We start from the raw sequence: 54,215 nt of genomic DNA on the forward strand, positions 1-54,215 counted from the left end.
TCGCGGGAGCGGGCGGATCAGGCCCGCGCGGAGACCGCGAGCGCCACGGGTTGCGGTGCCGGGCGGCGGCCGCCGTCGAGGCCGTAGCCGGGTGCCGCGGCCTGCGGCAGGGCGACGCCGGCGATGGTCTCGATCACCCGGGCCTGGAGGCCGATCGCGCGCTCCAGCAGGCGCCGGTTCTCGCTGCCGAGCTGCCGCAGGCGCTGCGCGAGCTGCGAGACGGCCACATGGTCCTCTCCCTCGGGGCGCTGGCCGAGCTTCTGCGCGGTGGTGCAGGCGGCGGCGAAGGCGTCGCTCGCCTGGATCTTGGCGGTGGCGAGCGCCGCGGCGCGGGTCAGGTCGAGGGAGGCGAGCGCGGCGTTCTCGGCATCCAGCGCCTCGGCCAGTCGCTGGGCGGCGGCGGTCAGGGCAGGCAGCATGGCGCGATCACTCCTCGGATGAGCCGTTGGGGGATGAGCTGTTGGGCGATGAGCCGTGGGGGGATGGGCCGTCGGGGGATGGGGCGTTGGGGGATGGGACATCGGTGGGCGGATCGGCGGGTGGCGAGGCGGGCAGGGCGCGCAGATCGGTGACGGTCCAGCCGCCTTCGACGGTGTGGCCGATCGCCGCGACCGGCGTGGCCCGCGCGGCGAGGCCGAGGCTGGCATGGCCCCGGTTAACGGCGGCTTGCGCACCGCCCGCGCGGCCGGCGGCGGCCGTGCCGGCCGCAGCCGCCGCGGCGCCGCCCGCTCCCGCGTTGTCCGTGCCCGCACCGCCCGAGCCCGCATCGCCCGCGCCCGCGCCCGCGCCCGCGCCCGCGTCACCGGCGCCGACCTGGGCACGCAGCAGCGCCTGGAACACCGCTTCGCCGATGCCGAGGCCGCCGGCGCGCGCGGCGGCGTTGGCGTAGGCGTCCACCAGCATGGGCTGCCACTGCGTCTCCGCGAAGCCGCCGCCGAGCGGCGAGCGGGAGAGGTCCACGGTCGAGAACATCGGCTTGAGCAGCGCGGCCACGGCATGCGCCTCGAAGGTGCGCGCCGCCTGGCGCAGCCGCGCCACCGTCTCGGGTGGCAGCGAGGCGGCATCGGGGGAAAGGCGCATCAGCGCACCTCCAGCTCGGCCTGCAGGGCGCCGGCCGCCTTGATGGATTGCAGGATCGGGATCATGTCGCGCGGCCCGACGCCGAGCGAGTTCAGCCCGCGCACCAGGTCGGCCAGCGTCACCGCGCCGCGCAGCATGCCCATGCGCCGGTCCTGCTGCGTGTCCACCTCGATGTTGGTGCGCGGCACCACGGCGGTCTGGCCGTTCGAGAGGGCCTCGGGCTGCGAGACCTGCGGCGTCTCGGTGACGCGGATGGTCAGGTTGCCCTGCGCGATGGCGACGGTGCTGATGCGCACGTTGGCGCCCATCACGATGGTGCCCGAGGCCTCCTCGATCACCACGCGCGCGACCATGTCGGGCTCGACGCGGATCTGCTCGATGTCGGTCAGGAACTCGGCCGGGTCGCGGCCGGCGAGCTGGATCGCCACGGTGCGCGGGTCCGTCGCCTGCGCCAGCGGCGCGCCGGCGGCGCGGTTGATCGCGGCGGCGATGCGGCGCGCCGTGGTGAAGTCCGGGTTGCGCAGCGCGAGGCGGATGCGGTCGCGCCCGGCCAGCTCGAAGGGGATCTCGCGCTCCACGATGGCGCCGCTGCTGATCCGCGCCGCGGTCGGCACGCCGCGCTGCACGCTGCCCGCCTGCCCGCGCGCGGCGACCGCGCCGGTCGCCACGGCGCCCTGGGCGACGGCGTAGACCTCGCCGTCGGCGCCGAGCAGCGGCGTGACCAGCAGCGTGCCGCCGGTGAGGTTGGTGGCGTCGCCCAGCGCCGAGACGGCGATGTCGATGCGGCTGCCGGGGCGCGCGAAGGAGGGGAGGTTGGCCGTCACCATCACGGCGGCGACGTTCTTGGTCTCCAGCCGCGTCTCCTGGTCGCGCGTGTTGACGCCCAGGCGTTCGAGCATGCCGATCAGCGTCTGGCGGGTGAAGATCGCGGTGCGCAGCTTGTCGCCGGTGCCGGGCAGGCCGACCACGAGGCCGTAGCCGACGAGCTGGTTCTCGCGCACGCCCTCGAAGTCGGCGATGTCCTTGATGCGCACCGGCGCGGCGGCGGCGCCCGGCGTGCCGAGCGGTGCCGGCACGGGCAGCAGGGCGAGCAGCGCGAGCAGGGTGCCGAGCAGCCGCGGCATCCGCGCGGAGGCGCGGCGGCGGACCGGCACGTCGTTCGCCGCCGCGAAAGGTTTCCAGCGCATCGTGTCCTCCGTCGCGGCCGTCCTGGCGCGGGCCTCCGGCGCAAGCCGCATGCCAGCGGATGTCGACGCGGTTGCCGATGCCGCCCGGCAGGACTTGCCGGCAGGGGCGGCGAAAGCTGCCGGGAGCCGGCAGGACGCGTCATCCGGTCGCCGCGCCGCGGCGCGACGGCCGGATGACGCGCGGAGGCCTGCCGCACGGATGCGCGCAATGGATGCGTGCACGGGGCCGGCATCCCGGCGCGGCGCTGCTGCCGGCCGCGAAGCCGGAAGGCATGGAGAAGGAGTCGAGGGATGCTGCCGATACGCCCGCTTCCGTCCGTCACCGGCCCGGCGGCCGCCAACCCGCCAGCCGGGCGCGGCGGCTTTCGCGTCGGCGACGCGCCGGCCCGGCCGGAGGAAGCGGCGCCGGTCACGGCGCCGGCGCTGCCCGTGGGACTGCTCGGCCTGCAGGAGGAGGATGGCGCGCGCGAGCGCGACCGGCGTGCCTGGCGCCGTGGCCAGGCGTTGCTGCGCGAGTTGCAGGCCATGCAGCGCGAACTGCTCGGCGGCCTCGCCGATCCCGCGCGGCCGGCGCGCCTCGCGGCGCTGGCCGAGGGCGAGGCGGCGGCGGACCCGGCGCTGCGCGAGACGCTCGACGCGCTGGTGCTGCGGGCGCGGCTGGAGATCGCGCGGCGCGGCGCGGCCGTCCTCGGCGGGGCACCGTCATCGAAGTGAAAAGCCGGCCAAATCAGCCGCTTGCCGCTTCGCTTCCCTCTTGGCGTTTCTGAACCGTTTTCTGTATGGTCCGCCCGCCTCGCCGACCGCCGGCGCCGTCGCCGGCGGGCGCGGAGGCGTGGGACCCGGAATCGATGCTCATCACGCTGCCGCCGGACTACCGTCCCTCGGACACCGAGGAATTCATGAATCCCCTGCAACAGGAGTACTTCCGCCAGAAGCTGCTGCGCTGGCGGCAGGACCTGCTGCGCGAGGCGGGGGATACGCTGGCCAGCCTGTCCGAGGGTGGGATCACCGAGGCGGACTTGGCCGACCGCGCCACCGTGGAGACCGACCGCGCCCTGGAGCTGCGCACCCGCGACCGGGCGCGCAAGCTGATCGGCAAGATCGACCAGGCGCTCGACCGGATCGACAACGGCACCTACGGCTACTGCGAGGAGACCGGCGAGCCGATCGGCCTGCGCCGGCTGGAGGCGCGCCCGATCGCCACCATGTCGATCGAGGCGCAGGAGCGGCACGAGCGCATGGAGCGCGTGCACCGCGACGACTGATCGGCGCCCGTCCCGTCCCGATCGGTCCGGCCCCCGCTCCAGGCGGTCCGGGCGCGGCCAGCCGCGTCTCGGAGCCTGTCCGAGCGTTCGGCCGCCCTTTATTATTTCCCGGCACGGAAACCCCTCGCCATCCCCGCGCCGCGGGCCGTCCGAACAGGCACTCAGCCGGGAGGAGGGGGCGGCGTGTCGTCGAGACCCGGCAGCGGCACCGCCAGCGGGTCCCGCTCCAGCAGGCCGGCATCGTCCTCGGCGACGCGGTTGACCCGCGTGCCGACCGGCCAGGCCAGCACCGCCGCATCCGGCAGCGGCCGCAGCAGGTCGAGCAGCGCCGCCTCCTCGGCCGGTTCCTCGCCGAGCCAGAGCGGCCAGGCGGCGCGCGGCAGGATCACCGGCATGCGCTCGTGCACCGGCGCGAGCTTGGCGTTGGCTTCCGTGGTGAGGATGGTGAAGCTGCGCAGGATCGTCCCGTCCGGCGCCCGCCAGCCCTCCCACAGCCCGGCCAGCGTCATCGGCTCGCCGCTCGCGAGCGCCACGGCGTAGGGCTGCTTCGCCTTCGGCCCCGCGACGTGCCACTCGTAGAAGCCATCCGCCGTGACGAGGCAGCGGCGGCGCCGGAAGGCGTCGCGGAAGGCGGGCTTCTCGGCCACGGATTCGCTGCGCGCGTTGATCATGCGGGCACCGACCTTCGGGTCCTCGGCCCAGCGCGGCACCAGTCCCCAGCGCAGCAGGTCCAGGTGGCGGGCGCCGGTATCCGGGTGTCGGCGCACCACCGGCGCGTCCTGGGTGGGCGCGCGGTTCCACGAGGGGGCGAAATTCGGCAGCGGGTTCACCGTCTCGTAGTACTGCGCCACCGCGCTCGCCGCCCGCTGCTGGAAATACCGTCCGCACATGCGGCGCAGCCTAGAGCGGATCGCCGGCGGGCGGCTACGCCCGGAGGCGTGAATCCGCGCCGAGAACAACGAGCTACAGCGAACCGCAGTCCCAACCGGACTGCGGTTCGCTGTAGAGCATTTTCAAGTCGGGTGTACTCACCCGGCGAATCGGAAAATGCGAACAGCCAAAAGGCTGGAGCCGTTCCGGCCTGATACGGTCAGGCCGGAGCGGCTCCAGGCGGATCGCGCGCGGTCGGAAACATCCGACCGATGGATCCGCCCCGGACGCGGCGTGCCGCAGCGGCGCGCCAGCCTGGCCGCCGCGCCTGGACGGGCGGCCACGCGGCCCGTGTCGCGGGCAGCCGCGCGATGCATGTCGCGGGCAGCCGCGCGACGCATGTCACGGGCAACCGCGCGGTTCATGTCACGGGCAGCCGCGCGTGCCATGCGGCGTAGGAGGAGCGGGCGACGAGGCGCCGGTTCTCGTCCGGGGCGCCGTCGGTCCACCAGGGCGGGCCCCGCTCGCCGAGGGCGCGCTTGGCGGCGTCCACCGCATCCCGCGCCCGCCGTTCCGCCGCCGGATCGGCGGCGCGCAGCGCCTGTCCCACGGCGCGACGGGCCGCCATCAGCGCCGCCACCAGCCGCTCGCGCTCCGCCGCCGGCAGGTCCGGCCGGGCGCGCCGCCAGAGTCGGCCGCGCACCACGAGGTAGCGGCCGTCGGGCGTCACCGGCGGCGCGGCCGGGGCGTCGTCACGCCGCGTCATCGACCGCCGCGCCGAAGCGGAACCGCCCCGCCGGCTCCCAGGGGCCGCCGCGGTAGTGCCAGAGGCAGAGTCCCTCCACCCGCGCCTCCCAGGGCAGGAAGCCGGCGGCCAGCGCCATGTGCAGCGCCCGCGCCGTCTCGGGCGGCACCTTGTTCTGGATGGTGACGTGCGGCCGGAAGCCCTGCCGGTCCTGCGGCGTCAGCCGGTCCGCCCAGGCCGCCGCCAGCCGCCGGCGCAGCGCGGCGAGGGCGGGCGTCTCCAGCGCGAAGGCGACGCCGTGGCCCAGGAAGACCGGGCGCGAGACCGCCAGCGGCATCGGCGCCAGCGCCCGGCAGGCGCGTTCCAGGGTCGCGACGACGGCGGGGCGCTGCCGGCCGGGCAGGTGGTGGAACAGGGTCACATGCGCCGGGACCCGGTTCAGCCGGGTCGGGAAATGGGTCCGGCGCAGCGCGTCGAGCCGCGCGAAGCTCGCCGGGTCGAGGCGGGCGGTCAGGATCAGCGGCGCGTCCCCGTCCGGCGCCGGGTCCGCCGTCCCGTGCCGGGCGCCGGCGGGTGCCGTGCCGCCGCTGCCATCCGTTCCCATGCCGCCTCCGGGTGCCGTCAGCGGCCCCTCGCCGGGGACGCCCGATCGGACAGCGCGGCGCGGGGGGCGCGGTTTCCGGCGGGAGAAGGCGGCCCCGCCGGCCACCGCGCCGCGGCCTTGCGGCGGCGGCCGTGCCGTGACTAGGTGCTGCCTTTCCGACACCCCCGGCCTGCCGCGCGGGGGCCGCCGGCCTGTCCTGACCGGGTCCGCCAACGCCCATGCGCCGCCTGCCGCCGTTCTGCCTCGCCCTGTTCCTGCTGCTGCCGGCCGCGCTCGCGCCGCCCGCTGCCGCGCTGGAGAGCGGGGCGGTGGCGAGCCCGCGCGCCACCGTGACGCTGGTGTCCGACCGCGACAGCCTGGGGCCGGATGGCAGGCTGCGCCTCGCCCTGCGCTTCCGCCTCGCGCCCGGCTGGCACACCTACTGGCGCAACCCGGGCGATGCCGGGACGGCGGCAACGCTGACCTTGACGCTGCCGGCGGGGGCCACGGCCGGGGAGATCGCCTGGCCGGTGCCGCGGCGCCTGCCGGAAGGGCCGCTGATGACCTTCGGCTACACCGACGAGGTGCTGCTGGCCGTGCCGGTCACGGTCGCGGCGCCGGCGGGGGGGCTGCGCGTCGAGGCGGAGGCGTCCTGGCTGGTCTGCGAGCGCGTCTGCGTGCCGGAGGAAGGGCGCTTCGGCCTGGACCTGCCGGCGGGCGACGGCGCGCCCTCGGCCGAGGCATCCCTCTTCGACGCCGCCGAGGCGAGGCTGCCCGTGCCCTCGCCCTTCGCCGCGCAGGTGGCGCCGGACGGCACGCTGGCGGTGACGGGGGAGGGCCTGTCGGCCGCGACGGTGCGCGAGGCCTGGTTCCTGCCGGGCGAGCCCGACGCGCTGCGCAACGCCGCGCCGCAGACGCTGCGCCCGGGCGATGGCGGCCTCGCCCTGGCGCTGCCGACCGGCCCGGCCTTCCGCGCCGATGCGCCGCTGGAAGGCGTGCTGGTGCTGCGCGACGCGGCGGGCGGCGAACGCGCGCTCGCCGTGACGGCGACGCCCGGCGGGGTGCCAAGTGGGGTGCCTGGCGTGGCGTCCGGCACGGAGTCCGCCGGGGCGGCGCGCGGGGCGGGGCCCGAGGGCGCGCCGGGCTACCTGCGCGTGCTGGGCCTCGCCCTGCTCGGCGGGCTGCTGCTGAACCTGATGCCCTGCGTCTTCCCGGTGCTGGCGATGAAGGCGGTGGCGATCGCCCGCCTCTCCGGTGCCGCGCGCGGCGAGGTGCGGGCGCACGCCGCCTCCTACACCGCCGGGGTGCTGCTGGCCTTCGCGGGGCTGGGCGGGCTGCTGCTGGCGCTGCGCGCGGGGGGGGCGGCGGCGGGCTGGGGGTTCCAGTTCCAGTCGCCGCTGTTCGTGGCGGCCATGGCCTGGCTGCTCTTCGCGCTGGGGCTGAACCTCTCGGGCGCGTACGCGATCGGCTGGCGCCTCGCCGGGGCCGGGCAGGGGCTGGCGGGGCGGGGCGGGCATCTCGGCAGCTTCGCCACCGGGCTGCTCGCCGTGCTGGTGGCGACGCCCTGCACCGCGCCCTTCATGGCGACCGCCGTGGCGGCCTCGCTGGCGATGCCGGCGGCGGCGACGCTCGGCGTGTTCCTGGCGCTGGGGCTGGGGCTGGCCGCGCCCTACGCGCTGCTGGCGCTGCTGCCGCGACTGGCCGGGATGCTGCCGCGTCCGGGCCCCTGGATGGAGGTGCTGCGGCAGGGCCTCGCCTTCCCGATGTACGGCGCCGCGATCTGGCTGGTCTGGGTGATCGCGCAGCAGGGCGGGCCGGACGCGGCGCTGGCGGTGCTGTGCGGCATGGCGCTGCTGGGCTTCGCGGCCTGGGTACTGGGCGTGGCGGCGCGCGGTCGCGGCGCGTGGCGGCGCGTGGGGCAGGGGGCGGCGCTGCTGGCCGGGCTCGGGCTGCTCGGGCTGGGCGGGGCGGTGGCGGCGGGCGGCGATGCCGCGCCGGCCGCCAGGGTGGCGGCGGACGAGGCCTCCGAGCCGTTCAGCGCGGCGCGGTTGCGGGCGCTGCGGGCCGAGGGCCGCCCGGTCTTCGTGAACATGACCGCGGCCTGGTGCGTGACCTGCCTCGTCAACGAGCGCATCGCGCTGGCGCCGGCGGCGGTGCGCGCGGCCTTCGCGCGCGGGCACGTGGCCTACCTCAAGGGCGACTGGACCCGGCAGGACCCGGAGATCACCGCCTTCCTGCGCGCGCACGGGCGCGACGGCGTGCCGCTCTACGTGTTCTACCCGCCGGGCGGCGAGCCGGTGGTGCTGCCGCAATTGCTGACCGAGGCGACGGTGCTGGGGCGGCTCGGCCAAAGGGACGAAGCACGGGACGAAGCGCGGGGCGGAGCGCGGGGCGGTTAGGGCAGGGCCCGATCGGGTGGAATCGCCCGAGCGGGTGAGGAGGCCCGGGAAACAGGGAGCCGGAGCGGTTCCGTGAGCCGCGGCGAACGGGATCCGCTCCGGCGGGTCGGCCCGGGGAGCGACGGGCGGCGGGATGCCGCGTTGCCGCCCGCCCGGCACGGCGCGCGGGGCGTTGCGCGGGCCGGGCCCGCCGTGACCGCCGCTGCCCGTTCGCGAAGGGTGGCCGACAGCGCCCCGGGCATGCCTGCCGGCCGCCGCGCCGACAGGCGGCTCGACGCGGGTCGGTCCCCCATCGGGGAGGCCTCTGGTTCATTCGGTTCGCGAACCGTTCCGGCCGGCGTTGCCGCGCGGCGCCGGCAGGGCGCCGTAGCTGGCCCAGGAGCCGGCCACCAGCCAGCCCGCATCCACCGGCAGGTCGATGCCGGTGATCGCCCGCGCCGCGTCGGAGCCGAGGAAGCACACCGCCTCGGCGATCTCCTCCGGCGTCACCATGCGGCCGAGCGCGCTGTTCTCCTCCAGCCGGGACACGTCGCGCTCGCCCTTGTCGATCGCCGCCTGCAGGGCCGGCGTCAGGGTGAAGCCGGGGGAGACGGCGTTGACCCGCACGCCCGAACGGCCCCACTCGGCGGCGAGGCAGCGCGTCATCTCCAGCACCGCCGCCTTGGCCGGCGAGTAGGCGTGCAGCGGCATGGAGCGCATCCCGGCGATCGAGCCGACCGTCACGATCGCGCCGCTTCCGCGCACCGCCATGCGCCGCCCGAAGGCCACGGCGGAATGGTAGGTGCCGAGCTGGTCGATCCGCACCACGCGTTCCACCTCGTCCTCCGGCAGATCCTCGGGGCGCAGCGGCCGTTGCAGCACGCCGGCCGAGGTGACGAGCAGGTCCACCGGCCCGAGCCGCGCCTCGATGGCGGCGGCCGCCGCCTCGTTGCCGGCGGCGGTGGCGACGTCGAGGGCGAACGCCTCGGCAACGATGTCGCGCGCCAGCGTCTCGGCGCGCGGCAGGTCGCGGTCCGCCACGGCGACGCGGGCGCCGCGCGCGGCGAGCAGCCGGCAGCAGGCGGCGCCGATGCCGCTCGCCCCGCCCGTGACGACGGCGACGCGGCCCGCGAAATCCTGGTTGGTCATCGTTCCTCCCCGCTTGCCGCCGTTGCATCGGCGGTGGCCGGGATGATCGGCCGGGCGGGCGGAGACCGCCAGGGGTGACCGGCGGCGGGACGGACGACGGGCGGCGCGGCTGCCCCGCCGGCCATGCCGCGTGCTACATCGGCCCGCGGCAGGCCACGGGCGAGCCGTGCCTCCGGCGCCCAGACGGCACCCGGAAGGCGCTCCGGCCTCGCCGTGAACGGGCCGGGCGACAGGGGACGGGAATGGACGGCTTTCCGACGCTGGCCGGGCAACGGGTGCGGCTGCGGCCGCTGGAGCGCGACGATGCCGCACGCCTGGTCGCGGCGGCAGCCGACGGCGAACTCTGGACGCTCCCCTTCACCGTGGTTCCGTCCGCGGAGACGGTGGCCGGCTACGACGCCCAGGCGCTGGCCGGCCGCGAGGCCGGCACCATGCTGCCCTTCGTGACCGAGGACGCCGCCACCGGCGCCGCCATCGGCTCGACCCGCTTCTGGAAGATCGACCGCGCGAACCGCAAGCTCGAGATCGGCGGCACCTGGCTCTCGGCCTCGCGCCAGCGGACGGGGGCCAACACGGAGGCGAAATTCCTCATGCTGCGCCACGCCTTCGAGACGCTCGGCTGCATCCGGGTGCAGCTCACCACCGACGTGCTCAACGAGCGGTCGCGACGGGCGATCCTGCGCCTGGGCGCCACGCAGGAGGGCGTCCTGCGCAACGAGCGGATCATGCCGGACGGCCGCAGGCGCGATTCCGTCCGCTTCAGCATCATCGACACGGAATGGCCCCGGGTCCGCGCGACCCTGGAAGGATATCTCCGGCGCTGAGGCCCATGCCGGGCGCCGGGTCGCCATCGCGGCCCGCCCGGCTGCCGCGCCCGGACCGGAAGCAGGCGGCGGCGGCCGGTTGCCCGCCGCCGGCATGCCGACCTTCCCGCCCGGTGCCTTCCGGGAGGCCTCCCGCTCAGGTGCCGAGGCTGCTGGTCGCGCTCTCCTGCAGGTCCAGCTCGCGCTCCAGCACGTGCAGCACCTCGTCGTGGATCCGGCCGCCGCGGTGCAGCCGCAGCACCTCGGCGCGCCCGGCGGCGATGGCGGCGAGCACCACGGCGAAGTGCTCGTCCCGGTGCTGGCCGAGCAACTCCGACTCCCGGCTGTACCGGTCGGCGGCGCGGGCGCGGTAGCCGTACTGCTCCAGCAGGCGCGGGTGGCGCAGCGTGCCGTCCGCGTCGTGCGCGCGCGCCTCGACGGCGGCGAGCTGTGCCGCGGCCATGCGCGCCCGCGCCTCGGCCGCCGTCAGGTGGTGCGACGATTCGCTCCCGACGCCGACGCGCAGCAGCCGGATCAGCGGCCCGAGCGTGGTGCCCTGGAGCAGCACCGTGGCCAGGATCAAGGCGAAGGCGGCGGCCAGGATCAGGTCGCGCCCCGGCATCGCCTCGGGCAGCGAGAGGGCGATGGCCAGGGTCACCACGCCGCGCATCCCGGCCCAGCTCAGCACGGTCGAGGCGGCGGGCGAGAAGGGGGCGGGCCGCGTGCCCGGCAGCCGCCCGCCGAGCAGGGCGCATAGCACGTCCACCCCGAACACCCAGAGGAAGCGCGACACCAGCACCGCCGCCACCACCGCCAGCACCGGGCCGGTCAGGCTGTCCAGCGCCGCCCCGAATCCGCCCAGCCGCTCGATCACGCCGCGCAGCGAGAGGCCGATCAGGATGAACACCAGCGCCTCCAGCACGAACACCATCGCCTGCCAGGTGGCGGTGCCGCGCAGCCGCATGTCGGCGGTGAAGATCTCGTGCTGGTACCAGCCGAGCACGAGGCCGGCCGCCACGGTGGCGAGCACGCCGGAGACGTGCAGCGCCTCCCCCGCGATGTAGGCCGCCCAGCAGAGCAGGAAGGCGGCGACGATGGTCAGCGTGGTGTCGTGCCGCAGCCGGCGCAGCAGCCACACCCAGGCGAAGCCGATCGCCCCCCCGACCAGGACGCCGCCGAGGCCCAGCGTGGCGAAGGTGAGCACCGCCTCGCCCAGGCTGAAGGTGCCGGTCATCGCCGCCGCCACGGCGAAGCGGAACAGCACGAGGCCGGTGGCGTCGTTGAGCAGGCTCTCGCCCTCCAGCAGCGCCAGCAGGCGGCGGGGCAGGCGCACATTCGCCAGCACCGCCTTGGCCGAGACCGCGTCCGGCGGCGAGACCACGGCGCCGAGCGCGAAGCAGGCCGCCCAGGGCAGCCCCGGCACCGCCCAGTGCGCCACCAGCCCCACGGCGAGCGTGGTGAAGACCACCGCGCCGATGGCGAGCGACAGGATGCCGCCGAGGTAGCGGCGGAATTCCGCCAGCACGGTGAAGTAGGCCCCGTCCAGCAGCAGCGGCGGCAGGAACAGCACCAGCACCAGCTCCGGGTCCGGCGTGAAGGACGGGATGCCCGGCACGAAGGCCAGCACGATGCCGCCCAGGATCAGCGCCGCCGCCGAGGGCAGGCGCAGCAGGTGGGCCAGCATCTCCAGGCCGAGGATGACGAACAGCAGGAGGAGGACGAATTCGAAGGTGGCGGCGGGGTGCATGCCGGTTCCTTGGCCGTGTCGGTTCGGCACAGTATCGGCCCGGGCGGCGGCCATGGGCCAGACGGCCCGGCCGCAGCGCCGGCGGCCGTGATGTCCCGTTCGCCGCTGCCCTCCGGGGCAACGGCGGCCCGCCGCCATGCCGCCCGGCCACGACGGCCTCGACCGCCGCGATCGGGGCGCCGCCGGCGAAGTGCCCCGGTCGGCGTGTTCCGGTCGGCGTGTTCCGGTCGGCGTGCCCTGGCCGGCTCCCGCCCGGCGATGGCCCCGACCGGCGCCGCCTCGATCAGCGCCTTTCCCGATCAGCGTCCCTCGATCCGCGCCGCCTGGTCGGTGTCCCCGACCAGCGCCCGGTCGTCCTTCAGCCCCACGCCGGTCAGCCCGCGCCGCAGCGCCTCGCGCGCCAGCCAGGCGATCCGCTCCGCCGCCACCGCGTGCGGCAGCCCGCCGCCATCGTGGATGTTGGAGACGCAGTTGCGCTCCGAATCCCGCCGCCCGGCCCGCGGCGCGAAGGTGACGTAGGCGCCCAGGCTCTCGGCCACGCTCAGCCCCGGCCGCTCGCCGATCAGCACCACCACCAGCCGCGCGCCGAGCCGCTCGCCGATCTCGTCGCCCAGCGCCACGCGCCCCTGCGTCGCCAGCACCACCGGCGCCACGCCGATGCCGGGCAGTCGCTCCAGGCAGGCCAGCAGCACCGGCGCGGCGTGGCGCTGCACGGCGGCGGCGGAAAGCCCGTCGGCGATCACGAAGGCGAGTTCCTGCCCCGCCGCCGGCAGCGCGTCACGTTCCCCGGGCGCGAGCCGCCGCCCGAGATCGGGCCGGCGCAGATAGGTGGCGCGGTCGGCGGCGGCGCTGCGCGCCCGCAGCACCGGCAGCCCGGCCGGGGCGAGCGCCGCCGCCAGCGCGTCGAGGTCCAGCGCCGCGTGCACCGCGTCGCGGGCGCGGGCATGGGCGAGCTGGAATTCCAGCACGTGCCGCAACGGCATGGTGTCGCCGCTGCGCCCGAGACCGATCCGGGCGTTGGTGGCGCGGCGCAGGCGGGCCCAAGGATCGGGAGACATGTCGGGAGGCATGTCGGGCGGCGCCCCCGGAGCGGGATCGGCGTCCGCGCCGCGTGTCCGGCCGATGGCCGGGCCGGGCGCCCGGCTTGCCGCCGCGTCCCGATCGGCCGGACCGTCCTCCCTCGCCCGGCCGGCCGCCTCGCCCGTGCCGGGTGGCACGTCGCCCGCCGCCACGCCCGGCTCAGCCGGCATCGGCGGCGTAGGGCAGCAGCCGCGCGAGCTGCGGGCTCTGCGGCGCCAGCTCGCGCAGCCGGCCGCGCGCGTCCAGCATCTCCATCCGCGCCAGCCACGACTCGAATTCCGGCGCCGGCCGCACGCCGAGCGTGGCGCGCAGCGTCAGGATGTCGTGGAAGGAAAGGCTCTGGTAGCCGAGCATCACGTCGTCCGCCCCGGGCACCGCGATCAGGAAATTGCAGCCGGCGACGGTGAGGGCGGTCATCAGCACGTCCATGTCGTCGCCGTCGGCCTCGGCATGGTTGGTGTAGCAGACGTCGCAGCCCATCGGCACGCCGAGCAGCTTGCCGCAGAAATGGTCCTCCAGCCCGGCGCGGATGATCTGCTTGCCGTCGTAGAGGTATTCCGGCCCGATGAAGCCCACCACCGTGTTCACCAGCAGCGGCCGGAAGGCGCGGCACACGGCGTAGGCGCGCGCCTCCACCGTCTGCTGGTCCACGCCGTGATGCGCCTCGGCCGAGAGCGCTGCGCCCTGGCCGGTCTCGAAGTACATCACGTTCCGCCCCGCCGTGCCGCGCCCGAGCGACAGCGCCGCCGCTTCCGCCTCGCGCAGCACGGCGAGCGAGACGCCGAAGCCGGCATTCGCCGCCTCCGTCCCCGCGACGGACTGGAACACGAGATCGACCGGCGCGCCGCGCTCCATCATGGCGAGGCTGTTGGTGACGTGCGTCAGCACGCAGGTCTGGGTCGGGATGTCGTACTGGGCCCGCAGCGCGTCGAGCATCTCCAGCAGCGCGATGCCGTTCGGCACGCTGTCGGTCGCCGGGTTGACGCCGATCACCGCGTCGCCGCTGCCGCAGAGCAGCCCGTCCAGCACCGCCGCCGCGATGCCGCGCGGGTCGTCGCTCGGGTGGTTCGGTTGCAGCCGCGTGGCGAGACGGCCGGGCAGGCCGATGGTGGAGCGGAACGCCGTCACCACCCGGCACTTGCGCGCCACCGCGATCAGGTCCTGGTTGCGCATCAGCTTGGAGACGGCGGCCGCCATCTCCGGCGTCAGCCCGGGGGCCAGCGCCGCCAGCGCCGCCGCGTCGGCGTCGTAGGAGAGCAGCCAGTCGCGGAAGCCGCCCACCGTCAGGTGCGCGACGGGGGCGAAGGCGGCGGCGTCGTGCGTGTCGAGGATCAGCCGCGTCACCTCGTCCGCCTCGTAGGGCACCAGCGCCTCGTCGAGGAAGCGGCGCAGCGGCAGGTCGGCCAGCGCGTAGCGGGCCGCGATGCGCGCGGCCTCGCTCGCGGCGGCGAGGCCGGCCAGCTCGTCGCCCGAGCGGCGCGGCGAGGCGGCGGCGAGCAGTGCCCTGAGGTCGTCGAAGCGATGGCGCTCGCCGCCCAGGGTCCAGGCGTATCCCATGGTCGGGCTCCCGGGCCTGCATGGGTGATTGGCGGTTCCCGTCCCGCGCCCAGCGTCGCCGGGACGGACGCCGGGCGCAAGCTCCCCGAAGCGGGGCGGGACGGAGGTGGCGTGATGCGGGGATCGGCGCCGGCGGGAAACGTCCTGCCGTCGCCGCTCCCGCCGCTACTCGTCCTCCTCCCGCTTCTTCGGTCCCCGGGGCAGCACCCAGACATGGGTCTTGCCGACATGCGACCAGTCGAAGACGAATTTCGCGTCGGCCCGGGTCAGGTGGATGCAGCCGTGCGACCTGGTCTGCGGGTTGCCGACGTGGAACCCCACGGCGGGCGCGAACTGGACGTAGAGCGGCATCGGGGCCGGATTCCCGCTCTTGTCCTTGTAGCTGCTGCTGACGTGGTCGGCGTCCTTGCTGATCACCTTGTGCTTGCCGGTCGGGGTGGGATGCGGCTTGCCGTCCCAGCTCCCGCCGGTCGAGAAGTCGGTGATGGTCCTCACCTTCGTGCCCTCGTGGTAGAGCACGATGACGTGCCGGTCCTCCGAGACGACGATCCAGTCGCCCTCCGCGGGCGGGTTGGCCAGCGGATTCTTGTCGATCCGGTCGGCGGCGTCCTCGATGAAGTCGGCGATGCCGCCAAGGGCGCCGAGGAAGTCCGACAGGGGCGTGCCGAAGGCCATCGTCTCCTCCAATGAACGCGCCGCCGCGGACCGCCCCAGCGTTCCGGTCGCCGCGATGCGAGGCCGCCGATACTGGACCTCTTCACTCGATATCGAAATGAAATTGCGTCGAGCCGGTCGGCGCACGCCGCCGTGGGACGCGCGATGCCGCCCGCCGGTCCCGCCCGGGGCTGACGCCGTGCCCGGTTGCTGTAAGCTGCCGGGGAACGCGATGGCCGGGCGCCGGGCGACGGGAGGGAACGGGAACGATGGCGACAGCCGCCGTGGACAGCTTCGACTACGTGATCGTCGGCGCCGGCGCCGCCGGCTCGGTGCTCGCCAACCGGCTGACGGAGGACGGCACCACCACGGTCTGCGTGCTGGAGGCCGGGCCGCCCGACCGCAACCCCTACATCCACATCCCCGCCGGCTTCATCAAGACCCTGTTCGACCCCGCCTGCACCTGGCAGTTCAAGACCGAGCCCACCGAGCGCACCGGCGGCCGGCCGATCAGCACCACCCAGGGGCGGACGCTGGGCGGCTCCTCCTCGGTGAACGGCATGGTCTACAACCGCGGCCAGCCGGACGACTTCAACAGCTGGGCCCAGCGCGGCAACCGCGGCTGGGGCTATGCCGACGTGCTGCCCTACTTCCGGCGCACCGAGCGGCGCATCGGCGTGGCGGACGATTCCGTGCGCGGCCGCTCGGGCGGCATCCCGGTCACCGACATGGACTGGATCCACCCGGTCTCGGAGGCCTTCATCCAGGGCTGCGTCAACGCCGGCATCCCGCGCAACCCGGACTACAACAGCGGCAGCCAGGCCGGCGTCGGCTACTTCCAGCGCGCCATCCTCAAGGGGCGCCGGGTCAGCGCCGCGCGGGGCTTCCTCAAGCCCGCCATGGCGCGGCGCAACCTGGAGGTGCGCACCAACGCCCGCGCCTGCGGCATTGTGTTCGAGGGGAGGCGCGCCGTCGGCGTGCGCTACCTCGCCTCACGCGGCGGCGCGCCGCGCGAGGTGCGGGCGCGGCGCGAGGTGATCCTCTCCGGCGGCACCGCCAACACGGCGCGGCTGCTGCAGGTCTCGGGCGTCGGCCCGGCGGCGCTGCTCGGCCGGCTCGGCGTGCCGGTGGTGCACGAACTGCCCGGCGTGGGCGAGAATTTCCGCGACCACTACGCGGTGCGGCTGGTGATGCGCGCGAAGCCCGGCGTGACGACGATGAACGAGCTCTCGCGCGGCCCGCGCCTCGGCCTGCAGATCGCGCGCTGGGCCACGGGGCGGCCGAGCATCCTGGCCCTCGCCCCCTCGCAGGTGCACGTCTTCTGGCGCTCCGACGACGCGCCCGGCGCGCCGGACCTGCAATGCGTCTTCACCCCCGGCTCCTACAAGGAAGGCGCGGTGTACGTGCTGGACGAGTATCCGGGCGTCACCGCCGGCGCCTGGCCGCACCGGCCGGAGAGCAAGGGGCATGTCCGCGCCCGCTCCACCGACGTGTTCGAGGACCCGGTGATCCAGCCCAACTACCTGAGCGACCCGATGGACCGGCAGGTGACGCTGGGCGGCATCCGACTCGTCCGCCGCCTGCTCAACACGCCCGAACTCGCCCCCTACCTGGAGCGCGAGACCCTGCCCGGCCCGGACGTGCGGGCCGATGACGAGCTGCTCGACTACGCCTACCGCAACGGCTCCACCTGCTACCACCTGATCGGCACGGCGCGGATGGGCCCGGCGAGCGACCCGACCGCCGTGGTGGACGACCAGCTCCGCGTGCACGGGATGGAGGGGCTGCGCGTCGTGGACGCCTCGGTCATGCCGAGCATGCCATCGGCCAACACCTACGCCACCACGCTGATGATCGCCGAGAAGGCCTCGGACATGATCCGCGGCCGGCCGGCGGAGGAGCCGGCGGTGCTGCGCGCCGACGCGGCCTGAGCGAGGGGTGCCCGCGCCTTTCCATGGCACGGGCCCGGGGCGGGCAAGACGGGTCCGGGTGGACTTCAGGGCGGACCCTGGGGCGGGCCGGCAGGGAACGGCGCGACCGGGGATGCCGTTGTAAGCCTGCGGGTGCATGGGGGCGGAACGGGGGGCGACAAGCCTTCCCCGCATGCCCATCTGCCGATGGGCGTGGCCATTCGCGGCGGCCCGGCCGGGCCCGGCGCGGGTGGGGACTGCTCCGGTGTGGCTGCTCCGTCCCGTCGCCCCTCCCGTCGCCCTGGCGCGGGGCTTGCCGCAACGCCCGGGGATGCGGCTGCAACCGGCCGGCGCATCCCAGGGCGGAGCGGCGGCCCGTCGCGCCGGGACCGGCCGTGGAAAGGTCGGCCGCGAAAGGGTCGGCCGCATCGGGGTTGACGGTCGCGGCCGCTCCGCGAGGTTGGAGACGACGATGCCTTCCTTGTCCCGCCTGCACGGCTTCCTGCTCACCGGCGCGGCAGCGGCGAGCCTCGCCGGCTGCGCGCCCTACAAGACGGGGCAGCCCGTGCCCGCCGGCACGGTCCTCGCGACGCCGGCCTATGGCTACGCGGCGCCCGTCTACCCGGCCTATCCCTATGCCACCTACTACCCGTACGGCTACGCCTACGGCGCCTATGCCAGTCCCTACTACGCGGGCTACGGCAGCAGCTGGTACGGCGGTGGCTGGCCCTACGGCTCGCCCTATTACTGGCCCGGCGTCAGCGTCGGCATCGGCCTCGCCTATACGCCCTGGTACTATGGCGGATGGCGTTACGGCGGCGGCTGGTACGGCTCCCCCGGCTACCGCTGGGGCGGCTACTACGGCGGCCGCTATGCCGGCGGCTGGCGCGCCAGCCCGCCGCCACCGGCCGGCGGGCGCCCGGGCGGGCCGGGCTTCGCGGGGCCGGCGCGCCCGGGTGGTGCCGGGCTGGGCGGCGGCGGGCCGCCGGCGAGCTTCGCCGGCGGGCGGGCGGGGATCTTCCAGGGAGGGCTGGGCCCGGCGGGCACCGGCTCCGGCCTGGGCAGCGCCGGGCTGGGCAATTCGGGCCTCGGCACCCCCGGCCTCGCCGGCCGGCCCGGCGGCCCCACGGGGGTCTTCGGGGGCCGGTTCGGCGGCTACTACGGCGGCGCCTACGGGGGGGCCATGGGCGCGCGCGGCGGCGGTGGCCGGCGGCGCTGAGCAACGGCCCGCGGAAGGAGGCGCCCGTTCAGATCGCCTGCCGCCAGGGCTCCGGGTACAGCCGGTAGCCCCCGCCCTCGCGCGCCAGATGCGCCCAGGCCGGGAAGTGCAGGTGCATGCCGGCGACGAGCAGCCCGTCCGTCGCCACCATGTCGAACACCCGTCGCCGCGTCGCCGCCGCCTGCGCCGGGTCGACGTCGAACTGCATCGTCACCTCGGGGCGCGGCACCTGCACCTCCGGCAGGTGCACGATGTCGCCCCAGATCAGCGCGCTCTCCCCGCCATCCGAGACGCGGTAGCCGGTATGGCCAGGCGTGTGGCCCGGCAGCGGCACGGCCTCCAGGCCGGGGAACACCTCGCCCTCGCGGAACAGGCGCAGCCGGCCGCGATAGGGCGCGATCTGCTCCCGCGCCTTGTCGGCATAGGCGACGCCCTTCGCGGCCGCGTCCTCCCAGTAGGCCAGCTCCGACTCGTGCAGCGCCAGCTCGGCATTGGGGAAGATCGCCCGCCCCTCGGCATCGGCGAGGCCGTTCGAGTGGTCGGGGTGGATGTGGGTCAGCAGCACCAGGTCGATCTCGCCCGGCGCCACGCCGGCCGCCGCCAGGTTCTCCGGCAGCTTCCCCACCGCCGCCTGCATGTCCGGGCCGCAGCCCGTGTCGATCAGCGCGGTGCGGCCGCCGGCGCGGACCAGGAAGGTGTTGATCGCGGTCTGGCGCGGCACCGGCCGGAAGGCGGCGCGCAGCATCGCCGAGGACTCGTCCTGCGTGATGTTCTGCAGCACGGCCATGGAGCCGGTCAGCACGCCGTCGCTGACCACGGTGACGGCGACCTCGCCCACGCGCCGGTGGTGGATCGCCGGCACCTGCCGCTCGGGAATCCCGCTCATCGGAACCCCCCGCTCAGATCGCGGAGGGGTGGCGCGCCAGCGGCGTCACCTCGATGTCCATGTAGGGGAACAGCGGCAGCGAGGAGAGCATCGCGTGCAGCTCGTCCGCGTCCGCCGCCTCGATGATCGAGATGTTGGCGTAGCGCCCGGCGACGCGCCAGATGTGCGGCCACTTGCCCTTGCGCATCAGGTCCTGCGCGTAGGCCTTCTCGCGCGCCTTGATGTCGTCCGCCTCGGCCTTCGGCATGTCGGGCGGCAGGCGCACTTCCATGGCGCAGTGGAACAGCATGGCGTGTCTCCTCGGTGGGGGGCTCAGGCCGGAGACGGTCCCGGCCGCGGCACGCGGCCGCCGGTCCAGCCCTCGCTGAGCGGCGAGAGGTAGTAGAAGGTGATCCGGCGCGAGCGGAAGCGCCAGCCCCCCGCCGTGCGCACCATCACGTCGTCGTAGTGGCCGGCCGAGACGTAGGAGACCCCCTGCGTGACGGAGAGGTACTCCATCGAGATCCGCCCCGTCGCCGTGTCGCCCGCGATCTCCACCGTGCCGTTGGTGCAGAAGTGCCAGAACTGCTCGGCGAGCGCCGGCACGCGGCGGCTGAAGAATTCCATCAGCGCGGCATGGCCGGTCACGGCCTCCAGCCCGGTGAAGCTGCCATCCTCGGTGAAGAGGTCGACGAACGCATCCCAGCGCCGGTCGTCCAGCAGGTGGCAGTAGCGGGCGCGCAGCTGGCCGATTTCCAGCTCGTCCTCGATGCGGCGGATCCGCGCTTCCAGGTCCGCCATCAGAACATCTCCATCAGCTTCGCGTGGTCGGCGAGGTCCGCCGGCACGCCGCGGAAGATCACCTGCCCCGACTTCATCACCACCACGCGGTCCGAGACGGCGAAGGCCTCGCCCACGTTCTGCTCCACCAGCAGCACCGACATGCCGAGTCGCTGCTGCAATTCGCGGATCGGCGCCAGCAGGTCCTGGAAGGTCTTGGGCGCGAGGCCGATCGAGGGCTCGTCGAGCAGCAGGATGGAGGGGCGCGAGAGCAGCGCGCGGCCGATCGAGACCATCTGCTGCTGCCCGCCCGAGAGCGTGCCGGCGCGCCGAGTCCAGAACTCCCGGATGCGCGGCAGCACGGTCAGCACCTCCTCGGTGCGCGCCTCCGCCTCCGCGCCGGCCAGCCGCGCCGACCACAGAGCGAGGGCGAAATTCTCCCGTACCGCCAGCCCCGGGAACACGCCGCGCCCCTCCGGCACGTAGGCCACGCCCTCGCGCGCCATCAGCTCCGGGCGCGGCCGCACCGGCGCGCCGCGCAGCAGGATGGTGCCGGCGCTCGGCTGGTGCAGGCCGAAGAGCAGCTTCATCAGCGTGGACTTGCCGGCGCCGTTGTGCCCGACGAGGCACAGCACCTCGCCCTGCGGCAGCGCGATGTCGAGCCCCGAGAGCACCTCGCGCCCGCCATAGCCGGAGACCAGCCCGCGCGTCTCCAGCGCCGGCGGCGGCGCTGTGGGGGAGGGGGCCTGGCGGGGTTCGGCGATGGTGGCGCTCATGGGCGTCGCTCCCCGAAGTAGATGGCGATCAGCTCGGGATCGCGCAGGATCGCCGCCGGCTCGCCCTCGGCCAGCTTGGCGCCGCGGTCGAGGAAGGCGATGCGGTCGGCGAGCTCGGTCACGATGTCGAGGTTGTGCTCGATCAGGCAGACCGTGACGCCCGCCGCCACCGCCTCGCGCACCAGCGCCACGAAGCGGTTGCGCGAGTTGAGGTCGAGCCCCGAGGCCGGCTCGTCCAGCAGCCAGATGCGCGCCCCCGTCGCCAGGATGCGCGCGACGGAGAGGAACTTCGTCTCGGCGTAGGAGAGGTCCACCGCCCGCGCCTTCGCCAGGTGCGAAAGGCCGGTGCGCTCCAGCGCCGATTCCACCGCCGCCTCCCGCGCCCGCCGCGCCGCGCCGCCGCCCGGCTGCCAGAACCAGGCGCCGTGCTCGATCGCCGCCAGCACGTTGTCGCGCACCGTCATGCGGCCGAACAGGCGCAGGTCCTGGAAGGAGCGGGCGACGCCGAGCCGCGCGATCTCGTGCGGCCGGCGCCCCGTCACCGCCGCGCCGGCCACGGTCACCGTGCCGGAATCGGGCACGATGTTGCCGGTGATGAGGTTGAACAGCGTCGTCTTGCCGGCGCCGTTCGGCCCGACCAGCGCCGTGGTCACGCCCTCCTGCAGGTCGAGGTCCACCTTCTGCACCGCGGCGAGGCCGCCGAAGTGCTTCTCCAGCCCGCGGACGGAAAGCAGGCCCTGCATCAGCGTCGCCCCGTGGAGAGGCCGGCGATGCCGGCGGGGCGGAAGATCATCAGCAGGGTCATGGCCAGCCCGTAGATGAATTGCTGCACCGCGCCGATCTCGGTCGGCGGGATGAAGGTGAGGAAGGAGAGCCCGGCCGGCAGCAGCAGGAGCAGCAGCACGCCGATCAGCGGCCCGGCCAGCGTCGCCGTGCCGCCGATGATCACCATCGCCATCACCAGCACCGACTGCTCCAGCGTGAAGCTCTCGACGTTGACGAAGGCCATGTAGAAGGCGAACAGCGCCCCCGCCACGCCGGCCAGCGCGCAGCCCAGCCCGACGGCCAGCGTCTTGATGCGCGGCACGTCCTTGCCGAAGGCCTTGGCGGCGCTCTCGCTGTCGCGGATCGCCATCAGCGAGCGGCCGAAGGAGCCGCGCATCAGCACCCGGATGCCGAGCAGCACCAGCGCCAGCACGGCGAGGCAGACCAGCAGGAAGGCGCCCGGGTCGCCGATGTTGAGCCCGAACAGCGTCGCCGGCGGGATGCCGACCAGCCCGCCATGCCCGCCGGTGACGGCGTGCGCCTCGGAGAACACCGTGATCGCCACCATCTGCAGCCCGAGGCTCGCCACCACGAAGTACTCGCCGCGCACCCGCAGCGCCGGCAGGGCGAGGCAGAGCGAGAGCAGCCCGGCCACGGCGGCGGCGGCGAGGCAGGCCAGCAGCACGTCCGGCACCAGCAGCATGGCGATCTGCGCCCCGGCATAGGCGCCGAGGCCGAAGAACACCGCATGCGCCATGCTGAAGATGCCGGCATAGCCGATCAGCAGGTTCAGGCTCGCCGCCAGGATGCCGAACACCGTGGCGAGGGTGGCGAGGTTGAGGAGGTAGGCGATCATCGCGCGACGGCCCGGCCGAACAGCCCGCTGGGGCGGAAGAGGATGAAGGCGAACAGCACCACGAAGCCGGCGGCGCTGCTCCACTGCGTGTCGAGCACCGAGACGACGAGGTTCTCCACCACGCCGAGCAGCAGCCCGGCCAGCGCCGCGCCGCGCAGGCTGCCGATGCCGCCCACCACCGAGGCGGCGAGGCTGACCAGCATCACCTGCGCCGAGATGGAGGGCTGCAGCCCGGTGGTGATCGCCGTCAGCACCGCCCCCGGCACGGCCAGCGCCGAGCCGAGGCCGAAGGCGATCATCGAGAGCCGCCGCGCCGAAAGCCCGTAGGCGCGCAGCAGCTCCGGGTTCTCCGACAGCGCGCGCAGCCCGATGCCGAGCCGCGTGCGCTCCAGGAACAGCGTCACCGCCGCGAACAGCACCAGCGCCGCCGCGACCGCCACCCAGAACACCTCGGCGACGTAGAGGCCGGGCAGGAGCTGGTGCGCGCGGGTCAGCGGCGTGGAGACGGCGGCGAAGCTGCGGCCGAAGCCGATCTCGATCAGGCTCTGCACCATGATGGTGACGCCGAAGGCGGCGACGAACACGGTGAAGAAGGAGCCCTCGTGCCGCTGGATCGGCCGGTACACGAACCGGTCCATCGCCAGCCCGAAGGCGACGGCCAGCACCAGCGCGCCGAGGCAGGCGAGCGGCCAGCCGAAGCCGCCGTTCACCAGCCCGACGAAGGCGTAGCCCGCCAGCGCGAAGGTCGCCCCGTGCGCGACGTGGAAGATGCGCGTCGCGCCGAAGATCAGCGCGAAGCCGGCGGCGGTCAGCGCGTAGATCGCCCCCGTCTGGATGCCGCTGACGAGAAGCTGGAGGATCAGCATGGCGGTTCAGGACAGCCGGACGTACTGGCCGCCCTGCAGCTTGTTCACCTCGATCGGCATGGTGACGCAGCCCTGGTCGTCGAAGCTCGCCTTGCCGCCGACGAAGGCGAATTCGCGCACGCGCAGCAGCTCGGCGCGCAGGCCGTCGCCGTCCACCGGCCTGTTCTGCTTCTCCAGACCCTGCGCCAGCAGCGCGAAGAGTCGCGTGCCGTTGTAGTAGTTCTGGTGGTAGGAGCCGGGATCGCCGCCGTGCTTCGCGCGCCAGTCGGTGACGAAGCGCTTCGTCACCGGGTCGTCCGACGACCAGTCCGCCGCCTGCCGGGTGAAGACCAGCCCCTCCGCCTCCGGCAGCGCCGCCACCGAGGCGAGGGTGGCGCCGGAATAGGTCAGCAATTGCTGGCTCACGCCGTTGTCGCGAAGCTGCTTGATGATCTGCGACTGCTGCGCGCCGTAGCTCGCGAAGTACACCGCATCCGCCCCGGCGTCGCGCACCTTCGCGGCCACGGCGGCGAATTGCTGCGAGCCCGGCGGCACGCTGAAGGTGCCGACGAGGCTGGCACCGACTTCCGGCAGGCCGCGCCGCAGCTCGGCCAGGATGGCGTTGCCGAACGGGTCGTCCACGTAGATCAGCGCGATCTTCTTCAGCCCGCTGCGCCCGAGCCAGGGCAGCAGCGCCCGCACCTCCAGGTTCACCAGCGGGATGACGTTCCAGAAATAGGGCGAGAGCCCCGCGAGGTCCGGCCCGACGCCGCCGCCGTTCACCATCGGCACCTTCGCGCGCGCCGCGATCGGCGCCGCCGCCTTGGAGACGCCGGTGAAGCCGACCAGCACGTAGTTCGCGCGGTCCACGCTGGCGAGCTTGGTCATGCCGGTGGCGCCGCCCTGCGGCGTGCCCTGGCTGTCCTGCGCGCGCAGCTCGACGGGGCGGCCGAGCATGCGGTCGGCGGCGATGTGGTCGAGCGCCATCTGCACGCCGGCGGTGAACACGCCGCCGTATTCGGCGTTCGGCCCGGCCATCGGGAACAGCGTGCCGACCACGTAGGGCTGGCCCTGCTGGGCGCGCGCGAGGCGCGGCGCGGCCAGGGGGACGGCCACGGGTGCGGCCATCGCGGCCGCGAGGGTTTGGCGGCGGGTCAGCATTCTCGAACTTCCTTCCCCAGTCGGCACGTCGTTCGGCGGTTCCGGCGGGCGCGGGCAGCGTGACGTCCGAATCCCATGGCGAACCCATGACGACATCCCCGCCTTCGCCGGCGGGGCATCGTCTCAGGCCTGGTGGTCGGATCCGATCGGCTCGGACATGCCACGCTCCTCCGTCGCCCTGTGCGGGCGCTCCGGTCGCCGATCCCGCACGAAGCCGGGAGAAGGGCGCCGAAGCCTTGCTTCCGTCCGCTTGCCGGACATTTGTCCGCAGATTACGCATGTCGGTGGCTGCGCCGTCAAGCCGGCCGTGCCATGCTGCGGCGACGGTTCGCCGGAAACGAGAAGGCGGCAACGCCGTACGGGGGGGAGAATTCCATGCATGCCCAGGTCGATCCTCGCCGCTGAGGCGGCACCGCCGGCGCGGCCCGTCCGGCGGGCTCCCGAGGACGGCATCCAGGCGCCCGGCCACGCCGCCGGGGCCGAAGGCGGCGCGCTGCGCGGTGCCGACTTCGTGGTGGCGCTGGAGCGCGGCCTCGCCGTGCTCCAGGCCTTCGGCCTTGGCCGGGAGCGGCTGACCCTCTCGGCGGTGGCGGCCGCCACCGGCCTCAGCCGCGGCACGGCGCGCCGCTTCCTGCTGACCCTGGCCGAACTCGGCTTCCTCGCCACCGACGGCAAGCTGTTCTGGCCGACGCCGCGCGTGCTGAACCTCAGCAGCGCCTACCTCAACGCCTATGGGCGCGGCGAGCTGGCGTCGCGCGTCATCGGCCGGGTGGTCGGGGCGCTCGGCGAATCCTGCTCCATGGCGGTGCTGGACGGGCCGGACATCCTCTACGTCGCGCGCCACGAGATGCGCCGTGTCTTCTCCGCGCGCATCGAGGTCGGCACGCGCCTGCCCGCGCACTGCTCCGCCATGGGCCGCGTCCTGCTCGCCGGCCTCGACGATGCGCGGATCGAGGAATGGCTCGCGCAGTACCCGCGCACCGCCTGGACCGAGCGCACCGTCACCGACCACGCGGCGCTGCGCGAGCGCATCCTGGAGGCACGCCGCCAGGGCTACGCGCTGATCGACGGCGAGATCCAGCTCGGCCACCGCTCCATCGCCGTGCCCGTCGCCGACCGGCAGGGCCGCACCGTGGCCGCGCTCAACATCGGCACCGCCAGCGGGCGCGCCACGCTCGACCGGATGCGCCGCGCGTTCCTGCCGGTGCTGCGCGACGCGGCGCGCGAGATCGCCGCGCTGGTGCCGCACTGGTAGAGAAATCGGGGGTTCCAAAGGGGGCCTCGCCCCTTTGCGGGATGGGGGCCGAGGGAAAGACGGGGAAGGGCGGCGCCCTTCCCGGCGGGGTCCGGGGTAGTGCCCCGGCTGCGTCAACGCACGCGCCGACCGGCCTTCAGAACACCGCCGCCCCCGCCTCCGCCGAGCCCACCCCGGCGCGGAACGCCGCGAACAGCTCCCGCCCCACCCCGGCCTGCGAGGCCGAGAGATCCGCCGTGGCCGGTGCGCGCGCGGCCCATTCCGCCGGCTCCACCAGCACGTCCAGCCGCCCGGCCACCGCGTCCACGCGTACCATGTCGCCGTCCCGCACCCGCGCGATCGGCCCGCCCTCCAGCGCCTCCGGCGTGACATGGATCGCCGAGGGCACCTTGCCCGAGGCGCCGGAAAGCCGCCCGTCCGTCACCAGCGCCACCCGCCGGCCGCGATCCTGCAGCACGCCGAGCGGCGGCATCAGCTTGTGCAGCTCCGGCATGCCGTTCGCCTTCGGCCCCTGGAAGCGCACCACCGCCACGAAGTCGCGGTCCAGCTCTCCCTTGCGGAACGCCGCCTGCACCTCCTCCTGGCTGTGGAAGACGCGCGCCGGCGCCTCGATCACGTGCCGCTCCGGCGCCACCGCCGAGGTCTTGATGACCGCGCGGCCGAGATCGCCCTCCAGCACCCGCAGCCCCCCCGTCGGCTGGAACGGCGACGCCGCGCCGCGCAGCACGGCCTCGTCGCCGCTCGCCACCGGCGCCTCGCGCCATTCCAGCGCGCCGTCGCCGCCCACCGCCGGCTCCACGAGGTAGTTCGAGAGGCCCTTGCCCCACACCGTCTCCACATCCTCGTGCAGCAGCCCGGCGCCGAGCAGCTCGCGCATCAGGAAGCCCATGCCGCCGGCGGCGTGGAAGTGGTTCACGTCCGCCTTGCCGTTCGGGTAGATGCGGCAGAGCAGCGGCGTCACCTCGGCGAGATCGGAGAAGTCGTCCCAGCGCAGCACGATCCCCGCCGCCGCCGCCATGGCGACGAGGTGGATGGTGTGGTTGGTCGAGCCGCCCGTCGCGTGCAGCCCGACGATGCCGTTCACGAACGCCTTCTCGTCCAGCACGCGCCCCACCGGCGTGTAGTCGTTCCCCCGCGCCGTGATGGCGATGGCGCGCCGCGCGGCGGCCTCGGTCAGCGCGTCGCGCAGGCCGGTGTTCGGGTTGACGAAGGAGCTGCCCGGCAGGTGCAGCCCCATGATCTCCATCAGCATCTGGTTGGTGTTGGCGGTGCCGTAGAAGGTGCAGGTGCCCGGCCCGTGATACGCCTTCGCCTCCGCCTCCAGCAGCGCCTCGCGCCCTACCTTCCCCTCGGCATGGAGCTGGCGGATCTTCGCCTTCTCGTCGTTCGGCAGGCCGGAGGTCATGGGCCCTGCCGGGACGAACACCGCCGGCAGGTGCCCGAAGCTCAGCGCGCCGATCACGAGGCCCGGCACGATCTTGTCGCAGACGCCGAGATACACGGCCGCGTCGAACACCTGGTGCGAGAGCGCGACGCCGGTCGCCAGCGCGATCACGTCGCGCGAGAACAGGGAAAGCTCCATCCCAGCCTCGCCCTGCGTCACCCCGTCGCACATGGCCGGCACGCCGCCCGCCACCTGCGCCGTGCCGCCCGCCGCCCGCGCCGCCCGCCGGATCAGCTCGGGGAAGCGCTCGTAGGGCTGATGCGCCGAGAGCATGTCGTTGTAGGCGGTGACGATGCCGAGATTCGGCGCGTCCGCCGCGAACTGGTGCGGCTTGTCGCCGGCGGCGCAGGCGGCGAAGGCGTGCGCCTCGTTGGCGCAGCCCAGCCGGGGCCGCCTGCCCCCGGCGGCGGCCGCCGCCGCCTCGATGCGGGCGAGGTAGCGCCCGCGCGTCTCGCGGCTGCGCCCGGCGATGCGGTCGGTGACCTCGGCGATGCGGCTCTGGACGGACATTCGGCATCCCCTGTTCCGTGGCGGCGCGGGCCGCCGGGCAATTGCGCCCCTGGCGGGGGGAGGAATCAACCGCCGTGTCGTGAATGCCGCCGGCCCGCGCCGCCAGTGCCGCGCCACCAGCCCCGGGGCTGCGCCCCGGACCCCGCAAGGGGCACCGCCCCTTACGATCCCCGCCGGGGGCGAAGCCCCCCGGGCCTCCCGTTCGGTTCAGGAAGGATCACGCCGTCAGGTAGCGCCGCCGGATATGCGCCAGGAAGTCGGCGGGATCGAGCGGCTTGCCGGTCGCATGCCGCAGCAGGTCCTGGAAGCCGAGGCGCGAGCCCTGCGCATGCACCCGCTCCCGCAGCCAGCCCACCAGCGGCAGCATCTCGCCCCGCCCCAGCGCCGCGTCCATCTCCGGCAGGTCCCGCCGCGCCGCCGCCATGAGCTGGGCCGCCGCCATCGCCCCCAGCGTGTAGCTCGGGAAGTAGCCGAAGGCGCCGTCATGCCAGTGGATGTCCTGCAGGCAGCCGCGCGCATCGTCCGGCGGCACGATGCCGAAGGCGGCCCGGAAGCCCTCGTTCCAGGCGCCGGGCAGGTCGGCCACCTCCAGCGACCCGCCGATCAGCGCCCGCTCCAGCCGGAAGCGCAGGATGACATGCGCCGGGTAGGTCAGCTCGTCCGCCTCGATGCGGATGAAGCCGCGCCCGACCTGCCGCCACAATGCCGCGAGGTTGGCCGGGGCGTAGGCCGCCGCCTCGCCGCCGAAGCGCCCGTGCAGCACCGGGCCCAGCCAGCCCAGGAAGGCGTCGGAAAGCGCCGCCTGCATCTCCATGATGAGGCTCTGCGATTCGTGCGCCGCCATGCCCGCCGCCTCGCCCACGGGCTGGCGCGCCCAGGCCTCCGGCAAGCCGCGCTCGTACAGCGCGTGCCCGGTCTCGTGGATCACGCCGAGCAGCGCCTTGGCGTAGTCGGACTCGTCGTAATTCGTCGTGATGCGCACGTCGGTCGGCGTGCCGCCGCAGAACGGGTGCAGGCTCTCGTCGAGGCGCGCATGGTCGTAGTCGAGCCCCATCCGCTCCGTCACCAGCCGGCACAGCACGCGCTGCGCCTCGGCGGGGAAGGGGGGGACGGGCTGCACGGGGGCCCGCCGCCGCGCCTGGATCGCCTCCGCCTCGGGCAGCGCCTCCGCCAGGAAGGCCTCGTAGGCGGCGAAGACCGGCGCCACGTCGGCGGCGCCGATGCCGGGCTGGTAGCCGTCCATCAGCGCGTCGTAGGGATCGAGCCCCAGCGCCTCGCCCAGTGCCGTCGCCGTCTCGCGCTGCAGCCGCACCACCTCGGCGAGATAGGGGCGCACCAGCGCGAAGTCCGACTCCGCCTTGGCCCGCCGCCACACGGTCTCGCAGGCGCTGTTGGCGCGCTCCACCGCCTCCACCAGCGTGGTCGGCAGCGCCACGGCGCGCGCATGGGCGCGGCGGATCAGGGCGAGGTTGGCGCCCTCCCACTCGCCCGCCACCGCCGCCCCGGCCCCGACTGCGGCCCCAACTGCGGCCAGATCGTCGGCCACCTCGGGCGCGGTCAGCATCGCGTGGCCCAGCCCGGCCAGGGTGGCGAGCTGCTCGCCGCGCGCCGCGGCGCCGCCCGGCGGCATCATGGCGCTCGCGTCCCAGTGCAGCATGGACTGCGCCTCGCCGAGCACGGCGAGCCGGCCGAAGCGCGCCGTCAGGCGCCGATAGGCGGCCTCGGGGCCGGAGGCGGTGGCGTAGCGGGTGGCGGTGGCGTCGTCGTTCATGTCGCCCACTGAAGCATGTCCGGGCCGGGCGGGCACGTCCCGGCACGCGCGGGAGACGGGGCCGGCAGCCGGACCGGACCGCCGCCCCGGGCAGCGGCCGGCGGCCGCACCACGCCGCCGCCCGGGGCGGCGTGGCGCTGCCTCACTCCTGCAGCCGCCGCCGGGCGAAGGCGACGAACACCCCCACCAGCGACAGCGCCAGCCCGTACCAGGTGATCGCGTAGCCGAGATGGCTGTTGCCGGGGCGCGGCAGGCTGCGCGCCGCCTCCGGCCAGTTGCCCGGCGGCGCCTCCGTGCCCGGTCCCCCCGGCGTTCCGCCCTGCCGCGCCAGCGCCACGAGGCCGAACGGGGCGACGCCGGGCAGCCCGACCGCCGCGCCGATCCGCGCCGGGTCGAAGGTGAAGAAGCGCCGCCCGGCCGGATCGTCGCTGGCCGAGACCCAGCCCGCCGTCTCGCCCGGGCGGACGTAGCCGACCACCGAGACCTCGCCCTCCGGGTGCCAGACCGGGGCGCGCCGCTCCAGCGGCACCCAGCCGCGATCGACCAGCAGCGGCGGCAGGCCCGGCCGCAGCAGCGGCGTCACCAGATGCGCCCCGAGCATCGGGTTGCCGCCGCCGCTCCGTACCTCGCTGCCCAGCATCACCTCGCGCGCATGGTCGAAGCGACCGGTCGCCACCACCTTGGCCCAGGGTGCCGGCGGGGCGGCGCCGAGCGGCACGGCCGGGCCCGCCTCGCTGGCATCGAGTTCGGCCAGCAGCGCGTTCTTCCAGTGCAGCCGCTGCACCTGCCAGGTGCCGAGCCCGAGCAGGATGGCCAGCACCGGCAGGGCGGCGAGCGCCGGGACCAGCAGCCGGCGCCAGCGTTCGCCCATGGTCGGCCTCCCGGCCGTGCCGCCTGGATGGCCATTGGGATGACCAGCGGGAGAGCCGGCGGGCAGGGCGGTACGGGCCTCGGAAAGACGATCCGCTTCAGCCATGGGATGTTCCGGAAACGCGGGCGGCCGGTCCCGCCGGGACCGGCCGCCGAGTCCGTGTCGCCCGGCGGCCGTCGCCGCCGGGAAGGAGGGCCGCCGCCCGGGAGCGGCCCGGGCGGGAGGCGGCCGGCCGGGTCAATGCTCGGCGATCGGCCCCGCGCCCCAGATGTAGATGCAGACGAACAGGAACAGCCATACCACGTCCACGAAGTGCCAGTACCAGGCCGCCGCCTCGAAGCCGAAATGCCGCTTCGGCGTGAACTCGCCGAGCCAGGCGCGCCAGAAGCAGACGCCGAGGAAGATGGTGCCGACGATGACGTGGAAGCCGTGGAAGCCGGTCGCCAGGAAGAAGGTCGAGGAGTAGATGCCGCCGCCGTTGAAGGCGAAGGGCGCCTCCGAGTACTCCACCGCCTGGAAGAAGGTGAAGGTCAGGCCGAGCAGCACGGTGAGGCCGAGCCCGGTCAGCATGCCCTTGCGGTCGCCATGGATCAGCGCGTGGTGCGCCCAGGTCACCGTGGTGCCCGAGAGCAGCAGGATCATGGTGTTGAGCAGCGGCAGGTGCCACGGGTCGAAGGTGTAGACCCCGGCCGGCGGCCACATCGGCGTCGCCGCGCCCGAGACGTGCTGCGGGTAGAGCGCGAAGTGGAAGTAGGCCCAGAAGAAGGCGACGAAGAACATCACCTCCGAGGCGATGAACAGCGACATGCCGTAGCGCAGGCCGATGCGCACCACCGGCGTGTGCAGGCCCGGCGTGCGGCTCTCCTTCACCACGTCGCGCCACCACATCGTGGCGCAGCCGAGCACGCCGACGATGCCGAGGCCCAGCACCCAGTGCACGTTGTAGTGCGCCCACATGACGATGCCGAGCAGCAGCGCCCCGCCGGAGAAGGCGGAGAGCAGCGGCCAGGGCGAGGGATCGACCAGGTGGTAGGGGTGCCGGTGCGGCGGCGGCGGCTCGCCCATGGAATCCATCGTGGCGTCCGTCATCGCCAGGGATGGGGCAAGAGGCTGGGCAGTGCTGGCCATATCGTTTCCTGGTCTCTGCGGTCGCCGCGGCGACCGGCCCCGCGGCCGCGCCCCGGAGCTCTCCCTTACGGCCTGCCTGCCGGCCCGCCGGCGAGCCGGCAGGCGGGGTTGGCCGGTCAGGGTGCATCAATCCCGAAAAGACCAGTCGGATCAAGCCCGCGCGGCGCGCCGGCAGGGCCGGCCGATCCCGTGTCGCAGGGGCGCGGGCATCCTGCCTCGGGCCGCCCTATCCCGCGGGCGCGTCCGCGGGCCGGTGCGCCGGCCGCCGCTCCACCCCGGCGGCGAAGGCGCCGAACGCGTCCTCCACCAGGCTGACGTGGTGCAGCATGGTCGCGTGCGCCGCCGCTGCGTTGCCGGACAGCACCGCCTGCACCACCGCGTCGTGCTCCCGCCAGGAGAGCGGCAGCCGGCCCGGGTTGCGGAATTGCGCCCGGCGGAAGGGGGCGAGGCGGCGGCGCAGCCCGGTCGCGATGTCCTGCAGCACCGGGTTGTGGCAGCCGGCGTAGAGGGCGAGGTGGAATTCCCGGTTGGCCGCGTCGTAGGCGTCCGGCTCGCCCAGCTCGACCAGCGCCGCCATCGATTCGTGCAGCGCCTGGAAGCGCCGCCGCTCCAGCGGCGTCATGCCGATAGCGCAGAGCCTGGCGCAGGTCGCCTCCATCTCCGCCATGGCGCCGAACAGCGCCTCCAGCCCGGCCGGCGTCACCGAGGCCACCACCGCGCCCCGGCGCGGCCGCGTCTCGATCAGCCCGGAGGCCGCGACCTGCCGCAGCGCCTCGCGCACCGGGGTGCGGGAGACGGCGTAGCGGCGCGCCAGAGAATGCTCGTCGAGCCGCGTGCCGGGCGTGAATTCGCCGGAGACGATGCTGTCGGCCATGGCGGCGGCGAGGCGTTCGGCCAGGGTGCGGCTCTCCGCCTCCGACCCGTCGCCCTCCGGCGCCGCGCGACGTACGGTCGATGGCGATCCCTGCCGGCCGCCGCGGCCCCGCCGCCCGGCGCCGCGCTCCGCCCCGTCTCCCGTTCCCGTCGCGCCCTTGTCCGGCGTGTCCATGCCCGGCGGCCGGGCTCAGCGTGCCGGCGCCGCGCCGACATGCGGCCCGGCGCTGGCCAGGGCGCCGGAGCGCGCCGCGTCGTCGAGGCTGCGGAAGAAAGTGTAGGAGAGGGTGATGGTGCGGATGTCGCGCGTGTTCGGGTCGTCGGCGATGGCCGGGTCGACCCAGAAGGCGACGGGCATCTGCACCTGCTGGCCGGGGGCCAGGGTCTGCTCCTGGAAGCAGAAGCAGGCGGTCTTGTGGAAGTACCGCCCCACCACCTCCGGCGTGACGTTGTAGAGCGCCGTGCCGGTGACCGGGACGCCGGCGCGGTTGGTCGCCTCGTAGAAGGCGACGTTCTGCTCGCCGACATGCACCGTCACGCTCGGCTGCTGCGCGGCGAAGCGCCAGGGCAGGTCGAGCTGCGTGTTGGCGGCGAAGCGCACCGTCACCCGGTGCTCGCCCGCCGCGACGGGGAGGGCGGCGCCGGTCTGCACCGTGCCGTTGTAGCCGGTCACCTGGCAGAACAGCCGGTAGAGCGGCACCGAGGCGAAGGCGAGCCCGACCATGCCGCAGACCACCAGGGCGGCGCCGCCGCCGACCAGCCGGTTGCGGCGGCGCAGCGTCTCGGCGGGGGAGGGGGAGGGCGCGGGGTCCATGGCCCTCACATCGCGCCGCGGCGCGCCGGGGGCAAGCCCCGGATGCGGGGGCTTTTCCGGGGCGCTGCCCCGGACCCCGCCAGGGAAGGCTCTGCCTTCCCTGGACCCATCCGCTGGGGCCGGGAGGCCCCAGACCCCATTCGTTTGGGGGAGGTGATGGCGAATCGGTTCGAATTAATAATAAAATGGGTTTCCAAAGGGGCTTCGCCCTTTGGCGGGGTTCCAAGGGGCAGCGCCCCTTGGCGGGGTCCGGGGCGACGCCCCGGCTCAGGCCCGCTGGCTCATCCGCGCCATGGCGATGAAGTAGAACAGCACCACCAGACCCAGCAGCACGGCCATGATGGCGATGTTGCGCCGGCGCCGCCGGCGCAGGAATTCCGCCTGCTCGGTCATCCGAGCAGCAGCCGGTCCGCGGCCAGGGCGGCGAACAGCACGGCGAGGTAGATCAGCGAGAAGCGGAAGGCCCGCTTGGCGGGCGCGTCGCCGGTCAGGCTGCGCCCCGATTCATCCTGCCGGTCGCGCCACACCGCGACGGCGTGCCACAGGAAGCCCGCCCCCAGCGCCGCCGCCACGACGGCATAGCCCGGCCCGGCGAAGCCCAGCGCCCAGGGCGCGAGGCCGAGGGGCGCCAGCAGCACGGTGTAGAGCAGGATCTGCCGGCGCGTCTCGCGCGCGCCCGCCACCACCGGCAGCATCGGCACGCCGGCGCGCTGGTAGTCGCCATGCGCCCAGAGCGAGAGCGACCAGAAGTGCGGCGGCGTCCAGAAGAAGACGATGGCGAACAGCACCAGCGGCTCCAGCCCGACATGGCCGGTGGCGGCGGCCCAGCCCAGCACCGGCGGGAAGGCGCCGGCGGCGCCGCCGATGACGATGTTCTGCGGCGTGCGGCGCTTCAGCCACATCGTGTAGACGAAGACGTAGAAGCCGATCGAGAGCGCCAGGATCGCGCCCGCCACCCAGTTGATGGCGAGCCCCATCACGATCACCGAGGCGACGGCGAGCGTGGCGCCGAAGCCCAGCGCCGCCTCGGGCGCGATCCGCCCGGCCGGGATGGGGCGGCCGGCGGTGCGGCGCATCACCAGGTCGATGTCGCGGTCGTACCACATGTTGATGGCGCCCGCCGCGCCCGCGCCCACGGCGATGCAGAGGATCGCGGTCAGCGCCAGCACCGGGTGCAGGCGGGCGGGCGCCAGCAGCAGCCCGATCGCCCCGGTGAACACCACCAGCGTCATCACGCGCGGCTTGAGCAGCGCGATCCAGTCGCCGACCTCGGAAAGGTCCGCCGCCGTATCGGGGGCCGGAACGAAGGGAAGGGGGGCGGAGCCCCCCTTCGTCGCGGAAATCCAGTCGCTCATGCGGTCTTCTTACCCGATAGGCGGGGCTCAACGCACCCGCGGCAGGTCCTCGAAGGTGTGGAAGGGCGGCGGGCTGGAGACCTGCCACTCCAGTGTGGTCGCCCCCTCGCCCCAGTAATTGTCCGCCAGGTGCTCCTTCGAGGTGAAGGTGCGGAAGCAGACATAGAGGAAGACGAGGAAGGAGAGGCCGGAGATGAAGGCGCCGATCGAGGCCACCATGTTCCAGCCCCAGAAGGCGTCCGGATAGTCCGGGTAGCGGCGGGGCATGCCCTGCGCGCCCAGGAAGTGCATCGGGAAGAAGGTGATGTTGACGCCGACGAAGGTCAGCCAGAAGTGCACCTTGCCCCAGAACTCCGGGTACTGGTGGCCGCTCATCTTGCCGATCCAGTAGTAGAAGCCGGCATAGATCGAGAACACGGCGCCGAGCGACAGCACGTAGTGGAAGTGGGCCACCACGTAGTAGGTGTTGTGCAGGATCTGGTCCACGCCGGCATTGGCGAGCTTGACGCCCGTCACGCCGCCCACGGTGAACAGCGCGACGAAGCCGATCGCCCAGAGCATCGGCGTCTTCAGCTCGATGGAGCCGCCCCACATGGTGGCGATCCAGGAGAAGATCTTGATGCCCGTCGGCACGGCGATGACCATGGTCGCCGCCATGAAGTAGGCGCGGGTGTCGACCGAGATGCCCGAGGTGAACATGTGGTGCGCCCACACCACGAAGCCCACCACGCCGATCGCGATCATGGCGTAGGCCATGCCGAGGTAGCCGAACACCGGCTTGCGGCTGAAGGTCGAGATGACGTGGGAGACGATGCCGAAGCCCGGCAGGATCATGATGTAGACTTCGGGGTGGCCGAAGAACCAGAACAGGTGCTGCCACAGCACCGGGTCGCCGCCGCCGGCCGGGTCGAAGAAGGAGGTGCCGAAGTTGCGATCGGTGATGAGCATGGTGATGGCGCCGGCCAGCACCGGCAGGCTCAGCAGCAGCAGGAAGGCCGTCACCAGCATCGACCACACGAAGAGCGGCATCTTGTGCAGCGTCATGCCGGGGGCGCGCATGTTGAAGATGGTGGTGATGAAGTTGGCCGCCCCCAGCAGCGAGCTGGCGCCCGAGAGGTGCAGCGAGAACAGGGCGAGGTCGACGCCCGCGCCGGACTGGAAGTTGGCGTTGGACAGCGGCGGGTAGAGCGTCCAGCCGGTGCCGGCGCCGCCCACGAAGGGGCTGGCCATCAGCATCAGGAAGGAGGGCACCAGCAGCCAGAAGCTGATGTTGTTGAGGCGCGGGAAGGCCATGTCCGGCGCGCCGATCATGATCGGCACGAACCAGTTGCCGAAGCCGCCGATCAGCGCCGGCATGATGACGAAGAACACCATGATCACGCCGTGCGCCGTGACCATGACGTTCCAGAGCTGCCCGTCGGCGAAGTACTGCATCCCCGGGTTCATCAGCTCGAGCCGCATCAGCATGGAGATGCCGATGCCGATCGCCGCCGCGAAGACGGAGAAGATCAGGTAGAGGGTGCCGATGTCCTTGTGGTTGGTGCTGAACAGCCAGCGCGCCACGAAGCCCGGCTTGTGGTCGTGGTGCGCGTCGTGATGGGCGTCGGTTGCGGTCGCCATGGTTCGGTCCTTCGTGTCGCCGCGCTCAGCGGCGAAGCTCCGCGATCAGCTGGCCGTTCCCGCCCTGGGCGGCGGCCACGGGGAGGCTGGGGGCGGCCGGCGCGGCGGCGACCGCGTTCGCCGGCGCGCCGAGGGGCGCGTTCTCGGCCGCGAAGCGCTGGCGGGCGCCGGCGACCCAGGCGTCGAACTCCTCCTGCGGCACGGCGCGCACGACGATCGGCATGAACCAGTGGTTGGTGCCGCAGATCTGGTTGCACTGGCCGTAGAAGGTGCCGACGTGGTCCGCCCGGAACCACGTCTCGATGGTGCGTCCCGGGATGGTGTAGCGCTGCACGCCGAGCGAGGGGATGAAGAAGCTGTGGATCACGTCCTGGCCGGTGGTCAGCACGCGGATGTTCTTGCCCACCGGCACCACCAGCGGCTCGTCCACCTCGAGGTTGCGCAGCTGCGCGCCCCGGATCTCCTCGGCCGGCACCGGGCGGCTGTCGAAGGCGAAGTTGCCCTGGTCCGGATAGGCGTAGTGCCAGTACCACTGCCGGCCCTGCACGCCGATCGTCAGGTCGGCGTCGCGCGTGCGGTCCTGGAAGTAGATCAGGCGGAAGGAGGGGATCGCGATCACGATCAGGATCAGCACCGGCACCACGGTCCAGGCGATCTCGAGGTAGGTGTGGTGGCTGGTGCGGGAGGGCGTCGGGTTCACGCTCGCCCGGAAGCGCCAGACCACGTAGGCGAGCAGCGCGAAGACGAAGATCGTGATCGGGATGATGATCCACAGCACCAGGTCGTTGAAGCCGTGGATCGCCTCCTTGATGGTGCCGCCGGCCTCCTGCAGGCCGATGCCCCAGGCATGCGGCGCGAAGCGCTCGCCGGGCTCGCTGATGCCGGTGGGCGGCGGCGCGTTCTGCGCCAGCGCCGGCGCGGCGGCGAGCGCCAGCACCGTGGCGGCGCCCAGGGCGCGTTCCAGGGCGCGTTCCAGTGCACGTTTCAGGGCGGGACCCGGCACTCTGCCCGAGGCGGCGGGACGGCCCGGCGCCCCCGTTCCGGCGGCGCCCCGCCGGTCTGCGATTCCAAGCCAGCGTGTCAGCAAGCGACGCATCCCGTGTTCCGTTTCCACGCGTGCGCCGCGCGCACCCGTCATGCCCCGCGGGCACCGCGCACCGGTTCCGTTGGCTCGGAGTTGGCCGCGTGCCGCGCGCCGCCGCATGCCGCCTGGCGGCAGGCGAAGGCGCTTCCGGACCATAGTCGCGGCAGGCGGCGGCACACAAGGGACGGCGCCGCAACGGCGGCGCACGGAAGGTCGGTTATTGTCGTCAGGTCAGAAGGATAGCCGGCCGGGCCGGCCGCCCGCCGTCCTGCCGGGGCGGCGCCGGAGCGCCGTCGCCGGCGTGCCGGCGCCTTGCCGGGCCGGCGTGCCGGCGCCCGTCTCAGGCGCCGTTGCGCACCTGCACCAGGGTGAACAGCCCGGCCGGGAAGCAGGGCTCGATCGAGACCGGCTGCATGTCCTGGGGCAGCAGGTCGCGCAGCATGAAGTCCGGATGCCAGCCCAGCACGCGCGAGAGCGGCGCCATGGTGCGCTCCACCCACCAGCGCAGGCCGCGCTCGGCCGCGAAGTGGTTGACGAAGAGCAGGTGCCCGCCCGGCCGCACCACGCGCCGCATCTCGGCGAACAGGCGGTGCGCGTCCGGCACCACCGAGGCGGTGAACATCGCCACGGCGATGTCGAAGGAGGCGTCCTCGAAGGCCATGGACTCGGCGTCCATCTCGACGAGGCCGAGCACCCGGCTCAGCCGCTCGGCGGCCACGCGCTTGCGCGCCACCTCCAGCATCTCGCGCGAGAGGTCGATGCCGGCCACGCGCTTGTCGGGGGCGTAGAGGGGCAGGGCGAGCCCGGTGCCGACGCCGACCTCGAGCACCCGGCTGCCGGGCAGGCGGTTGACCGCCGCCACCGCCCGCTTCCTGGCCAGCGCCGAGACGCCGCCGAACACGGCGTCGTAGACGCCGGCCCAGCGCCGGTAGGCTTCGCGCACCGATTCGGCATCCAGCGCGGCGCGCGGATGCTCCCGCAAGGTTTCGGAACCGCTGAACTGGGAAATGACCGGTCTCCTCCCGCAACTGCCTGGTGCCGAACCATCGGAGTCGGTGGGAGGCATCGTGCAGGGCCGTGATGATATCGGGGACCCCCGGGGATCCCGCGCGGACGCGCCCGGCCGGGTCCGGCCGGGCGGCCCGAAGGCCGCATCGGCGTGAACCCGTTCCGGGAAGGTCGCGCGAGGAAGGGGCTAGACCAGAGCGGGCCGGCGGGCAAGCCCGCTCTGCGCGGCGCGCCGCAGGACGTGCCGGAAACGACCCGTTCCGTGCCGCCGCCAGGCGGCCCGGAACTGCCGCGAATTGTTGCCCGGCCGGGGCGGGGGTGCGCGGCGGGGCCTCGATTCCACGGCGGCTCCACGCCTTCGGACGGGGCCGCCCGCCGGCGATCCGCGCCGGGACGCCCCGGCTGCGGGCGGGGCGTCCCGGCTGCCCCCCCAGGCCCGGAACGCCCCGCCCATCGGGTCAACCCCCGCCGGGCCGTCAGCGCCGGCCACGGCCCATCCTCTCGGGCAGCACTCCCCCAGGCAATATTTCCCCTGGGGCGACGTCCCTCAGGCAGCATCCTCGCGCCGGTCGCGCGCCTTGACGTAGGCGAGCGACGCATGCGTCGCGCAGTAGGGCTTGCCGGCGATCGCCTCGCTGCCGCAGAAGCGGAATTCCGGCGTGCCGGGCTCGCCGAGCGGCCAGCAGCAGGTGCGGGCGCCCAGGCGCTGGAAGGGCCGCACCACGGCGGCCGGCGCGGCGGCGGCCGGCCTTGCCGGCGCGGCGGCCGGCATGGGGGCCGGAGCGGGAGCGGCGGGTTCGGGCGGCGGCGGGACGGCGGCGCGCGGCGCCTCGGCGGCGGCCTGGGCCGGCGCGCGCGGCGCGGTGCTGCGCGGTGCCGGCAGGCGGCGCGCCGGCACGCCCTCGACGCCCGGCTCGGCCGATCCCTCGCGATGGATCGGGCTCGGTCGCGGCGGCAGGTTCAGGCGATGCGCCTTGCCCACCACGGCGTTCTTCGAGACACCCATGCGCCGGCCGATCTCCGCCGTGGAGTGCCCCTCGGCCCACAATGCGCGCAGCCGTTCGATGGCCTCAGCAGTCCAGTCCATCACGCGCCCTCACCCCCCAGTGGCACAAGATACGGTAGGATATCGCCCAAGCATCACACAAGTTCTGGCAAGTCGCGGCGCATGGGAAAGCTGTGGAAAACCCTGGGCAAATCCTGTGCGGAACCTGTCCCGGCGATGGGACAACCCGCGCGTCGCACGGCGCAGGGATGCCGGGGACGAAGTTCTCCACCGGAATCGCGCTTCCCCGCGCCCGCCGTGCCGAGTCGATGCCTTTCCAGGCCTCGCCGGATGCCGGTTCCCGTCAGCGTCGCCTCAGAAGAGCAGGCCCTTGCGCAGCATGCCGTGCACGCCCTTCTCGCCGTTCACCGTCTGCGTCACGCGGAAATCCACCGCCAGCGAGCAGAACTGGTAGGCATCCGCCGCCGAGAGGTTGGTGCGCGAGACGATGAAGGCGATCATCTCGCGCAGCGCCTGCTTCATGGCGATGTCGAGATCCTCGTGCAGCCCCATGCTGATGAAGTGCGTCGCGGTCTCGGCGCGCGGGAAGCGCAGCGCCGGGTCCCTGGCGCCGCCGCCCTTCTCCACGGTCAGCCGGAAATGTCCGGTCAGGCACATCTCCAGCGCGTTGATGCAGACCTCGCCGTCGCCCTGCACGCCGTGCCCGTCGCCGGCCGAGAACAGCGCGCCCTCGTTCCACACCGGCAGCCAGAGCGTGGCGCCCTCGCCCAGCTCCTTGTTGTCGAGGTTGCCGCCATGCGCGCGCGGCTCCTTGGTGCTCACCGCGCCCCATTCCGGCGGCGGCGCCACGCCCATCACGCCGAAGAAGGGCGAGAGCTTCAGCGTCAGCCCGCCCTCGGAGCCGTCGCTCGACGGGCCGAAGGGCAGGCGGCAGGTGCGCGCCGCGCGGTCCACCGGGATGTGCAGGGTGCGGCGGTAGGGGAAGTCCTCGGGCAGCGTGCCGCCGAGCGGGCGGAAGCCGCAGAAGCCCCAGTCGGCGCCGAGGTCGATCCGCTCGATCTCCACCCGCAGCGCGTCGCCCGGCTCGGCGCCGCGCACCGCGACCGGCCCGGTCAGGATGTGCGGGCCGAGGCGCGCCGGCTTCGCGGCGTGGATCGCGGCCAGCGCGTCGGGGATGCGGAACGGGCTGCCCGCCGGCGGCATCACCTCGGGCCCGCCGGAGACGCAGCGCAGCTCCACGAGGTCGCCGGAATCGACGGTCAGCACGGGCGGATAGGCGGCGTCGAACAGGCCGAAGCGCGTGGTCGTGGGCGTCGCGTCGACGACATGCGTGCTGGCGGGCATCGGCCTGCTCCTCGGGTACGGCGTGGTCGCGGCCGGCGCCGTGCCCCGGGCGCCGCGTCCGGGATCGTTCCCGGGGATGCTTCCCGCGGGCATCCCCCGGAAGGGTGCCATCGGAGGCGTGCCATGGGCGCCGGCCGTTGCGCGGCGCAATGCACCCGATACGCCGGGCGGAGTCAAACCGGCGCGGGCGTGAAAACGCACCGGCCGGCTGCCGCCGCGGCAGGCGCGGGGCGGCGCCCCGGCCGCCGGCGGCGGCGCCCGGTGCAGCCGGCCGGCCGCGTCAGAGCCATCCCTTGCGCTTGAAGTACCAGATCGGCAGCAGCGCCGAGCCGATCATCAGCACCAGCGCCGAGGGGTAGCCGAAGCTCCAATTCAGCTCCGGCATCTCCTGGAAGTTCATGCCGTAGATGCTGGCGATCAGGGTCGGCGGCATCAGCGCCACCGAGGCCACGGTGAAGGTCTTGATGATCGCGTTCTGCTCGACGTTGATGATGCCGAGCACCGCGTCGAGCAGGAAGTTCGCCTTGCTGTTGAGGAAGCCGGCATGCTCGACCAGGGAACGGACGTCGCGCGTCAGGGTCTTGATCAGCCCCTGGTTCTCCTTGCGCACGGCCAGCGCCTTCTCGGCCGCGACGAAGCTGAGGATGCGGTTGAGGCCGAGCAGGGTCTCGTTGGCGCGCGTCGTCACCTCGCCCACCTGGCCGAGCGTCAGCAGCGCGTGCTTGAGGTCGGCGTCGCGCACATTGGCCTTGCCGGTGCCGCGCGCCGAGCGGAAGGCCGCCTGGCTCGCCTTGTCCATGTCGGCGCCGACCCGCTCCAGGATGTCGGCGAGCCGGTCCACCACCTGCTCGAACAGGTGCAGCATCACCGCGTCCGGGCTGCCCAGCAACTGCCCGGGGGTGCGGCGGGCACGCGCGGCGAAGGTGGAGAAGGCGCGCGGCGTCGCGTAGCGCACCGTCACCAGCGCGGTGTTGGTCAGCACGAAGGTGATGGCGGTCGAGCCGTACTCGTTGTTCTCGACCCCGTGCAGGAAGGGCGCGGTGAGGAACAGCGCGTCGTCCTCGCGGTAGAGGCGGGAGGAGGATTCGATCTCCTGCATCTCCTCGCGCGTCGGCACCTCCACGCGCAGCCGCGCCTGCACCGCCTGCTCCTCGGCGCGGTTCGGGTTCAGCAGGTCGATCCAGACCGCGCCGTCGAGACAGGCCGCCTCGCCCTCGTGCACCTGAAGCTGGCCTTGCGACACGGTGTAGGTCGTCATCATGCGGCGCGGTTCCCGTGGCACGGGTTGGGGCGGGGCGGCGGACCGGTTCGGGCGATCTGATGGTCGGGGTGATGGGCGGCTTCCGGCGGGCCGGAAGGCGCCGAGAGAGGGCTCTAAGCAGGTTTGCAGGGCCGCGGCCACGGGCGGTTTGCGCCTTCGCCCGGATCGTCGCCCACTTCGTCGCCCGGTGTGGCGGCCCGGCCTGCCGCCGTGCCCGCACCGACCACGCCGTCATGGCGCCCGGATGACGGCACGATGGCCGATGGATGACAGCCGGGGACGGACGGCGCGGTCGGCGCCGCGGCCGACGGGCCTGCCGAGTCGTCCCGCGCGCCCGTCCGCCTTCCCCGCCGGCCCATCCCGGCGCGGGAATGCCGGGGCGCCGCCCGGCCCGCTACCGCGGCAGCCCGAAGCGCGCCGCCACGGCGGGGAAATCCGCCGCCTCCGCATGCCGCCCGGCGGCCACGGTGCCGTCGGCCGGCCGCACGAGCTGGCAGGTGGCGAGGCCGGCGGCGGCGGCGGCGTCCAGCTCCTCGGCCACGTCCGACAGGAACAGGATCTCGCCCGCCGGCAGGCCGAGGCGCGCCGCGATGGCGGCGTAGCTCGCCGCCTCGCGCTTGCCACCGATGCGCGTGTCGAAGTAGCCGCGGAACAGCGGCGCGAGGTCGCCCGCGACGCTGTGGCCGAAGATCAGCCGCTGCGCCTCCTCCGAGCCCGAGGAGTAGCAGTACAGCGCGACGCCGCCCGCCGCCCAGGCGCGCAGGCAGGGCGCGACGTCGGGCCAGAGATGCCCGTGCAGCCGCCCGTCCGCGTAGCCCGCGCGCCAGATCATCCCCTGGATCGCCTTGAGCGGCGTGGCCTTGCGGTCCTCGGCGATCCAGCGGTGCAGCGTGGCGCGCGGCTCCTCGTCGGGTACCTCGGACTCGACCTCGGCCAGCAGCGCCGAGACCTCGGGCTCCTCGCCGTGCGCGTCGAGGAAGTCGTCGAGATGCGCGGCGGCGAAGGGGAACAGCGAGTCCTTGACGAAGGCGATGCTGGTGGTGGTGCCCTCGACGTCGGTCACCACCGCGCCCACCGCCGCTCCCCGCGCCGCCATGCTCAGGCGATCTCGTGGACCGGGAAGCGCGACGAGATGTCGTCGCCGGTGAACTCGGCCACCCAGCCCGAGGCGTCCTGGAACACGCGCAGCGCGATGAAGTCGGGGCGCGGGCCGGCGTCGAACCAGTGGCGCGTGCCGGCGGGCACCGAGATCAGGTCGCCCTGCACGCAGTGCGCGTCGAACACCTTGCCGTCCACGTGCATCACGAAGTCGCCCGCGCCGCGCACGAAGAAGCGCACCTCGTCCTCGCTGTGCGTGTGCTCGTTGAGGAACTTGGCGCGCATCGCCGCCGCCTGCGGGTGGTCGGGCGTGAGCGAGATCACGTCGGCCGACTTCACCGCGCCCGCCATCAGCGCCTCGAGGTGCGGGCGGTAGGCATCGAGGATCGCCTCGTTGGAGGCGCCCTCGGGCAGCGGGTTGGGCAGGTTCCAGCGCTCGAAGCGGACGCCGAGCGGCCGCAGCGCCTCGGCGATGCGGTCGGCATCCTCGGTGCGCAGCAGCTCCTGGCCGGAGCCCGCGTCCCAGACCGTCAGTCGGCTCATGGGCGAACCCTCCTCAAGGCAAGCTCGCAGTCCAGCATGAATTCGAAGGCTTCCAGCCGGGCGAGCGCGGCCGGCATGTCGGCGGCCCATACATAGACTCCGTGGCCGCGGATCAAGTAGCCGGGGGGAATGACCGCCATGTCCGCCCAGCGCCGCTCCACCTCGGCCTGCAGGCGGGGGATGTCCTGGTCGTTGTCCAGCACCGGGACCGCCACCGTCGCGTCGTGCGTCGGCAGGCCGGGGAAGGCCTTGAGCAGCTCGTAGCCGGCCAGCGTCAGCGTGTCGCCGGCGAGGCGGCTCAGCACGGTGGCGGCGACCGAATGGCCATGCAGCGCGGCGCCGGCCTCGGGGAAGCGGCGGTAGATGCCGCAGTGCAGCCCGGTCTCGGCCGAGGGGCGGGCGTTGCTGTCGAGCGGCCGCGCCGCGAGGTCCACCTGCATCACGCCGGCGGCGTCGAGGAAGCCCTTGTGCCGGCCGGAGCGGGTGATCGCCACCCGGTCCGGCCCGAGGCGCACCGAGATGTTGCCGGCGGTGGCCGGCACCCACCCGAAGCGATCCATGCGCCGCCCGGCCTCGAGGATGGCGTGGCTGGCCGCCTCGGGAATGGACAGGTCCTGCATCGGGTCGGGCCTCGTTGGATGCCGGTGGGATGCCGGCGCGGCCGCCGGTGGCGGGCATGCCGCGCCTCGGCGTCAGGCGTCGGAAAGCCGCCCGGCCGCGCCATCGGACACGTCACGCCGGCGAAGGGACACGGCATGCCGGCGAAGGCCGGGTGCCCTGCACGGGATGCCCCGCACCGCCGGCCGATGTGCCCGGCAGGAAGCGGGGGCGGGCCTGTCGGGCAGGCGCGGTGAGGGGCCGGCCCCACCCCGTGGCGAGGCCGGCAGGACGCGACGGCGCGGCTCAGGCGGCCGGGCGGTTCGGGTGGTTCGCGGCGCCGGCCGTCTCGGTCGGGCGGGCGGCACCCGGCGCCGCGGCGGGCGGCACGGCCGGGCCGGGGATGCTGCCGGGCTGGGCCTGGCGGGCCTCCGCCTCCATCGAGGCGTCGTCCTCGTTCATGTTCTTCTTGAAGGACTTGATGCCCTTGGCGAGGTCGCCCATCAGGCCGCTGATCTTGCCGCCGCCGCCGAAGAGCAGCAGGACGATCGCGCCGACGACCAGCCAGTGCCAGATGCTGAAGGAACCCATGGTGCAGCCTCGATCCGTCGAATTGGCGTTTTCCGCGGCCCGGCGGGTCGTGACGCCTGGCCGTTGCCTCGGCGGCGGAGACTAGTGGCTCCGCCCGGCGGGCGCAAACCGGCGCAGGCGCCGGGGAGGCCGGGCCGGGCCGCGAAGCGCCGGGCCGGAGATGGCGATCCCGCCATGCCGCCGCAACCCGGCGCGGGCCGGGCATTTCACCGCCGGCTGCCTTCCGGGTGCCTTCCGGGTCGGCACCGGCCCGGTTCGTTCGGGCATCGGCGGCGATGGCGGCCCGGTCAGCTATCCCCGCGCAGCCCCAGCCGCGTCGCCAGCCCGCCCCAGCGGCGGGTCTCGGCGGCGATGAAGCGGCGGAATTCGGCCGGATCGCCGGTCGCCACCTCGAAGCCGGCCCGCTCCAGCGTGGCGCGGCGCTCCGGCACCGACAGCGCCACCCGCGCCTCGGCGGCCAGGCGCGCGACGATCGGCGCCGGCATGGTGGCGGGGGCGAACAGCCCGATCCAGGCATAGGAGGCGGCGTCCGGCACGCCCGCCTCGGCCAGGGTGGGCACGTCCGGCGCCTGCGGGATGCGCGCCTCGGCGGTGACGGCGAGGGCGCGCGCCTGCCCCTCGCGGATCTGCGGCAGGATGGCGGCGGCGCTCACCACCATGGCCTCGATCCGCCCGGCCACGAGGTCGAGCGTCGCCTGCGGGAAGCCGCGATAGGGGACGTGGACGAGGTCGATGCCGAGGCGCGCCTTCAGGTCCTCCATGGCGAGGTGCCCGGCCGAGCCGGCGCCGACCGAGCCGAAGGACATCTTCCCGGGATTGGCCCTGGCATAGGCCACGAAGCCCGCCAGGTCGCGCGCCGGCACGGCCGGATTCACCACCAGGATCTGCGCCATGCGCACGAGCAGCGTGATGGGCGCGAGGTCGCGCGCCGGCTCGTAGGGCAGGTCCTGGTAGAGCGCCTTGGCCGTGGTGATCGGGCCGTTGATCGAGACGCCGATGGTGTGCCCGTCCGTCGCCTTGGCGATGGCGTCGGTGCCGAGGTTGCCGCCGGCGCCGGCGCGGTTGTCGGCCACGAAGGGCTGGCCGAACGCCTCCGCGAAGTGCGCGGCCACGGCACGCGCGGCGATGTCGGGGGTGGAGCCGCCGGGGAAGGGGACGATGACGCGCACCGGCCGTTCCGGCCAGCCGGCGGCGGCGGACTGGGCGCCGGACTGGGCGCCGGATTGGGCGAGGGCGACGCGGCGGGCGGCCTGCGGCACGGCGAGGGCCACCGGCGCGGCGAACAGGGCGGCCCGGAGCAGCGGGCGACGGGCGAATGGCATGACAGGCGTTCTCCTGCGCCGGCTTGCAGCACGAACGGGGGGCATCGTCCAGGCGGGCGGCGGCATGGCGGCCGAGCGCGGCGGTCCGGACCGGCCCGGGGCGGTCCCGGCGGCGGGCGCGGCGCCCATCGCCGCCGGACCCGTCATGCCTGCTTCCCGCCGGGACGTTCGGCCACGGGTTCGAGGCGTTTCACCATCGGATAGCCGGCCCCCGTGCCGAAACGGCCGCCCGGCGGCCCGGTCTCGACATAGCCGCGCGCCAGGTAGAAGCGGCGTGCCGTCGCGGTGCTGGCCAGGCGGCACCGGTCGTTGCCCCACGCCGCCGCGCGCGCCTCGAGCGCGCCGAGCAGCGCCCGGCTGACGCCGCGGAAGCGGGCATCGGGCGAGACGTAGTTGAGCGTGATCTCGCCCCGGTCGGTGACGGCGCCCACCGCGAGGACGGCGCCGTCCTCCACGGCGACGAGCAGCGAATTCCCGGGCTGCGCGAGCCATTCCAGGAAGGTCCCGGGGGTCTTGTTGCGCAGCCAGCCGGCGAGGATCGCCGGGTCGCCGCCGTGGTCGGCGGCGCAGAGCCCGGCGATCGACCGCCGCATCACGTCGCAGGCGGCGGCCGCGTCGTCGGGGCGCGCGTCGCGGATCAGCATCCGGCGACGCCCGTGGCCGGCGGCCGCCCGCCGCCTGCCGCGGTGCGGGTTGCCGGACTCGCCAGGGGCGCGCGTCCGGTGCGCAGGCGCGCCGCGTTCACGCCGCCCTTCGCGCCGCCGGCACCCCGCGCATCCGCCCGCCCGGCAGCGCGCCGGCGATCCCGGCGGCGAAATCCGCCGCCTCCAGCAGCAGCGGCCAGTCCACGCCGGTCGCGACGCCCATGCGCCGGAACAGCCACACCACGTCCTCCATGGCGACGTTGCCCGTCGCCCCCGGCGCGAAGGGGCAGCCGCCGAGGCCGCCCGCCGCCGCGTCGAACACGCGGCAGCCCGCGTCGTAGGCCGCCGCCACGTTGGCGACGCCCATGCCGTAGGTGTCGTGGCCGTGGAAGGCGAAGCGGTGGCCGAACTCGGCGATGGCGTGGCGGAACAGCCGCCGCACCTGGTCCGGCGCCGCGTTGCCGGTGGTGTCGCAGAGCGCGATCTCCATCGCCGGATCGAGCGCGGCGATGCCGCGCACGAGGTCGAGCACCGCCGCCTCCGGCACCACCCCCTCGAAGGGGCAATGGAAGCAGGTGGAGAGGTTGAAGCGCACGCGCATCTCCGCAGGCGCCTCGCGCACGATGGCGGCGAGCTCGGCCAGACTCTCGGCCCGGCTGCGGTTGACGTTGGCGCGGTTGTGGCCCTCGGTGGCCGACATGAACAGGCCGATGCGCTGCGGCCGCAGCGCCAGCGCCTGCTCGAAGCCGCGCCGGTTCGGCACCAGCACGGTGCATTCCAGCCCGGGCAGTTCCTTCGCGGCGGCCAGCACCTCGGCCGTGTCGGCCATCTGCGGGATGGCGCGGGGCGAGACGAAGCTTCCCACCTCCATCCGGCGCAGCCCGGCCGCGTGCAGCTTCCGCACCAGCGCGACCTTGGTCTCCGTCGCGACGAAGGGCCCGATGGATTGCAGCCCGTCGCGTGGCGCCACCTCGGACAGCTCGACCTTTCCGCTCATGGCTCGTCCTCCCGCGCGACACTGTGCGCCCCGGGGCCGACGGCGGTCCAGCGCACCGTCCTTCCGGCGCGCCACGCCGTCATCGGGAAGGGCCGCCGCCCTCCTCGCACCCCGCCTCATCGCCGGAAACGAAGCCCCCGGAGCTTTCCGTGGCTTCCGGCCGCGGCGGCCCGACTCGCGAGGCCGGGCGCCGGCGGCGGTCCGGGAAGCTGGCCGGATGCAGGCGTTCGACCCTGGCGGCTGGGTTCCGGGAGGGCAGGGCCCTCCCTGGCGGCTGGGGTCCGGGGAAGGCAGGGCGTTTAGAGCATTTTCAAGCTGAGCGTCCTCGCTTAGCGGCTCGGAAAATGCGCCGGATCAAAGGCTGGAGCCGTTCCGGCCTGATACAGTCAGGCTGGATCGGCTCTAGACGGGCCGCGCTACCCCCGCGGCAGCACCAGCACTGCGCGCAGCCCGCGCCGCTCCCCGTCCTCGCGCGCGTCCAGCAGCTCCAGCGTCCCGCCGTGCAGGTGCGCCACCGCCTGCACGAGGCTCAGCCCGAGCCCCGAGCCCGGCGTGGTGCGCGCCGCGTCCGCCCGGAAGAAGCGCTCGCCCGCGCGCAGCCGGTCGGCGGCGGCGATGCCCGGCCCCTCGTCGGTCACCGCGACGCGCAGCACGCCGCCACCGGTCGCCGCCTCCAGCCGCACCGTCCCGCCCGGCGGCGTGAACTTCACCGCGTTGTCGAGCAGGTTGGCCACGGCCTGGATCAGCAGGTCGCGGTCGCCGTCCAGGGTCAGCTCGGGCGGCAGGTCGGTCTGCAATTGCTGGCCGCGCGCCTCGGCCTCGGCGGCGTAGTACTCGGCGGCGTCGGCCAGCAGCGGCGAGAGGTCCACCGGCGCGAAGGCGGCGCGGCGCGAGCCCGCCTCGGCCTCGGCGATGCGCAGCAGCGCCTGGAACACCCGCGTCACGCCGTCGAGGTCGGCGATGCCGCGCTCCACCGCGCCGCGCAGGTCCTCCTCGTGCGAGGCGGTGATGAGCGCCTCCTCCAGCCGCCCGCGCGCGCGGGCGATCGGCGTGCGCAGGTCGTGCGCGATGGCGTCGGAGACGCCGCGCACCCCGTCCATCAGCCGCGCGATGCGGTCGAGCATGGCGTTCATCGTGCTGGCCAGCCGGTCGAACTCGTCGCCGCGGCCGGAGAGCGGCACGCGGCTGCCGAGGTCGCCGCCCGCGATCGCCGCGGCGGTGGCGTAGGTCGGCAGCAGCCGCTTCTCCAGCGCGCGGCGCACCAGCCAGGCGCCGAGCAGCGCGAAGGCCAGCACCGCGCCCGCCGACCAGATCAGCGCCTCCAGCAGCAGCTCGCGCAGCCGCTCGCGCTCCTCGACGTCGCGGCCCACCAGCAGGCGGTAGCCGCCGGGCAGGTTCTCCACCCGCAGCCTCGCCTCGGCGCGCAGCCCCTCGCGGTCGATCTCGCGCTGCGACCACTGCTCGCTCGCCGGCAGGTTGCCCGGCCAGCGGTCGAGGTTGCCGGCGAGCTTGCGCCCCTCGGGATCGACCAGCAGGTAGATGGTCTCGTTCTCGACGTCCCCCGCGAGCCGCTCGTCGATCGACTCCGCCAGCCCGGTCGGCCCGGTCTCGCGCCAGCGCTCGGTCAGCGCCAGCACGTCGGCGCGCACGGCGGCATCGGTCTGCCGGTTCAGCGCGCCCGCCGTGCCCCACCACAGCATGGCGGCGAGCGCCACGGCCGAGCCCGCGAACAGCGCGGCGAAGAGCAGCGCGAAGCGGAAGCCGGCGCTGCGCATCAGGCGCGGCGGCTTCATCGCGCGCAGGGCGGTCGGCAGTGGCATGGCCGGTGCCGTTCCCGTTCCCGTCGGGAGCGGTGGACTCCCGATCCCCTGGCCGATCCCCTGGTCGGCCGCATGGGCATCGCCCTGCGCGACGCCCGGCCGCCCCTGCCGGCGCAGCCAGCGGGAGCCCTCGGCGATGGCGCCGCCGCGGACGCTCAAGCCTCGGCCCGGATCATGTAGCCCGCGTTGCGCACGGTGTGGATCAGCGGCTTGTCGAAGCCCTTGTCCAGCTTCTGGCGCAGGCGGGAGACGTGCACGTCGATCACGTTGGTCTGCGGGTCGAAGTGGTAGTCCCAGACCTTCTCCAGCAGCATGGTGCGCGTGACCACCTGCCCGGCATGGCGCATCAGGTGCTCCAGCAGCCGGAACTCGCGCGGCTGCACCTCGATCCGCCGCCCCGCCCGCGTCACGGTGCGCGAGAGCAGGTCGAGCTCCAGGTCGGCCACCTTGAGCCGCGTCGAGGGCACGTCCACCGCCGGGCGGCGGCCCAGCGCCTCGACGCGCGCCAGCAGCTCGGCGAAGGCGAAGGGCTTGACCAGGTAGTCGTCGCCGCCCGCCTTGAGGCCCTTGACCCGCTCGTCCACGCCCGAGAGCGCCGAGAGGAACAGCACCGGCGTGCGGTTGCCCTGGCCGCGCAGCGTCTCGACGAGGCGCACCCCGTCCACGCCGCCCGGCAGCATCCGGTCGAGCATCAGCAGGTCGAAGGTCTCGGAGGCGGCCAGGAACAGCCCGTCGCGGCCGTTCGCGGCATGCTCCACGAGGTGCCCGGCCTCCTGCAGCCCCTTCCTGACGAAACGGGCGACCTCGGCGTCGTCTTCCACCAGCAGAATACGCATCCTCGACACTCTCCGCCCTTGGAGCATTTCCAGGCCGGGCGTGCTCGCCCGGCGCCCCGGAAAATGCGCCCGATCAAAGGCTGGAACCGATCCGGCCCGATACGGTCAGGCCGGAACGGTTCTGGGGCCATCTCTCATCGCCGCCCGCCCCGGCCCGCGCGCCGGCACCGGGCCGTCCCGCGGGCCCCTCCGCCGGCACGCCACCCTGCCGCATCCTGCCGCACGATGCCGGCCCGCGGCAGCAGGGGCGTCCGCCGGCCGGCCTCAATTCGCCGGCTGGCCGGGCACCGGGCGGCGGCCGACCGTGACCGTCACGTCCTGCACCCGTCCCTCGCGCAGCACGCCGAGCCGCACCGTCTGGCCCGGCGGCACCGCCGCGACGTTGCGCACCAGGGCACGCGAGGTCTCGACGGCGGCGCCGTTCACCGCCACCACCACGTCGTCCTTGCGCAGCCCGGAACGCGCGGCGGGGCCGTTGCGCTCCACCCCGGCGATCAGCACCCCACGCTGCCCGCCCGAGCCCGGCTCCGGCGCGAGGTCCTGCACCGAGACGCCGAGCCAGCCGCGCTCCACCCGCCGGTCGCGCTTGAGCTGGTCGATCACCCCGCGCGCGAGGTCGGAGGGGGTGGCGAAGCCGATGCCGGCCGAGGCGCCGGAGGGCGAGTAGATGGCGGTCGAGATGCCCACCACCTCGCCGGCCATGTTGAACAGCGGGCCGCCGGAATTGCCGGGGTTGATCGCGGCGTCGGTCTGGATGAAGTCGTCGAACGGCCCCGCGCCGATCTCGCGCCCGCGCGCCGAGACGATGCCCGAGGTGACGGTGCCGCCGAGGCCGAACGGGTTGCCCGCCGCCAGCACCCACTGCCCGATGCGCAGCGCCGAGGAGGAGCCCCAGGCGACCGCGGTGAGCGGCCCGCGCGGCTCGATCCTGAGCAGGGCGAGGTCGGTCAGGTCGTCCGAGCCCACCACCGTCGCCGGGTACTCGGTGCCGTTCTGCAGCGAGACGACGACGCGGCTGGCGTTGCCGACCACGTGGTTGTTGGTGACGATGAAGCCCGCCGGGTCGATCACGAAGCCCGAGCCCGCGCCCTGAACCTGCTGCGGCCGGTTGCGGAAGCGGTTGCGGAAGTACTGCTCGAAGGGCGTGCCGCGCAGCTCCGGCGGCAGTTGCGCCACCTGCTCCGAGGTGACGGCGATGTTCACCACGGCCGGCAGCACGCGCTCCGACAGGTCGGCGAAGTCGGGGATGGCGCCGCGCTGCGCCGCGGCGGGCGCGCAGGCGAGCAGGCCGAACGGCGCCGCCAGGGCCAGCCCGGCCGCGCCGGTGCCGAACAGGCGGCGACCCAGGGGCCGGCCGGTTGGCCGGCCGGTTGCCCGGCTTATCGCACGGTCGGTTGCCCAGCCGGTCGCTCGGCCCGGCATCCGGTCCGGCGGGCACTCGCCGGTCCGCCGGGGCGGGGAGGCCGCCGGCGCTTCCGGCAGGCACTCGCCGGGCCGACGGGGGGGGAAGTCAGGCGGCATCGGGCGCTCATCCTCGTTCGGCGGAGCCAATATCGGGGCTTGCCCGCAACGGCAACAAGCCCCGACGGCACGCGTTGTTCCCGCCCCCCGCCGCCTTCGGCACGGGGGGCGCCAGGGGCGGCTGCCCGCGCGCCGCTCAGGCGGCGGGCGCGGGCGCGTCGCCGGCGCCGTCGGCGTGCCGTCCGGCCATCACCTCGACGATCTGCCGGCGCAGCCACGCCTCGGCCGGGTCGTGCTCCAGCGCGCTGCGCCAGGCCATGTGGATGGTGGATTCGGGCGTCGCGAAGGGCAGCGGGTCGGCCGCCAGCGCGCCGTCGGCGGTCAGCACGCCGGTGAGCATCTCCGAGGTGGTGCAGAGCAGGTCGGTGCCGCGCACCACGCGGTCGAGCAGGCCGAAGGAGGGCACGCCCACCACGACGCGGCGGCTGCGCCCGAGCGCCTCCAGCCTGTCGTCGGCGAAGCCCTGCAGGTCGCCATGCGCGGTGACCAGCACGTGCGGCCGGGCGCAGTAGGCATCGAGATCGACCGGCCCGGGGCTGCCCGCGTCCCGCAGCACCCGGAACGGGCCGCGCCGCAGGACGCGCCGGCGCACATTGGCCGGCAGGTCGCTGTCGAGATAGGCGACGGCGGTGCCGACCTCGCCCGATTCGAGCATGGCGGGCGCCGTGGTCCAGTCGAGGTTGCGCAGCACCAGCCGGCAGGCCGGGGCCCGCCGGCGCACCCGCTCCACCAGCCCCATGCCGGCGATGGCCACGTCGTCGCTCCAGCCGACGCGGAACAGGCGGACATCGGTGGCGGGGTCGAAGGGGGTGGCGCCGGCCACGGCGCGGTTGATGGCGGCGAGCACCGGCTCCAGCTCGGCCATCAGCGCCTCGGCCCGCGCGGTGGGCTCCAGCACGCGGCCGTTGCGCAGGAACAGCTCGTCGCGGAAGGCGAGGCGCAGCCGCGCCAGCGCCGCCGAGGTGGCGGGCTGGGACAGGAACAGGCTCTGCCCGGCGCGGGTCACGCTGCGGTGGCGCATCAGCGCGGCGAAGAGCGGCAGGAGGTTGAGGTCGAGGCGCTGGAGGCCGGATTCCTCGGGTTGGATCGCCATGGTGGGCGCGAGGATGACGGTGGCCGGCGGCGGCGTCGAGCCGGCCGCCGCGGCCTTGGCCTCCGGATGGTGCCCGCGGGTGCCCCGGGGATGGTGCCCGGGGGACGGGGCACGTCGCCTGGATGGCCGGGAGAGGTCCCGTCCCCCGGCCCGGCCGGTGGGCCCGGTGCGCCCCGATGGCGCGCCGGGCCGCGCGGTTCAGGAAACCGCGTCCTCGGCGCTGGCGATGCGCGGCTTGTCGGTCGAGACCGGCTCCTGCCCGAGCATGCGGGCGATGAAGCCGCCGATGATGCCGCCGGCGATCGGCACCACCCAGAACATCCAGAGCTGGCCGATATAGGCACCGCCCGCGAACAGCGCCGGGCCGGTGGAGCGGGCCGGGTTGACCGAGGTGTTGGTGACCGGGATCGAGATCAGGTGGATCAGGGTCAGGCCGAGGCCGATGGCGATCGGCGCGAAGCCGGCCGGCGCGCCCGGCGCGGTGGAGCCCATGATGATGAGCAGGAAGAAGGCCGTGGCCACCAGCTCCATCACCACGCAGGCGACCAGCGAGTACTTGCCCGGGCTGAGTTCGCCGAAGCCGTTGGAGGCGAAGCCGCCCAGCTCGAAGCCCGGCTTGCCCGAGGCGATCAGGTAGAGCACCGCGGCGGCGACGATGGCGCCCGCCACCTGCGCCACGATGTAGGGGACGATGTAGCTGGGAGGGATGCGCCCGCCTGCCCAGAGGCCGAGGGTGACGGCCGGGTTGAAGTGGCCGCCCGAGATCGGGCCGACCGCGTAGGCCATGGTGAGCACGGTCAGGCCGAACGCCAGGGCGACGCCGGTGAAGCCGATTCCGAGCGCCGGAAAGGCCGCGGCCAGCACGGCGCTGCCGCAGCCGCCGAAGGTCAGCCAGAAGGTGCCGAGGAACTCGGCTGCCGCGCGATTGGCCATGTTGGTAGGAGGCATGATCCTCTCCCCAGTTGTTTTGACGGGGAATAGATAGCGCCTGTTCAACGATTTGCGCAGCGGCCAGTTATCGCGGCGCCGGCATGCGGCCGCGTCGCCCGGCCGGGCCGGCCGTCCCTGCCGCCTCGCCGCCCGTCCGCTCCGGCCCGGCCGGGACAAGCCGTCCGAAGGCGCCGCGCCGCGCCGCACGCCGAAGGCGCGAAGCCGCGCCGCAAGAGGAGGCGGCGCGGCACGCGGCCCCGGCGGGACCGCGCCTTGCCGTGTCCGCCCCGGCACGCGGCCGCCGCCGGGAAGCGGGTCCGTCAGGCCGCGCCCGGATCCTCCGGCCAGTCGTGCTTCGGGTAGCGGCCGCGCATCTCCTTGCGCACCTCGCGCCAGCCGCCCTGCCAGAAGGCGGCGAGGTCGCCGGTCACGGCGATCGGCCGCCCGGCCGGCGAGAGCAGCGCCACCTGCAGCGGCACCGCCCCGCCTGCGAGGCGCGGCACCGCCGCGCCGAACAGCCACTGCGCCCGCGCCTCCAGCGTCGGCACCTCGCGCGCGTAGTCGATCGCCGCCTCGCGCCCGCCGGCCAGCGCCGCCCGAGCCG

53 protein-coding genes (1 of these 53 only partly in view) are annotated in these 54,215 nt (G+C 74.4%); 7 read left to right on the top strand and 46 right to left on the bottom strand.

Annotated elements, in window-relative coordinates; all coding sequences use genetic code 11:
* Window positions 1-17: 17 nt before the first annotated feature.
* Genes M0638_RS02160 through M0638_RS02170 form a run of 3 tightly spaced genes read right to left on the bottom strand, consistent with a single transcriptional unit; the run spans window position 18 to window position 2,204 of the window.
* The gene (locus M0638_RS02160; protein ID WP_248665309.1) at window positions 18-419 is read right to left on the bottom strand and encodes a hypothetical protein; all 402 of its coding nucleotides are present in this window, start codon (window positions 417-419) and stop codon (window positions 18-20) included.
* A gap of 7 nt (window positions 420-426) precedes the next feature.
* Complete coding sequence (locus tag M0638_RS02165; protein WP_248665310.1) at window positions 427-1,080, bottom strand: rod-binding protein; 654 nt, start codon at window positions 1,078-1,080, stop codon at window positions 427-429.
* A complete protein-coding gene (locus tag M0638_RS02170; protein ID WP_408902762.1) occupies window positions 1,080-2,204 on the bottom strand; it encodes a flagellar basal body P-ring protein FlgI in 1,125 nt (374 codons plus the stop codon). Before M0638_RS02170 ends, M0638_RS02165 begins: the two co-directional genes overlap by 1 nt.
* Window positions 2,205-2,558: 354 nt before the next feature.
* Between M0638_RS02170 and M0638_RS02175 the strand changes: the two genes are divergently transcribed.
* Window positions 2,559-2,981: a flagellar assembly protein FliX gene (locus M0638_RS02175; protein ID WP_248665312.1), complete on the top strand. Its 423-nt coding sequence runs from the start codon at window positions 2,559-2,561 to the stop codon at window positions 2,979-2,981.
* A gap of 134 nt (window positions 2,982-3,115) precedes the next feature.
* Window positions 3,116-3,532 (top strand): RNA polymerase-binding protein DksA, encoded by a 417-nt coding sequence (gene dksA, locus M0638_RS02180; protein ID WP_248665313.1) that lies wholly within the window; start codon window positions 3,116-3,118, stop codon window positions 3,530-3,532.
* A gap of 161 nt (window positions 3,533-3,693) precedes the next feature.
* Here the strand turns inward: dksA and M0638_RS02185 are convergent, their stop codons facing one another.
* The 3 genes from M0638_RS02185 to M0638_RS02195 form a co-directional block, all read right to left on the bottom strand.
* The gene (locus tag M0638_RS02185; RefSeq protein ID WP_248665314.1) at window positions 3,694-4,422 is read right to left on the bottom strand and encodes an SOS response-associated peptidase; all 729 of its coding nucleotides are present in this window, start codon (window positions 4,420-4,422) and stop codon (window positions 3,694-3,696) included.
* Window positions 4,423-4,823: 401 nt separating this feature from the next.
* A complete protein-coding gene (locus M0638_RS02190; protein WP_248665315.1) occupies window positions 4,824-5,168 on the bottom strand; it encodes a hypothetical protein in 345 nt (114 codons plus the stop codon).
* Window positions 5,155-5,751 (bottom strand): 2'-5' RNA ligase family protein, encoded by a 597-nt coding sequence (locus M0638_RS02195; RefSeq protein ID WP_248665316.1) that lies wholly within the window; start codon window positions 5,749-5,751, stop codon window positions 5,155-5,157. The genes M0638_RS02190 and M0638_RS02195 overlap by 14 nt, the downstream gene beginning before the upstream one ends.
* Window positions 5,752-5,969: 218 nt before the next feature.
* Between M0638_RS02195 and M0638_RS02200 the strand changes: the two genes are divergently transcribed.
* Window positions 5,970-8,129 carry a protein-disulfide reductase DsbD family protein gene (locus M0638_RS02200; protein ID WP_248665317.1) on the top strand — a complete coding sequence of 720 codons (2,160 nt, stop codon included), beginning with the start codon at window positions 5,970-5,972 and terminating at the stop codon, window positions 8,127-8,129.
* Between the two features lie 309 nt (window positions 8,130-8,438).
* Here M0638_RS02200 and M0638_RS02205 read toward each other — a convergent pair whose 3' ends face one another.
* Complete coding sequence (locus tag M0638_RS02205; RefSeq protein WP_248665318.1) at window positions 8,439-9,257, bottom strand: SDR family NAD(P)-dependent oxidoreductase; 819 nt, start codon at window positions 9,255-9,257, stop codon at window positions 8,439-8,441.
* Window positions 9,258-9,499: 242 nt separating this feature from the next.
* On the opposite strand from M0638_RS02205, the gene M0638_RS02210 reads away from it, so the two are divergent.
* Window positions 9,500-10,081, top strand: a complete 582-nt coding sequence (locus tag M0638_RS02210; RefSeq protein ID WP_248665319.1) for a GNAT family N-acetyltransferase — start codon at window positions 9,500-9,502, stop codon at window positions 10,079-10,081.
* 136 nt (window positions 10,082-10,217) lie between these two features.
* Here M0638_RS02210 and M0638_RS02215 read toward each other — a convergent pair whose 3' ends face one another.
* From M0638_RS02215 to M0638_RS02230, 4 genes are all read right to left on the bottom strand, one after another.
* The gene (locus M0638_RS02215; protein WP_248665320.1) at window positions 10,218-11,807 is read right to left on the bottom strand and encodes a Na+/H+ antiporter; all 1,590 of its coding nucleotides are present in this window, start codon (window positions 11,805-11,807) and stop codon (window positions 10,218-10,220) included.
* A 299-nt stretch (window positions 11,808-12,106) separates the two neighbouring features.
* Entirely contained in the window at window positions 12,107-12,865 is a 759-nt protein-coding gene (eutC, locus tag M0638_RS02220; RefSeq protein ID WP_248665321.1) for an ethanolamine ammonia-lyase subunit EutC, read from the bottom strand.
* 181 nt (window positions 12,866-13,046) lie between these two features.
* Complete coding sequence (locus M0638_RS02225; protein WP_248665322.1) at window positions 13,047-14,444, bottom strand: ethanolamine ammonia-lyase subunit EutB; 1,398 nt, start codon at window positions 14,442-14,444, stop codon at window positions 13,047-13,049.
* Window positions 14,445-14,609: 165 nt separating this feature from the next.
* On the bottom strand, window positions 14,610-15,119 hold the full coding sequence (locus M0638_RS02230) for a L,D-transpeptidase (RefSeq protein WP_248665323.1): 510 nt from the start codon (window positions 15,117-15,119) through the stop codon (window positions 14,610-14,612).
* A 248-nt stretch (window positions 15,120-15,367) separates the two neighbouring features.
* Between M0638_RS02230 and M0638_RS02235 the strand changes: the two genes are divergently transcribed.
* Both M0638_RS02235 and M0638_RS02240 read left to right on the top strand, forming a co-directional pair.
* Complete coding sequence (locus M0638_RS02235; RefSeq protein WP_248665324.1) at window positions 15,368-17,029, top strand: GMC family oxidoreductase; 1,662 nt, start codon at window positions 15,368-15,370, stop codon at window positions 17,027-17,029.
* Between the two features lie 451 nt (window positions 17,030-17,480).
* Window positions 17,481-18,227 (top strand): hypothetical protein, encoded by a 747-nt coding sequence (locus tag M0638_RS02240; protein WP_248665369.1) that lies wholly within the window; start codon window positions 17,481-17,483, stop codon window positions 18,225-18,227.
* A 28-nt stretch (window positions 18,228-18,255) separates the two neighbouring features.
* Here the strand turns inward: M0638_RS02240 and M0638_RS02245 are convergent, their stop codons facing one another.
* From M0638_RS02245 to M0638_RS02280, 8 genes are read right to left on the bottom strand one after another with little or no spacing between them, the layout of a single operon-like run.
* On the bottom strand, window positions 18,256-19,113 hold the full coding sequence (locus M0638_RS02245) for an MBL fold metallo-hydrolase (protein WP_248665325.1): 858 nt from the start codon (window positions 19,111-19,113) through the stop codon (window positions 18,256-18,258).
* Window positions 19,114-19,126: 13 nt separating this feature from the next.
* Entirely contained in the window at window positions 19,127-19,402 is a 276-nt protein-coding gene (gene catC, locus M0638_RS02250; protein WP_248665326.1) for a muconolactone Delta-isomerase, read from the bottom strand.
* Between the two features lie 23 nt (window positions 19,403-19,425).
* Window positions 19,426-19,893 carry a nuclear transport factor 2 family protein gene (locus tag M0638_RS02255; protein WP_248665327.1) on the bottom strand — a complete coding sequence of 156 codons (468 nt, stop codon included), beginning with the start codon at window positions 19,891-19,893 and terminating at the stop codon, window positions 19,426-19,428.
* Window positions 19,893-20,648 (bottom strand): ABC transporter ATP-binding protein, encoded by a 756-nt coding sequence (locus M0638_RS02260; RefSeq protein ID WP_248665328.1) that lies wholly within the window; start codon window positions 20,646-20,648, stop codon window positions 19,893-19,895. Before M0638_RS02260 ends, M0638_RS02255 begins: the two co-directional genes overlap by 1 nt.
* The gene (locus M0638_RS02265) at window positions 20,645-21,391 is read right to left on the bottom strand and encodes an ABC transporter ATP-binding protein (protein WP_248665329.1); all 747 of its coding nucleotides are present in this window, start codon (window positions 21,389-21,391) and stop codon (window positions 20,645-20,647) included. The genes M0638_RS02260 and M0638_RS02265 overlap by 4 nt, the downstream gene beginning before the upstream one ends.
* Complete coding sequence (locus tag M0638_RS02270; RefSeq protein WP_248665330.1) at window positions 21,391-22,269, bottom strand: branched-chain amino acid ABC transporter permease; 879 nt, start codon at window positions 22,267-22,269, stop codon at window positions 21,391-21,393. Before M0638_RS02270 ends, M0638_RS02265 begins: the two co-directional genes overlap by 1 nt.
* Complete coding sequence (locus M0638_RS02275) at window positions 22,266-23,135, bottom strand: branched-chain amino acid ABC transporter permease (protein ID WP_248665331.1); 870 nt, start codon at window positions 23,133-23,135, stop codon at window positions 22,266-22,268. The genes M0638_RS02270 and M0638_RS02275 overlap by 4 nt, the downstream gene beginning before the upstream one ends.
* Before the next feature lie 6 nt (window positions 23,136-23,141).
* On the bottom strand, window positions 23,142-24,275 hold the full coding sequence (locus tag M0638_RS02280) for an ABC transporter substrate-binding protein (protein ID WP_248665332.1): 1,134 nt from the start codon (window positions 24,273-24,275) through the stop codon (window positions 23,142-23,144).
* Window positions 24,276-24,654: 379 nt separating this feature from the next.
* On the opposite strand from M0638_RS02280, the gene M0638_RS02285 reads away from it, so the two are divergent.
* A complete protein-coding gene (locus M0638_RS02285) occupies window positions 24,655-25,530 on the top strand; it encodes an IclR family transcriptional regulator domain-containing protein (protein WP_248665333.1) in 876 nt (291 codons plus the stop codon).
* Between the two features lie 136 nt (window positions 25,531-25,666).
* On the opposite strand, the gene edd is transcribed toward M0638_RS02285, so the two are convergent.
* From edd to hrpB, 27 genes are all read right to left on the bottom strand, one after another.
* On the bottom strand, window positions 25,667-27,484 hold the full coding sequence (gene edd, locus M0638_RS02290; RefSeq protein ID WP_248665334.1) for a phosphogluconate dehydratase: 1,818 nt from the start codon (window positions 27,482-27,484) through the stop codon (window positions 25,667-25,669).
* A 217-nt stretch (window positions 27,485-27,701) separates the two neighbouring features.
* Window positions 27,702-29,255, bottom strand: a complete 1,554-nt coding sequence (locus M0638_RS02295) for a carboxypeptidase M32 (RefSeq protein ID WP_248665335.1) — start codon at window positions 29,253-29,255, stop codon at window positions 27,702-27,704.
* 142 nt (window positions 29,256-29,397) lie between these two features.
* Complete coding sequence (locus tag M0638_RS02300) at window positions 29,398-30,126, bottom strand: SURF1 family protein (protein ID WP_248665336.1); 729 nt, start codon at window positions 30,124-30,126, stop codon at window positions 29,398-29,400.
* 237 nt (window positions 30,127-30,363) lie between these two features.
* A complete protein-coding gene (locus M0638_RS02305; protein ID WP_248665364.1) occupies window positions 30,364-31,215 on the bottom strand; it encodes a cytochrome c oxidase subunit 3 in 852 nt (283 codons plus the stop codon).
* Between the two features lie 265 nt (window positions 31,216-31,480).
* Window positions 31,481-32,302 carry a GntR family transcriptional regulator gene (locus M0638_RS02310; RefSeq protein ID WP_248665337.1) on the bottom strand — a complete coding sequence of 274 codons (822 nt, stop codon included), beginning with the start codon at window positions 32,300-32,302 and terminating at the stop codon, window positions 31,481-31,483.
* A 15-nt stretch (window positions 32,303-32,317) separates the two neighbouring features.
* On the bottom strand, window positions 32,318-32,941 hold the full coding sequence (locus M0638_RS02315) for a cytochrome c oxidase assembly protein (protein WP_248665338.1): 624 nt from the start codon (window positions 32,939-32,941) through the stop codon (window positions 32,318-32,320).
* Window positions 32,942-33,208: 267 nt separating this feature from the next.
* Window positions 33,209-33,334: a hypothetical protein gene (locus tag M0638_RS28715; protein ID WP_282571792.1), complete on the bottom strand. Its 126-nt coding sequence runs from the start codon at window positions 33,332-33,334 to the stop codon at window positions 33,209-33,211.
* Complete coding sequence (locus M0638_RS02320) at window positions 33,331-34,296, bottom strand: heme o synthase (RefSeq protein WP_345892974.1); 966 nt, start codon at window positions 34,294-34,296, stop codon at window positions 33,331-33,333. The genes M0638_RS28715 and M0638_RS02320 overlap by 4 nt, the downstream gene beginning before the upstream one ends.
* A gap of 27 nt (window positions 34,297-34,323) precedes the next feature.
* Window positions 34,324-35,916, bottom strand: coding sequence for a cytochrome c oxidase subunit I (ctaD, locus tag M0638_RS02325; protein ID WP_248665339.1), 1,593 nt, complete (start codon window positions 35,914-35,916; stop codon window positions 34,324-34,326).
* A 25-nt stretch (window positions 35,917-35,941) separates the two neighbouring features.
* Entirely contained in the window at window positions 35,942-36,919 is a 978-nt protein-coding gene (gene coxB / locus M0638_RS02330; RefSeq protein WP_345892975.1) for a cytochrome c oxidase subunit II, read from the bottom strand.
* Between the two features lie 421 nt (window positions 36,920-37,340).
* A complete protein-coding gene (locus M0638_RS02335; protein WP_248665340.1) occupies window positions 37,341-37,982 on the bottom strand; it encodes a class I SAM-dependent methyltransferase in 642 nt (213 codons plus the stop codon).
* A gap of 573 nt (window positions 37,983-38,555) precedes the next feature.
* Window positions 38,556-39,095: a GcrA family cell cycle regulator gene (locus M0638_RS02340; RefSeq protein WP_248665341.1), complete on the bottom strand. Its 540-nt coding sequence runs from the start codon at window positions 39,093-39,095 to the stop codon at window positions 38,556-38,558.
* A gap of 273 nt (window positions 39,096-39,368) precedes the next feature.
* Entirely contained in the window at window positions 39,369-40,358 is a 990-nt protein-coding gene (locus M0638_RS02345) for an acetamidase/formamidase family protein (protein WP_248665342.1), read from the bottom strand.
* Window positions 40,359-40,638: 280 nt separating this feature from the next.
* The gene (corA, locus tag M0638_RS02350) at window positions 40,639-41,619 is read right to left on the bottom strand and encodes a magnesium/cobalt transporter CorA (RefSeq protein WP_248665343.1); all 981 of its coding nucleotides are present in this window, start codon (window positions 41,617-41,619) and stop codon (window positions 40,639-40,641) included.
* A 394-nt stretch (window positions 41,620-42,013) separates the two neighbouring features.
* Window positions 42,014-42,715: an acireductone synthase gene (mtnC, locus tag M0638_RS02355; RefSeq protein WP_248665344.1), complete on the bottom strand. Its 702-nt coding sequence runs from the start codon at window positions 42,713-42,715 to the stop codon at window positions 42,014-42,016.
* A 2-nt stretch (window positions 42,716-42,717) separates the two neighbouring features.
* Window positions 42,718-43,260 (bottom strand): 1,2-dihydroxy-3-keto-5-methylthiopentene dioxygenase, encoded by a 543-nt coding sequence (locus tag M0638_RS02360; RefSeq protein ID WP_248665345.1) that lies wholly within the window; start codon window positions 43,258-43,260, stop codon window positions 42,718-42,720.
* The gene (locus M0638_RS02365; RefSeq protein ID WP_248665346.1) at window positions 43,257-43,880 is read right to left on the bottom strand and encodes a methylthioribulose 1-phosphate dehydratase; all 624 of its coding nucleotides are present in this window, start codon (window positions 43,878-43,880) and stop codon (window positions 43,257-43,259) included. Before M0638_RS02365 ends, M0638_RS02360 begins: the two co-directional genes overlap by 4 nt.
* Window positions 43,881-44,163: 283 nt before the next feature.
* Complete coding sequence (locus tag M0638_RS02370) at window positions 44,164-44,448, bottom strand: twin-arginine translocase TatA/TatE family subunit (RefSeq protein ID WP_248665347.1); 285 nt, start codon at window positions 44,446-44,448, stop codon at window positions 44,164-44,166.
* A 287-nt stretch (window positions 44,449-44,735) separates the two neighbouring features.
* The gene (locus M0638_RS02375) at window positions 44,736-45,770 is read right to left on the bottom strand and encodes a Bug family tripartite tricarboxylate transporter substrate binding protein (protein WP_248665348.1); all 1,035 of its coding nucleotides are present in this window, start codon (window positions 45,768-45,770) and stop codon (window positions 44,736-44,738) included.
* Window positions 45,771-45,913: 143 nt separating this feature from the next.
* Complete coding sequence (locus M0638_RS02380) at window positions 45,914-46,414, bottom strand: GNAT family N-acetyltransferase (protein WP_248665349.1); 501 nt, start codon at window positions 46,412-46,414, stop codon at window positions 45,914-45,916.
* Between the two features lie 97 nt (window positions 46,415-46,511).
* On the bottom strand, window positions 46,512-47,411 hold the full coding sequence (locus M0638_RS02385; protein ID WP_248665350.1) for a hydroxymethylglutaryl-CoA lyase: 900 nt from the start codon (window positions 47,409-47,411) through the stop codon (window positions 46,512-46,514).
* A 416-nt stretch (window positions 47,412-47,827) separates the two neighbouring features.
* A complete protein-coding gene (locus M0638_RS02390; RefSeq protein ID WP_345892978.1) occupies window positions 47,828-49,390 on the bottom strand; it encodes a sensor histidine kinase in 1,563 nt (520 codons plus the stop codon).
* Window positions 49,387-50,067, bottom strand: a complete 681-nt coding sequence (locus M0638_RS02395) for a winged helix-turn-helix domain-containing protein (protein ID WP_248665351.1) — start codon at window positions 50,065-50,067, stop codon at window positions 49,387-49,389. The genes M0638_RS02390 and M0638_RS02395 overlap by 4 nt, the downstream gene beginning before the upstream one ends.
* A 264-nt stretch (window positions 50,068-50,331) precedes the next feature.
* On the bottom strand, window positions 50,332-51,588 hold the full coding sequence (locus M0638_RS02400; protein WP_248665352.1) for a trypsin-like peptidase domain-containing protein: 1,257 nt from the start codon (window positions 51,586-51,588) through the stop codon (window positions 50,332-50,334).
* A 136-nt stretch (window positions 51,589-51,724) separates the two neighbouring features.
* On the bottom strand, window positions 51,725-52,681 hold the full coding sequence (locus tag M0638_RS02405) for a LysR substrate-binding domain-containing protein (protein WP_248665353.1): 957 nt from the start codon (window positions 52,679-52,681) through the stop codon (window positions 51,725-51,727).
* A gap of 198 nt (window positions 52,682-52,879) precedes the next feature.
* Window positions 52,880-53,629, bottom strand: a complete 750-nt coding sequence (gene aqpZ / locus M0638_RS02410; protein ID WP_248665354.1) for an aquaporin Z — start codon at window positions 53,627-53,629, stop codon at window positions 52,880-52,882.
* A 302-nt stretch (window positions 53,630-53,931) separates the two neighbouring features.
* Window positions 53,932-54,215 carry the end of an ATP-dependent helicase HrpB gene (gene hrpB / locus M0638_RS02415; RefSeq protein WP_248665355.1) on the bottom strand. 2,266 nt of this gene lie beyond the right edge of the window, so the window shows 284 of its 2,550 coding nt (coding positions 2,267-2,550); its start codon lies beyond the right edge, outside the window — the gene reads right to left on this strand; its stop codon occupies window positions 53,932-53,934.

Origin of the sequence: Roseomonas acroporae (genome assembly GCF_023223525.1) — a bacterium.
Classification (GTDB): domain Bacteria; phylum Pseudomonadota; class Alphaproteobacteria; order Acetobacterales; family Acetobacteraceae; genus Roseomonas_E; species Roseomonas_E acroporae.

What these genes read in the sequence shown, in the direction of transcription:
- eutC (WP_248665321.1), bottom strand. Translation starts at nt 12,865, where the DNA reads ATGTCTCCCGATCCTTGGGCCCGCCTGCGCCGCGCCACCAACGCCCGG.
- M0638_RS02360 (WP_248665345.1), bottom strand. Translation starts at nt 43,260, where the DNA reads ATGAGCCGACTGACGGTCTGGGACGCGGGCTCCGGCCAGGAGCTGCTG.
- M0638_RS02380 (WP_248665349.1), bottom strand. Translation starts at nt 46,414, where the DNA reads ATGCTGATCCGCGACGCGCGCCCCGACGACGCGGCCGCCGCCTGCGAC.
- M0638_RS02210 (WP_248665319.1), top strand. Translation starts at nt 9,500, where the DNA reads ATGGACGGCTTTCCGACGCTGGCCGGGCAACGGGTGCGGCTGCGGCCG.
- M0638_RS02215 (WP_248665320.1), bottom strand. Translation starts at nt 11,807, where the DNA reads ATGCACCCCGCCGCCACCTTCGAATTCGTCCTCCTCCTGCTGTTCGTC.
- M0638_RS02270 (WP_248665330.1), bottom strand. Translation starts at nt 22,269, where the DNA reads ATGATCGCCTACCTCCTCAACCTCGCCACCCTCGCCACGGTGTTCGGC.
- M0638_RS02365 (WP_248665346.1), bottom strand. Translation starts at nt 43,880, where the DNA reads ATGCAGGACCTGTCCATTCCCGAGGCGGCCAGCCACGCCATCCTCGAG.
- M0638_RS02320 (WP_345892974.1), bottom strand. Translation starts at nt 34,296, where the DNA reads ATGAGCGACTGGATTTCCGCGACGAAGGGGGGCTCCGCCCCCCTTCCC.
- M0638_RS02275 (WP_248665331.1), bottom strand. Translation starts at nt 23,135, where the DNA reads ATGCTGATCCTCCAGCTTCTCGTCAGCGGCATCCAGACGGGGGCGATC.
- M0638_RS02375 (WP_248665348.1), bottom strand. Translation starts at nt 45,770, where the DNA reads ATGCCATTCGCCCGTCGCCCGCTGCTCCGGGCCGCCCTGTTCGCCGCG.
- M0638_RS02230 (WP_248665323.1), bottom strand. Translation starts at nt 15,119, where the DNA reads ATGGCCTTCGGCACGCCCCTGTCGGACTTCCTCGGCGCCCTTGGCGGC.
- M0638_RS02255 (WP_248665327.1), bottom strand. Translation starts at nt 19,893, where the DNA reads ATGGCGGACCTGGAAGCGCGGATCCGCCGCATCGAGGACGAGCTGGAA.
- M0638_RS02205 (WP_248665318.1), bottom strand. Translation starts at nt 9,257, where the DNA reads ATGACCAACCAGGATTTCGCGGGCCGCGTCGCCGTCGTCACGGGCGGG.
- M0638_RS02235 (WP_248665324.1), top strand. Translation starts at nt 15,368, where the DNA reads ATGGCGACAGCCGCCGTGGACAGCTTCGACTACGTGATCGTCGGCGCC.
- M0638_RS02175 (WP_248665312.1), top strand. Translation starts at nt 2,559, where the DNA reads ATGCTGCCGATACGCCCGCTTCCGTCCGTCACCGGCCCGGCGGCCGCC.
- aqpZ (WP_248665354.1), bottom strand. Translation starts at nt 53,629, where the DNA reads ATGCCTCCTACCAACATGGCCAATCGCGCGGCAGCCGAGTTCCTCGGC.
- M0638_RS02295 (WP_248665335.1), bottom strand. Translation starts at nt 29,255, where the DNA reads ATGAACGACGACGCCACCGCCACCCGCTACGCCACCGCCTCCGGCCCC.
- M0638_RS02385 (WP_248665350.1), bottom strand. Translation starts at nt 47,411, where the DNA reads ATGAGCGGAAAGGTCGAGCTGTCCGAGGTGGCGCCACGCGACGGGCTG.
- M0638_RS02195 (WP_248665316.1), bottom strand. Translation starts at nt 5,751, where the DNA reads ATGGGAACGGATGGCAGCGGCGGCACGGCACCCGCCGGCGCCCGGCAC.
- M0638_RS02240 (WP_248665369.1), top strand. Translation starts at nt 17,481, where the DNA reads ATGCCTTCCTTGTCCCGCCTGCACGGCTTCCTGCTCACCGGCGCGGCA.
- edd (WP_248665334.1), bottom strand. Translation starts at nt 27,484, where the DNA reads ATGTCCGTCCAGAGCCGCATCGCCGAGGTCACCGACCGCATCGCCGGG.
- M0638_RS28715 (WP_282571792.1), bottom strand. Translation starts at nt 33,334, where the DNA reads ATGACCGAGCAGGCGGAATTCCTGCGCCGGCGGCGCCGGCGCAACATC.
- M0638_RS02170 (WP_408902762.1), bottom strand. Translation starts at nt 2,204, where the DNA reads ATGCCGCGGCTGCTCGGCACCCTGCTCGCGCTGCTCGCCCTGCTGCCC.
- M0638_RS02185 (WP_248665314.1), bottom strand. Translation starts at nt 4,422, where the DNA reads ATGTGCGGACGGTATTTCCAGCAGCGGGCGGCGAGCGCGGTGGCGCAG.
- M0638_RS02305 (WP_248665364.1), bottom strand. Translation starts at nt 31,215, where the DNA reads ATGACGGACGCCACGATGGATTCCATGGGCGAGCCGCCGCCGCCGCAC.
- M0638_RS02280 (WP_248665332.1), bottom strand. Translation starts at nt 24,275, where the DNA reads ATGCTGACCCGCCGCCAAACCCTCGCGGCCGCGATGGCCGCACCCGTG.
- M0638_RS02405 (WP_248665353.1), bottom strand. Translation starts at nt 52,681, where the DNA reads ATGGCGATCCAACCCGAGGAATCCGGCCTCCAGCGCCTCGACCTCAAC.
- M0638_RS02160 (WP_248665309.1), bottom strand. Translation starts at nt 419, where the DNA reads ATGCTGCCTGCCCTGACCGCCGCCGCCCAGCGACTGGCCGAGGCGCTG.
- M0638_RS02300 (WP_248665336.1), bottom strand. Translation starts at nt 30,126, where the DNA reads ATGGGCGAACGCTGGCGCCGGCTGCTGGTCCCGGCGCTCGCCGCCCTG.
- M0638_RS02400 (WP_248665352.1), bottom strand. Translation starts at nt 51,588, where the DNA reads ATGCCGCCTGACTTCCCCCCCCGTCGGCCCGGCGAGTGCCTGCCGGAA.
- corA (WP_248665343.1), bottom strand. Translation starts at nt 41,619, where the DNA reads ATGATGACGACCTACACCGTGTCGCAAGGCCAGCTTCAGGTGCACGAG.
- M0638_RS02345 (WP_248665342.1), bottom strand. Translation starts at nt 40,358, where the DNA reads ATGCCCGCCAGCACGCATGTCGTCGACGCGACGCCCACGACCACGCGC.
- catC (WP_248665326.1), bottom strand. Translation starts at nt 19,402, where the DNA reads ATGCTGTTCCACTGCGCCATGGAAGTGCGCCTGCCGCCCGACATGCCG.
- M0638_RS02200 (WP_248665317.1), top strand. Translation starts at nt 5,970, where the DNA reads ATGCGCCGCCTGCCGCCGTTCTGCCTCGCCCTGTTCCTGCTGCTGCCG.
- M0638_RS02285 (WP_248665333.1), top strand. Translation starts at nt 24,655, where the DNA reads ATGCCCAGGTCGATCCTCGCCGCTGAGGCGGCACCGCCGGCGCGGCCC.
- M0638_RS02370 (WP_248665347.1), bottom strand. Translation starts at nt 44,448, where the DNA reads ATGGGTTCCTTCAGCATCTGGCACTGGCTGGTCGTCGGCGCGATCGTC.
- M0638_RS02165 (WP_248665310.1), bottom strand. Translation starts at nt 1,080, where the DNA reads ATGCGCCTTTCCCCCGATGCCGCCTCGCTGCCACCCGAGACGGTGGCG.
- M0638_RS02265 (WP_248665329.1), bottom strand. Translation starts at nt 21,391, where the DNA reads ATGCAGGGCCTGCTTTCCGTCCGCGGGCTGGAGAAGCACTTCGGCGGC.
- M0638_RS02260 (WP_248665328.1), bottom strand. Translation starts at nt 20,648, where the DNA reads ATGAGCGCCACCATCGCCGAACCCCGCCAGGCCCCCTCCCCCACAGCG.
- mtnC (WP_248665344.1), bottom strand. Translation starts at nt 42,715, where the DNA reads ATGGCGGCGCGGGGAGCGGCGGTGGGCGCGGTGGTGACCGACGTCGAG.
- M0638_RS02245 (WP_248665325.1), bottom strand. Translation starts at nt 19,113, where the DNA reads ATGAGCGGGATTCCCGAGCGGCAGGTGCCGGCGATCCACCACCGGCGC.
- M0638_RS02310 (WP_248665337.1), bottom strand. Translation starts at nt 32,302, where the DNA reads ATGGACACGCCGGACAAGGGCGCGACGGGAACGGGAGACGGGGCGGAG.
- ctaD (WP_248665339.1), bottom strand. Translation starts at nt 35,916, where the DNA reads ATGGCGACCGCAACCGACGCCCATCACGACGCGCACCACGACCACAAG.
- M0638_RS02190 (WP_248665315.1), bottom strand. Translation starts at nt 5,168, where the DNA reads ATGACGCGGCGTGACGACGCCCCGGCCGCGCCGCCGGTGACGCCCGAC.
- M0638_RS02340 (WP_248665341.1), bottom strand. Translation starts at nt 39,095, where the DNA reads ATGGACTGGACTGCTGAGGCCATCGAACGGCTGCGCGCATTGTGGGCC.
- M0638_RS02225 (WP_248665322.1), bottom strand. Translation starts at nt 14,444, where the DNA reads ATGGGATACGCCTGGACCCTGGGCGGCGAGCGCCATCGCTTCGACGAC.
- M0638_RS02315 (WP_248665338.1), bottom strand. Translation starts at nt 32,941, where the DNA reads ATGGACCCCGCGCCCTCCCCCTCCCCCGCCGAGACGCTGCGCCGCCGC.
- M0638_RS02395 (WP_248665351.1), bottom strand. Translation starts at nt 50,067, where the DNA reads ATGCGTATTCTGCTGGTGGAAGACGACGCCGAGGTCGCCCGTTTCGTC.
- dksA (WP_248665313.1), top strand. Translation starts at nt 3,116, where the DNA reads ATGCTCATCACGCTGCCGCCGGACTACCGTCCCTCGGACACCGAGGAA.